Genomic DNA, 52,862 nt, shown 5'->3' with positions numbered 1-52,862 from the left:
CCGGCCGGCCGGACCACCAGGTTCACCACCGGGTCGAAGTTGACCAGCTTGCCCGTGTCGCCGACCGACACGACGACCGCCGGGACGGTCGATGCCCCCGCGGCGAGCAACTGCTGGACCTGGCCACCGGACTTGTACGCGCCGATGGACTGCTGGACCTGGGCGAAGTTCTCGCTGCCCATGAACGCGCGCGTGGTCCGACCGTAGAACCCCTTGCCGCCGGCCACCTGGTCGACGATCTTCGCGGTCTTCTCCTCGCGGCTTTGGCGACGCCTGCGGAAGATTCCCATGACGCACTCTCCTCTGCACCGTTGGCTGCGGACGACCGACCGCGCGCTGCCGACCGGGCAGTGCCGCCGAATACGTCCTGACGGCGTGGACGCTAGGCGCGCCGCCGCGCCTACCGATCCCAGGTTCACGTCACCTGGAAGGCGTCCTGAGTGTCCTGCGTCAGCGGCGAGGTCGTCAGCGGCGAGGTCGTCGACGGGGAGGCCGTCGCCAACTGCGACGACTCCTAGGACGCCAGGGTCGCCAGGGCCGGGGCGAAGGCGATGAGCAGGGGGACGAGTGGGGCCAGGGCGGCGGCCGTCGTCGTGCCTCGGCGGTGGGTCCGGGTGAGGCGGGGCGGGGGGGCCAGGAGGCGTTCCACGCGTTGGTGGAGCAGGGGCCTGGGGGTGGCGCAGGAGAGCACGCCCCGGTGCTGGTTGAGCTCGATGAGGGCCAGCGCGGTGGTGAGGTGGCCGCAGCGGCGCGATGCCGTGTCGTCGGCGGACAGCTCGACGAGCCGGTGGGTCTGGTCGCGGAAGTGGCTGAAGACCGGGATGCCGGGGAACCCGCCGGCCAGCGCCTGCGAGAGGTGCAGCAGCCAGTCGTGCCGGGCGCGCGCGTGGCCGAGTTCGTGGGCCTGGATGGCGTCCAGCTGGTGCGTGGTGAGGCGGTGCAGGGCACCCGTGGTGACGACCAGCTGTGGCGGGCTGCCGGGCATCCACCAGGCGTCCGGGTACTCGTCCTCCAGCACGAGGAGCGGGCCGCGGGACGCCGGGAGGCCGGCCGGCAGCTCGGGGGCGCGTTCGCGCAGGTGCTCCCGGCGCAGACGGCTGCGCCTGCGGGCCTCCACGACCTCACGGGCGAGCATGGCCGTGGTCCAGGCGGCGCCGCCGGCCAGCAACAGCGTCAGCGCGGTGGTCCAGGGCGGGGCGGCGGCCAGGTCGTACGCCGCGGTGACGGAGGCCGGCGCGGGCGCGAAGACGTGGGCGCGCACGGTGTGGAAGACGGCGGAGGCGCTCAGCAGGAGCGAGGCCAGACAGCACAGCAGGACCGTGGCGACCAGGCACTGCCACACCCACAGCGCGAGCACGGGTTCCCGCTCGGGCCAGGAGGCGCGGGTCAGGACGCGGGGAGCCGCGACGGCGACGGTCAGGGCGACGGCCGCCATCAGCATGAGGGAGACGGATACGGTCATGTCGTGGGCCCCTTTCCCTCGGTCCTCTGTCGGCCCTCTATCGGTCCTCCAAGCGGGTCATGGACACGCTACCCGCCGTCGGGCCCCCGGAGGCAATGAGCGGGACGGCATGGAGAACCTCGGCGTATGGAGAACCTCGGCTGTCCCGGCGGCCGGAACGTCGCACGGAACGTCGCACGGGGCGGCTGCGCGCACGGGGGCGGCTGCGGGAGATCACTTCGCGTCCGCGTAGCACCGCACCACCGCCGTCGTGAACGGGAACCGCACCGGCGTTTCGCCGAACGTCAGCCGTCCCGCCTGCTCCGCCGCCTCCCTGATCGCCTCGACCACCGCGTCGGCCTCCTCCGCCGGGCAGTGCACCATCACCTCGTCGTGCTGGAAGAAGACCAGCTCGGCCGCCATGTCCCGGCAGGCGCGCCGGAGCCCGGCGAGTACGAGAAGGGTCCAGTCGGCGGCGCTGCCCTGCACCACGAAGTTACGGGCGAAGCGGCCCCGGGCGCGGGAGTTGCTGGACGCGTACCCGGGCACCCAGTCCTGGCCGTCGCCGGGCTCGGCCGCCCCCTCGCCCCGACCTCCTCCCCGACCTTCACCCTGACCCCCTCCCCGGTCCCCGGCCTGCTCACTGTCCGGAATCCCCGCCTCCTCCCCCGAGGAGTCGGACCCCGCCGCGGGTGGGCAGGTGCGGCCCAGCCAGGTCCGTACGAGCCGGCCCTCCTCGCCCGCCCGCGCCGCGTCGTCCACGTACGCCACGGCCTTGGGGAAGCGGCGGCGCAGCAGCGCGAGGTTCTTGAGGCCGTCACCGGACGTCTGGCCGTAGATCGCGCCGAGGACGGCGAGTTTCGCCTGCGAGCGGTCGCCGGAGAAGGCGCGGTCGGAAACGGACTGGTAGAGGTCGCTCTCCCGCCCTGCCACCTCCATCAGGCCGGGGTCGCGGGAGATCGCGGCCAGGACGCGTGGCTCCATCTGGTCGGCGTCCGCCACGACGAGCCGCCAGCCGGGATCGGCGACCGCCGCCCGGCGAATGACCTTGGGGATCTGCAGCGCGCCGCCGCCGTTGGTCACCCAGCGGCCGGTGACGGTGCCGCCCGCCTGGTACTCCGGTCTGAACCGCCCGTCCCGCACCCAGTCCTGGAGCCACGACCAGCCATGGGCGACCCAGATCCGGTACAGCTTCTTGTACTCGACCAGCGGCTTGACCGCCGGGTGGTCGATGGTCTCGATCTCCCAGCGGCGCGTGGACTTCACCTTGATCCCGGCCTGCGCGAAGGCCTTGACGACATCCGCGGGCAGATCGGGCCGGACCCGGCGTCCGAACGCGGCCGACACCTCCTCCGTCAGCTCGGCCAGCCTTCGTGGCTCGCCGCCGCCCGCGTACCGCTCGCCGAGCAGTTCGTGCAGCACCTCGCGGTGCACGTCCGCGCTCCACGGCAGCCCCGCCTCGTTCATCTCCGTGGCCACGAGCATGCCCGCCGACTCGGAGGCAGTGAGCAGCCGCATCCGCTCGGGGCGCGCGGTCGCGTCGTGTCTTCGCTGCTGTTCCCCGTACACCTCGATGAGCTGGGCCAGCGACACATGGCTGCCGGGGCCGGGGCGCGGCTCGAAGAGGGAGGACTGCGAGCCGGGCTCGGCCGATCGCTGCGGAGGGTCGGGCGGTACGGGGCCGCCGCGCAGCCTCGCCAGGGCGGCGGCGGCCGAACGAGGCTCGCCGAGCCGCCCCTCGTGGCCGAGCAGGAGGGTCTCGGCGGCCTCCAGGTCGTAACACCGCTCCACGCGGACACCTTCGGCGCGCAGCCGTGGGTAGACCTCGGCCGTCGCCCGCCACACCCAGCGGGTGACGTCCGGCCGGGAGCGTACGGACTCGGCGAGGTCCGGCTCCCGCAGGAGCGGTCCGGCGGGCAGCCCGTCGGGGCCGAGGGGGGCGAGCTCGGCGCCACCGTCCTCGGCCGGCGCGAGAGCCCACCGGTCGGTCATGACGCGAGTCTCGCAGGAGGGTCTGACATCAGCCCCGGTCAGTCCTCCTGGACGGACTTCTTCACCTTCTCCAGCGCCTTCTCGATGTTCGCCTCGGCCGCCGCCTTGTCGACGCCGAGCCCGCTGAGGAGGCCCGCGCCGGCCTCGTGCTCCAGCAGCGCGAGCAGGATGTGCTCCGTGCCGATGTAGTTGTGGCCGAGCCGGAGGGCCTCGCGGAAGGTGAGTTCGAGGGATTTCTTGGCGTTGCTGTCGAAGGGGATGAGTGCGGGTACGTCCTCGGCGCGCGGCGGCAGGGCGGCGGTCGCGGCCTCGCGCACGGCGTCCAGGGTGACGCCCTGCGCGGTGACCGCCTTCGCCCCGAGGCCGTCCGGATCGGCGATCAGGCCGAGGATCAGGTGCTCGGTGCGGATCTGGTCGTTGCCCGCGGTCTTGGCCTCGTTCTGGGAGGTGATCACCACGTTCCTGGCCCGCGGTGTGTACCGGCTGAAGCCCTGGCTGGGGTCGAGGTCCGACTCGGCCTTCGGTACGAACCGCTTCTGGGCCGCCTGCCGGGTGACCCCCATGCTCCTGCCGATGTCTGTCCAGGACGCGCCCGAACGCCGCGCCTGGTCCACGAAGTGCCCGATCAGGTGGTCGGCCACGTCGCCGAGGTGGTCCGCGGCGATCACCGCGTCCTGGAGCTGGTCGAGGGCGTCCTCGTGGACCTTCTTGATGGCCTCGATGAGGTCGTCGAGGCGTACGGAGGTGGTGGTTCGTGGGTTCGTGGTCATGTGTCAACCGTAGGTTGACGGCAGGAGGGTGTCAACCTCGGGTTGACAGTCTCTTCGCGGATGACAGCCCGGCCGATGACCCGATGGACCCGTGACACGATCGAGGGATGAGTAGTACGTCCACCACGGTGGAGCGCGCCTTCGGGGCCGCCCTCTACGCCGACTCCGACGCGGCCCTCGACACCGGCGCCTCCCTGCTCGCCGCCGACCCCGCCTCCGACGCCGAACTCGCCCGCCGTGGCGAGGAGTTCGTCGCGGCGGCCTGGCGGCGCGGCTGGCAGCCCGCCGACGTCGTACGGATCGTGCGGCGCGAGCTGGGCGACGTGCACGAGCGCCTCGTGGCGGAGCTGGTCCTCGCCGAGGCCGGCCGCGACCAGGCGTCCCGGGACCGCGCACCCCGGGACCGTACGCCCCGAAGCCCGCGCTGGACGGCGCAGCTGGAAGAGATCGACAAGTTCGGCAAGTTCAACAAGCTCGACAAGCCGACCGAGCCGGACGCCGGGGCGGGAACACCCCGCACGGACCGTTTCTCGTACGCGACCGCCACCCTGGAGCTCTACCGCCTGCTGCTCCGCCTGCCCTCCCTGGAGCCACTGGACGAGCACGTACCCCACCCGCCCCGCGCGTCCGGGGGCACCGCCGCCCCACGGGACACCCGCATGCTCACCCGTATCCGCGCGCTCCTCGCCAAGGCGGAGGCGACCGGGTTCCCGGAGGAGGCGGAGGCGTTGAGCGCCAAGGCGCAGGAGCTGATGGCGCGGCACAGCATCGACGAGGCGCTGCTCGCGGCGCGCACGCACGCCAAGGACGCGCCCGGTGCCTGCCGCATCGGCGTCGACCCGCCGTACGAGACCGCGAAGGCGGTCCTCCTCGACGCGGTGGCCGGGGCCAACCGCTGCCGCGCGGTGTGGAACGAGGCCCTCGGCTTCTCCACCGTCGTCGGTTTCGAGGCCGACCTGGAGGCGGTCGAACTCCTCTACACCTCGCTCCTCGTGCAGGCCACCGCCGCGATGACGAAGGCGGAGGCGGCCCAGCGCGCGGGCGGCAGGAAGCGTACGAAGTCCTTCCGGCAGTCCTTCCTCGCCGCGTACGCGCACCGCATCGGCGACCGGCTGGCCGACGCGGCCGACGGGCAGGTGTTCGCGACAGAGGGCGAGTTGGGCACGGCGGAAGGGGAGTTGCTGCCGGTCCTCGCGGCTCGCGACGTCGCGGTCACGGACGAGACGGAGCGCATGTTCCCGGACACCGTCACGACCCGGATGCGCGGGGTGACCGACGCGGCCGGCTGGCAGGAGGGCGCCGCGGCGGCGGACCGCGCCCAGGTGAGGGCGCGACCGCCGCTGACCCGGCCGTGAGCCGGTCACCGCAGACCCGCCCGCCCGACCAATGGCGCGGCCGGCCGTGACTCAGTCGCCCGTCCGCTGGAGCGGGGTCACCGACGCGTCCGGCTTGCTCGCGCTCTTCAGGGCCACCTCGCCGTACTTCCAGGCGAAGGACAGCTCGCCGTCGGCCCCGGGCAGCTCGCACTTGACGGTCGTCGCGGCGGCGCCCTTCTCGGCGTCGCCGGCGGGCCCTCGTACGTACGTGATCGTGAAGCCGGCCGTCTCGTCCTGCTTCACGGTCAGCTTCTCCGGCTCCGCCGACTTCTCCGGAGCGACGGCCCAGCTGGTGGTGCCGGCGTTCAGCTCGACGGTGGGGAAGCCCTTCAGCGTGCAGTCGGCCCCGGAGCCGTTGGTGAGGGTGACGGAGACGGTCCCGGTGTCGCCCGCGGCCGGCGCCTCACTGGCGACGACCTCCTGACTGAGCTTGTCGGCCGGGCAGGCGGTCGAGGAACTGGTCTTCTTCTCGCCGCCGGTCTTCTTGTCACCGCCGCTGCCGTCGTCATCGCCGCCGCAGGCGGTCAGGGTGAGGGTGAGCGTCGCCGCGAGGGCGGTGACGGCGATCGGCAGGGTACGCATGGGTTTCCTCTGGCCTTTGGATCGAGGGGAAATCGATCTGCTGCTGCGTTGTGCTGGGCTGTGCTCGTAGATCATCATGCGGTTCCGTGCCCCAGGATTCCACCGCCGGTCGAACCTTCACTCGTCCCTGGCCGGGGCCGCGGATACTCCGCCCGCTCGGCGTCCTCCCGTACGCTGGCGCCGTGAGCTGGCGACGAGCGCTTAAGGACACCGCGCGCTCCGGGCTCGCCGTGGAGAAGACGCGGCTCGAACCCCTCGTCGCGGTGCGCGGGGCGGCCGGGCTCGCGATCGTGATCGCGGTCAGCCTGTGGGCCTTCGGCCCCGCCGCCGCAGCGAGTTCGGCCTTCGGCGCGTTCCAGGCGGCGATCGCCACGTTCCAGCGCAGCTGGCGCCCCCGCCCCGAACTGGCCCTCGCCTCCGGTACGAGCCTCGCCGTGTCCACGTTCCTCGGCTACCTCACGGTGTCCCAGGAGCCGCTGTTCCTCGCGCTGCTGGTGGTGTGGACGTTCGCGGCGGGCATGAGCTGGGCGGCGGGCCCGACCATCGGTCTGATCGCGTCCTCGAACGTGGCGATCATGCTGGTGACGGTCACCCTGCCGACCTCCGTCGGCCAGGCCGCGGGCCACGCCGCCATGATGATCGTGGGCGGTGTCGTCCAGGCCGCGCTCGTCGTGGTGTTTCCCGTACGACGCTGGGGTGCCCACCGTGACGCGCTCGCCGACGCCCTGGCCGCCGAGGCGGACTACGCGCGCCGCCTGCGCCAGGACCCCGTCGCGTCCTTCGACCCGCTGCCCCTGATGGAGGCCCGCAACGCGGCCGCCGTCACACCCCGCCAGGCCCGCCGCCGCCCCGCCGAACTCCACGGCGCCCGTGGCGTCGCCGAGCGCATCCGCCCGGTACTCGCCTCCCTCGCCGACCCGGCGATGGGCGTCCCGGCGGAGGGCCGTGCCCGTGCCCGCGTCCGTGAACTGCTCGCCGCGGCCGGCGCCGTCCTCGACGCGGCGGCCCACGCGATCCGCCGGGGCGAGCCCGTGACCGTCCCGGCCGCGGCCCTTGCCACCTTCCGCACCCCGGCCACCGGCAGCATCCTCACCGGCCGTCCCTACCGCGCGGCGACCCGCCTCAACACCCTCCTCCAGGACGTGCTGGAAACGGCGGGCGGCAGCACCCCCAAGGCCCGCGAGGAACCGGTCCGTTCGCGCAGCCGCCCCACCCTCCTCGCCCTGGCCCCCACCGCGCTCAGGGCGATGCGCAAGGAACTCCGCAAGGGTTCCCCCGTCGCCCGTCACGCCACACGCGTGTCCGCGGTCGCCGCCGCCGGCTACACCGTCGGCACCCTGCTCCCCTTCGGCCACGGCTACTGGGCCCCGCTGGCCTCGGTCATGGTCATGCGCCCGGACTTCTCACAGACGTACAGCCGAGCGGTCGCCCGCCTCGGCGGCACCGTCGTCGGCGTGGCGGTGGCCACGGCCGTGGTGCGGCTGGCCGACCCGGGTACGTACCTCTCCGGCGCCCTCGCCGTGACGAGCGCCGCGCTGATGTACCTGGTGATGCGTACGGGCCAGTTCGCGGCCCAGGGCTGCATCGCCGCGTACGTCGTCTTCCTGCTCGGCATGGGCGGCGAACAGTGGACCCAGACCGTGCCCGAACGCGTCCTGCTCACCCTGCTCGGCGGCCTGCTGGCGGTGCTCGCGTACGCCGTCTACCCGGCGTGGGAGACCCCGCGCCTGCGCACCCGCCTCGCGGACTGGCTGGCCGAACAGGGCCGTTACGCGGCCGTGGTCTTCGGCTCCTACGCCGACCCGGCGCTCAGGAACGCCCCGGACGTCCGGGAGGCCCTGCTCACCGCGCGCACCGCCCGCGCGTCCTGGCACACCGCCGTGGCCCGCGCCACCGCCGAACCGGTCCGCCACCGCGGCCTCTCCCGGACCGCCGCCGACGACGCCGAGGACGCGCTCGCCCAACTGGGCCGCGTCGCCATGCTCCTGGAGGCCCACCTCCCGGAACGCGGCGCGACCCCGGTCCCGGCGGCGACCGCCCTCGCCGAGGCCCTGCGCGAGTCGACCCAGCAGGGCGCCAAGGCGATCCGCGAACGCCGGGTCCCCACATGGGACGCGGTACGGGCGGCCCTGGAGGCCTGGACAGCGGAGAAGGCGGAGAAGGCAGAAGAAGCCCCGGAAGCCCCGGAAGCCCCGGAAGCCCCGGAAGCCCCGGAAACTCCGGAAGCCCCGGAAACTCCGGAAGCCCCGGAAACTCCGGAAACTCCGGAAACTCCGGAAATCTTGACCACCCCTGTCGCCCCGGCCCAAGTCGCTCCGGACAACGACACGTTCGTACGGGACGCGGCGCGCCTCGTCCTCCATGCCCTCATCGAGTTGTCCGAGGCGCTCGACACCGCCGTACCGCCCATGACGCTCGACGGGACGGCGGCTGCGAAGACGGCCCGTGGGACCGGCCCCGACGATGAGGGCGACAGCGGGGGCGAAGGTCAGGGCGACCGTGTCAGGAACCCAGACTCGCCGTAGGCAGCCCGGACGGCAGACCCTCGCCCTCGGACCTCGTGTACGTCTCCTCGCCGAAGCCCTCCCAGGTGACCTTCAGGGTGGTGGAGTCGACGGAGTCCACCATGCCCTCGGCGCGGTCCTTGTTCCCGTCGGTGCACTTCAGCTCGATCATCCGCATGCCCGAGCTGTCACCGGCGGTACCGCTGCACACGGACCCGCTCGTCGAGAAAAGCCCGGCCTCCTTGCCGGTGATCACCAGGGCCACGGCCTTGCCGTCCTTGGTGGTCAGCCAGTTGCCCGCCAACTTGTCGGCCCCGGCCGTGCTGTCGCCGGAGCCGCCACCGGTGTGCGCCGACCCGGTCGGTGCGGGGCTCGTCCCGGAGGACGAGGCCTTGTCACCGCCCCCGTCATCGCCCCCGTCATCGCCCCCGTCATCGTCCCCGCCGTCGTCACCGCTGCAGCCTGCCGTCAGGACGAGCGCGGCCGTAAGCGCCGCCGCCGCGGCCGTGATCCGCGCCCGCCCGCGCGAGAAGGTCGCCGAAGTCACTGGAGCCCCCAAGGGTCTGGCCGAACGAGTCGCCGGTACCCGCCGGGTACCGCCGGTGACGCCGATACCACCGGCACGACCGCAGCAAGCTATCAGCCGCCCCTTTCAAGACACAGGGGACAGCGGACGGCGACAGCGGGCGGGGACAGCAGACGGGGACAGCGTTACGGCGGGGACAGTGTTACCAGGAGGACTTCCGGACCCCCGGCAGGAACCCCTTGTGGGCCTGCTCCCGGAGGTTCACGCGGGAGAGCCCGAACGTCCGCAGATACCCGCGCGGGCGCCCGTCCACGCTGTCCCGGTTGCGGACGCGCGTGGCACTGGCGTCACGCGGCTGCCGCGCCAACTCCCGCCGCGCGTCGCTCCGTTCGACGTCAGTCGAGGAGGGCCTGCGGATGATCTCCTTGAGCTCGGCCCGACGTCCGGCGTACCGGGCGACGATCTCCTGGCGCTTCTCGTTCTTCGCGATCTTGCTCTTCTTGGCCATCAGACCCTCACCCCACGGGCACGGATGCGGGACACGGCGGCCTCGACGCCGATGACGTCGACCGTCTTGATGCCCTTGGTGCTCAGCTTCAGCCGTACGTGACGGCCCTCGCTCGGCAGCCAGTAGCGCTTGCTCTGGACGTTGGGGTCGAAGCGGCGCGACGTGCGCCGGTGCGAGTGGGAGATCGAGTTGCCGAAGCCCGGCCGGGTCCCGGTCAGCATGCAGTGCGCGGACATGGTGAGTGACGTACCTCTCTGTCTTCTCTGTCTCTGAGTTATTGGTAATGGGATTCGTTTTCATATACTAGCCACATGGCACGCAACGAACTACGCCCGGTCGTCAAGCTCCGGTCCATGGCCGGGACCGGCTACACCTACGTCACCCGCAAGAACCGCCGTAACGACCCCGACCGGATGATTCTGCGCAAGTACGACCCGGTCGCACGTCGGCACGTCGACTTCCGAGAGGAGCGCTGAGCGGCATGCGCGAGGGAATCCACCCGGCGTACGGGCCTGTCGTCTTCCGGGACCGGGCCGCGAACCACGCCTTCCTGACCGGCTCGACCATGACGAGCGAGAAGACGATCGAGTGGGAGGACGGCAACACGTACCCGGTCGTCGACGTCGAGATCTCGGACGTGAGCCACCCCTTCTATACGGGGACGGCCCGCGTACTGGACACGGCCGGCCGAGTGGAACGCTTCGAACGCCGCTTCGGCAGGCGTGACGAGAAGCGTGCCGACGAGCGGGGCAACAGCCGCGCCGACGAGCGGGGCGGTGGACGCTGATGCTGTCCGTCGCCGTCGTCGGCGGGTTGCACGCCGACGCGCGCAGGCAGGCGGTGGAGCGGCTGCTCGCCGACGTGCCGGGTGCGGTGGCGCTGCACCACGACCTCGCGACGGCCGTGGCGGGCACGGTGGTCCGCACCGTCCGCGACCGCACCGGCATCGTCTCGGCCGGTGAGGCGCCGCTGGTCAACGACTGCGCCTGCTGCGCCCTGCGCGAGGACCTGGTCCCGGAGCTGGAACGGCTCGCGGCGGACGGTGTGACCCGCCTCGCGATCGTCGAACTCTGGGACTCGGTCGAGCCCAAGGCGATGGCCGAGGTGGTCGCGAGCGCCGGACCCGACGCCGGACTCCGCCTCACCGGTGTCATCACCGCGGTCGACCCCGCGCTGGTGCTCCCGTACCTCGGCAACGGCGACGACCTCGCCGACGCGGGCCTCGCCGCTGCCGCGAGCGACCGGCGCACCATCGCCGACACCTTCGCCCGCCAGTTGGAGTACGCCCCGGTCCTGGCCCTCGCCTACTCGGAGGAGGCCGACGAAGAGGACAACGCCCTGCTGGCCCAACTCCACCCGACCGCCCGCCGGGTACCGATCCCGGCCCCCACGGAAGCGGCAGCGGAACCCGCAGCCACGGAAGCCGCAGATCAGTCCGCCCCCGAAACCGCCCCCGAAACCGTCCCCGAAACCGTCCCGGACATCGCCCCCGAAGCCGCCCCCGGAGCCGTCCCCTCCGCGCTCGCGCTCGCCGCGTTCGCCGGGTTCGACGTGGAGGCCGCCGCCGCGGCGCAGCACCCGGCCTGCGCGCGGTTGCCGGCCGAGGCGGACGAGTGCGGGGTCTCCACGCTCGTATGGCACCGGCGCCGGCCGTTCCACCCCGAGCGGCTATACGCGGCGCTTGAGGGTCTGACCTGCGCGGCGGCGCGCAGCCGGGGCCGGTTCTGGCTCGCGGACCGGCCCGACACCCTGCTCCACTGGGACGCGGCAGGCGGCGCCCTGTGCGTGGAGAGCGCAGGGCCGTGGATGGCGTCCCTGCCCGACGCGGCCTGGGATCTGGTACCGCCGGTACGCCGGGCCGCCGCCGCGCTCGACTGGCACCCCGAGCACGGCGACTGCTGCCAGCACCTCGTCTTCACCTCGCCGGGCCTGGACCGCGACGGGCTCGAACTCCTCCTGGAGTCCTGCCTGTTGACCGACACGGAGTACGCAGCGGGACGCACCGCCTGGAAGCGGCTCCCGCCCGCCTTCGACACCCTCCTGGAGGTCTGACCCTCCTCTGGCTCTCCGACCGCGGAAAGATTCGCAGTCGCAGGGTCACCCGGGTGTCCGCGCAGCAGCAGCGTCTGCCGGCCCGTGCGATCAAGAACGCCCGTGAGATGGCCCTGCTGCCCTACGCGTCGCGGTAGTCCCGGCGGCCACCCTGTGCACGACAGCTCCGACCCGTCCGGTGAAGGAACCGGGCGGGTCGGAGCCGTTCTGGAACAGGAAGGGCCCGGTGTGCGTCTCTCTCATGGACGGGGGGTGTCGGCGGAACGATTCAGGCTTCGCGATCGTCAAATGTGTAACCAACACACCACCCCGCGTGCACGTGCATATGCCCATGCGTCTGCATGTGAAGACAGCTATGATCCGGAGCAGTTGACCACTGCATCAATGGCATCAATGGCATCGAGCAACAGACGCCAATGCACGACCGGGGAGCGACCTGTGGACCACGACGTGTACAACGGCATGGCTGCCACGGAGCTGCACGAGGCGGCCTGGCAGAAGAGCAGGCACAGCAACTCGCAGGGGTCCTGCGTGGAGTTCGCCCGGCTGCCCGGCGGCGAGGTGGCCGTGCGCAACTCCCGCTTCCCCGACGGCCCGGCGCTCGTCTACACGCGCGCGGAGATCGAGGCCATGCTGCTGGGCATCAAGGACGGCGAGTTCGACCACCTGATAGCGGGCTGACGGCGACGTCTTTCAGGGGCGCGGGGAACTGCGCGCCCAGCCCCCACCGGGCCCGCGGGAGAGAATCTCGCCGCCACCCTGGCCGCACATGCACGCGAGTGCGCCGGGCGCCGGTAACGCGCGTAGAACCGCAGCACGAAAAAAAGCGTCGCGGTCCGTCGCCGGACCGTCACGCGGTGGCTCCCAGCCGGAACAGCGCCCAGACGACCTTGCCGTCGAGCGTGCCGGCCAGCGGATGCCACCCCCAGCCGTCGGCGAACGACTCGACCAGGAACAGGCCGCGTCCCGACTCCGCCGAGATGTCGTCGGAGTCGCCCGCGACCGGGCTGTCGTGACTGGGGTCGCGCACCGCGCACACGACTCTCTCGGTCCACCGCATCAGGTGCAGCCGCACGGGCGCGTCCTGGTCGCCCGAGCGAGGGGTGTCCGCGGGCAGCGCGTGCCGCAATGCGTTGGTGACGAGTTCCGAGACCACCAGACAGACATCGTCGAAGCGGTTGCCGACGTCCCACTGGTCCAGCGTGCGACGAGTGAACTGCCGCGCGTCGCGCACCGCTTCGTAACGGGGCGGGAGGGCGCAGGAGGCGGCGTTGGACACGCCCGCGGGGTCCAGTGGCGGAAGCCCCTGCCTTAACGGCTCAAGCACGGTCGATCCATTAGTCCCCATGCGAGGCACTCCCGGGGTTCGCGGTCGTTGCGATGCAGCGGTGGCGCGAGACCATCGTTCCGAATGCGTTCAGCAGATGCAAGGGCAGATGCACGTGCACGTGCCCGAAATGGACCTTCCCATGCCGCTTCTTGGTCATTTTTTCCGCCATCTCTTCGCCACTTTTCTGGGTCTGGCTTGTCTTCTCCTTGCCGTTTCCTGCGCATCTCCCTTGAAAGCTTGCCGTTTCTGTAACCGAACGAGTACTGCTTGAAGTGTTTTAGTGGCAGACTGCGGCCCTTGAAGACGGGTTGGGGAGGCTGACGAACGTGAGCACGCAGGAGTCGGGATCGGTGGTACGGCGCATGCTGCTCGGCTCGCACCTGAGGCGGCTGCGCGAATCGCGTGGGATCACCCGGGAGAAGGCCGGTTACTCGATCCGAGCCTCCGAATCGAAGATCAGCCGTATGGAGTTGGGCCGGGTGAGCTTCAAGACGAGGGACGTCGAGGATCTGCTGACGCTCTACGGGATCGCCGACGAGGTGGAGCGCACGTCACTGCTGTCGCTCGCCAAGGAGGCCAACGTCGCCGGCTGGTGGCACAGTTACTCGGACATCCTGCCCAGCTGGTTCCCGACCTATGTCGGCCTGGAGGGCGCCGCCTCGCTCATCCGGTCGTACGAGGTGCAGTTCGTGCACGGCCTGCTGCAGACCGAGGCGTACGCGCACGCCGTCGTCGCCCGCGGGATGAAGGGCGGGAGCGTCGCCGACATCGACCGGCGCGTGGCCCTGCGCATGGAGCGCCAGAAGTACCTCGTGTCGGAGAGCACGCCCGAGTTCCACGTGGTCCTCGACGAGGCCGCGCTGCGGCGGCCGTACGGCGACCGGGCCGTGATGCGCGGCCAGCTGCAGCACCTCATCGACATCTCCCAGCGCCCCAACGTACGGCTTCAGGTCATGCCGTTCAGCTTCGGCGGGCACGCGGGCGAGAGCGGCGCGTTCACGGTGCTCAGCTTCCCTGAGTCCGATCTGTCCGACGTGGTCTACCTGGAGCAGCTCACCAGTGCGCTGTATCTGGACAAGCGCGAGGACGTCACCCAGTACGAGAAGGCGATGAAGGAGCTCCAGCAGGACAGTCCCGACCCCGACGAGAGCCGCGACTTGCTCCGAGGACTGCTCCAACTCTCTTGAAACGCCAGTACGATGACTTGTGATCAGACCGTGAAGACGATCGGGCTGCTGCCTTCTGCGGCAAGGGATTGAGGGATCACATGTCGTCCTACTTCACCGACCTGGCTCAGCAGTACATCGACGGCCGATGGCGACCGGGTACCGGCTCCTGGGACATCATCGACTTCAATCCGTACGACGGTGAGAAGCTGGCCTCGATCACGATAGCCACGGTCGACGAGGTGGATCAGGCCTACCGGGCCGCCGCCCGCGCCCAGAAGGAATGGGCGGCGACGAACCCGTACGCGCGGCGTGCCGTGTTCGAGAAGGCGCTGCGGCTCGTCGAGGAGCGCGAGCAGGAGATCGCCGAGGTGATCATCGCGGAGCTCGGCGGCACCCGGCTGAAGGCCGGCTTCGAACTGCACCTCGCCAAGGAGTTCCTGCGCGAGTCGGTCAACCTCGCGCTGCGGCCCGAGGGCAAGATCATCCCCTCGCCGGGCGACGGCAAGGAGAACCGCCTCTACCTCGTCCCGGTCGGCGTCGTCGGTGTGATCAGCCCCTTCAACTTCCCGTTCCTGCTGTCGCTGAAGTCCGTGGCGCCCGCCCTGGCGCTGGGCAACGGCGTGGTCCTCAAGCCGCACCAGAACACCCCGATCGTGGGCGGTTCCCTGGTCGCGAAGATCTTCGAGGACGCGGGCCTGCCGCCCGGTCTGCTCAACGTCGTGATCACCGACATCGCGGAGATCGGCGACGCGTTCATCGAGCACCCGGTCCCGAAGGTCATCTCCTTCACCGGCTCCGACAAGGTCGGCCGCCATGTCGCGACCGTCTGCGCCTCGCAGTTCAAGCGCGCCGTCCTCGAACTGGGCGGCAACAGCGCGCTGGTGGTCCTGGACGACGCGGACGTCGACTACGCCGTGGACGCGGCCGTCTTCAGCCGGTTCGTGCACCAGGGGCAGGTCTGCATGGCCGCGAACCGCGTCCTCGTGGACCGTTCGGTCGAGGCGGAGTTCACCGAGAAGTTCGTCGCCAAGGTCAAGTCCCTCAAGGCCGGAGATCCGCGTGACCCGGAGACCGTCATCGGCCCGGTCATCAACTCCTCGCAGGCGGACGCCCTCACGAGTGTGGTGGACCAGGCGCTCGCCGAGGGCGCGACCGCCCTCGTGCACGGCACCACCACCGACAACCTCGTCGAGCCGACGGTCCTGACCGGCCTGCCCGCCGACTCCCCCCTCCTCCGGCAGGAGATCTTCGGCCCCGTCGCGCTCCTCGTCCCGTTCGACGGCGAGGAGGAGGCCGTCCGGCTCGTCAACGACACCCCGTACGGACTGAGCGGCGCCGTGCACACCGCCGACGTCGAGCGCGGTGTCTCCTTCGCCAAGCGGATCGACACGGGCATGTTCCACGTGAACGACGGCACCGTGCACGACGAGCCGCTGGTCGCCTTCGGCGGCGAGAAGTCCTCGGGCCTCGGCCGCCTGAACGGCGAGGCGACGGTCGAGGCGTTCACCACCCAGAAGTGGATCTCGGTACAGCACGGCCGCAGCTTCTTCCCGTTCTGAGCCCGCGCCCCGTTCTGAGCCCGCGCCCCGTTCCGGGCCCTGTTCGGGGGTCCGGGCGGGGCTGGTGCCCGGGGCGGGCAGGCGGGTCCTAGGCTTGACAACATGTCAGCGATCCGCCTTCTCGTCCTGGGTGCCGTACGTCAGCACGGCCGGGCCCACGGCTACCAAGTGCGCAACGACCTGGAGTACTGGGGCGCGCACGAGTGGTCCAACGCCAAGCCGGGCTCGATCTACCACGCGCTCAAGCAGATGGCGAAGCAGGGCATGCTGATCGCCCACGAGATCGCGCCCTCCACGGCCGGCGGCCCGCCGCGCACGGAGTACGAGATCACGGAGACGGGCACCCAGGAGTACTTCACACTCCTGCGAGAGTCCCTGACCTCGTACGACCAGAAGCCGGACATCCTCTCGGCGGCGCTCGGCTTCGTGGTGGACCTCGACCGCGAGGAGGCGCTCGAACTCCTGGAGGAGCGGGTGCGTGTCATCGAGGAGTGGCGCACGGCCGTCACCGAGCACTACGTGCCGGAGGACGGCCCCGAGCAGCTCGGCCACATCGGCGAGATCATGAACTTCTGGGTCCACTCCGCCGACAGCGGCGCCCAGTGGACCCGCGGCCTGATCCAGCGCATCAAGGGCGGCGCGTACACCTTCGCGGGCGAGGGCGAGCCGTTCGTGGGGGTGCTCGCGGAGGGCGAGGAGAACCCGTACGGCACGGGGGAGACGCATCCGGAAGACGCTCGATAATCAAGATAATCAAGTTTGACTAGACAGTCCGATGGATCTACCCTTCACTGACAAGCAGGTAGTCAAGTTTGATTACAGCGGGCGAGGGGAGCCTGATGACCGACGCGATCGTCGTCGACGGCGTTCGGAAGCGGTACGGAGCCAGGTACGCGCTGGACGGGCTCGACCTGCGGGTCGGGCGCGGCACGGTGCACGCGGTGCTCGGCCCCAACGGCGCGGGCAAGACGACCCTGGTCCGGGTCATGTCCACGCTGCTGCGGCCCGGTGGGGGCCGCGTGGAGGTGGCCGGGCACGACGTGGTCACCCAGGCCCGGGAGGTGCGCCGCCGCATAGGCCTGCTCGGCCAGCACGCGGCGCTCGACGAGGAACTCGGCGGACGGCAGAACCTGGAGATGTTCGGGCGCCTCCACCACCTGGGCGCCCGGCACGCGCGCGTGCGGGCCGACGAACTTCTTGCGCGTTTCGGCCTCGCGGACACGGGCCGCAAGGCGGTGAAGCGGTACAGCGGCGGCATGCGGCGGCGCCTGGACCTGGCCGCCTCGCTCATCACCGAACCGGAGGTGCTCTTCCTGGACGAGCCGACCACGGGCCTCGACCCGCGTGGCCGGGCCGAGGTGTGGGCGGCGGTGCGTTCCCTGGTCGGCGGCGGTACGACGGTGCTGCTCACCACCCAGTATCTGGAGGAGGCCGACCAGCTCGCCCACCGGATCTCGCTCGTCGACCGGGGGCGGGTCGTCGCGGACGGCACGGCGGACGAACTGAAGGCCCTGGCAGGCGGCGACCGCATCGACGTGGTCCTGCGGGACGGCGGCCAACTGGGCACCGCGGTGGCTTTGTTGCCGCTCTCCAGGGCGGAGATCTCGGTCGACGTCGACCGGCGTCTGCTGAGCGCCCCGGTCACCGACCGCATGAAGGCGCTCGCCGGCGTCGTACGGGCCCTGGAGGAGGCCGGGGTGGAGGCGGAGGACGTGGCCCTGCGGCGGCCGACGCTGGACGAGGTGTTCCTGCGCCTCACCGCGGACGACGAACCAGCGGAACCAGCGGAACCAGCGGAACCAGCGGAACCAGCGGAACCAGCGAAGGAGGCGGTATGACCACGTACGCGCTGAGTGATTCCTGGACCATGACCCGCCGCGAACTCGCCCACTGGGCACGGCAGCCGGCCCAGGTCCTGGTCGGTCTGGTCTTCCCCGTGATGCTGCTGCTGATGTTCAGCTACCTGATCGGCGGCGGCCGGGGCGTCGACGGGGACTACGTCGACTTCCTGGTGCCCGGCATGTTCGCGCTGACCATGGCCTTCGGCCTGGAGGGCACGATGCTGGCCGTCACCCAGGACCTCAACAAGGGGGTGATCGACCGCTTCCGCTCGATGCCGATGGCCGACGGAGCGGTCCTGGTGGGCCGTTCGGCCGCCGACATGCTCCAGTCGGCGCTCGGCCTGGTCGTGCTGATCGGGGTCGGGTACGCGCTCGGCTGGCGCGTGCACGGAGGCTTCGGCGCCTTCATGGGCGCCATGGGCCTGCTTCTGCTGCTGCGATTCGCGATGCTGTGGATCGGCATCCTGCTGGCGATGGTGGCGGGCAAGCCGGAGATGGTGCAGGCCGTGCAGATCCTGGTCTGGCCCGTCGGCTTCCTCTCCAACGCGATCGCGACCCCCGAGTCCATGCCGGCCTGGCTGGGCACGGTCGTCGAATGGAACCCGCTGTCACAGACGGCCACGGCCGTACGCGACCTGTTCGGCGTGGCGGGCGCCGAGCCGGGCCACACCTGGGCGGCCGTCGCCTGGCCGCTGGCACTGCTGGCGGTGTTCTTCCCCCTGGCGGTACGCAGATTCCGCAGGCTCAGCGTATGAGAGCGGTCAGCCTGCGGTGTGCTTGAGATGACCGACGAAGGCCGTCCACGCGGGGGCGGCGACGAGGAGGGCGGGGCCTTCGGGGCGTTTGCTGTCACGGACGGGGGTGAGGGGGGAGTGGCTGTCGGCTATCTCTACACACTCGCCTCCTTCGGAATTGCTGTAGCTGGACTTGCGCCACGATGCGGTGCTCAGGTTGATGGGCGGGATTCGCATGATGTGCCGGCCTCCAGGATGTTTCGGATCAGCGCCACGGACTCCCGGGGAGGAAGGGCGGAGTCCCGGAGCAGATCGTAAGACAGCTTCAGCCGTTCGACATCGGCCGGTTCTTCGAAGAGTTCGGCGGTCATGTTGGTTTCGTTGTACGCGACGGATGTGCCGTCAGGAAACCACAGCACTGTGAGTGATGTGCCCAACAGGTGGTGCAGGCCTGCCGAGTAGGGCAACACTTGGACCGTGACGTTGGGGAATTCGGCCGTCCGCAACAGGTGTCGTAGCTGCTGGTGCCAGGCCGAGGCGTCTTTCATCGGGCGACGGAGGACGGACTCGTCCAGGATGGCGCGGACGTTCAGGCGGCCCTCGCCGTGCAGCCGTTCCTGGCGCGCCATTCGCGCCGCGAGCTGCACCTCCAGCTCGTCCTCGTCCTCCGCGTACACGAACCCCAGCATCTCTCGTGCGTAGCTCTCCGTCTGCAACAAGCCCGGAATCGCCCCGATCGCGTACTGCTGCCATACGCTGGCGCGCTTCTCCAGTTCCATGAACCGCTTGTACTTGTCGCGGAAGACGTCGTCCCTGGCCAACTCCCAGAGGTCGGCCAGGTGTTTTCCTGTCCCATACGTCTGATCAAGGGCTGCCATCACTGCCGGTGAGCCCAGCTTTTCCCCCGTCTCCAGTCTGTACAGATGCGTGCGGTCGTAGGCGGTCTTGTCCGCGAGTTCGCTGAGCGAGAAGCTCGCCTTCTCGCGCAACCGCGCGAGCTCCGTGGCCAGCACCATCCGTGCTGACCCGTCGTGATGGTTGCCCCGGTTCGGGTTCGGCTTCCGTGGCGGCATCGTTGGCACCCCTCCGTGGTCCTGACGTGCGGGCCTACGCCCCTCCTCCATCGACCGTAGCTCCCGACACGTCACACTGTGGATGCAATCGGCAACTCCAGGTGACCAGTCCTAGTCTCCGGAGGATCCGAAAATTCCCAGATGAGTCGGCCTGCCATCGAAGTGGAGGACGACGTAACAGCCGGTCCACCGCATCTGGCACTCGCCGAAGAGGCTTCGTTCGTGTTCCTCATGGTTCGCAGCCTCACGGGCGGCGGCAGCGAGCTCTTCGTACTGCTCGACCGTCGGGCGGTCGGTGCCGAAGTGGTGCGCGACGCGGTCGAGTGCCAGAGGACGCAGGGTGCCGTAGTCGGCAACACCGGACTGTGTCGGCAGGTCATCCGTGGCCACAACCGTGTCGATGTCGAGGATCGTATGGGTGCCTTCCGTGCCCATGAACTCCGAGTCCGCGTACAGGTCCTTCAGGCTTGAGTAGTGGGCACCGTCGCCGTACTCCTCCTGGAACACCTTGGTCTGCAAAGTTCCCAATGCCGCCTTCACATCGCCGTCGTACCCGGTGACGTAGTCCCATCCACTGGCGCCCATCGAGCCACCCTCCCTGAAGATCGTGAATGGCCGAACAGTAACGGCGGGGACTGACAACGCCGGTGGAGCGTGTCATTTCTCGGCCGGGGCGGGGGCTCGTGGGAGGCGCAGCTCGAAGCATGCTCCGAGCGTTCGGGGGGTGAGGGTGAGGGTGCCTCGGTGGCGGTGGGCCAGGTCGCGGGCGATGGCGAGGCCCAGGCCGGTGCCTCCCTGGTCGCGGGAGCGGGCGTCGTCGAGGCGGACGAAGCGTTCGAAGATGCGCTCTGCGTCGGCGGTGGGTACGCCCGGTCCGTCGTCGTGCACGGTGAGGACGACCCAGGTGTCCTGGTTGCGGACGGTGATCTGGATGCGGTGTGTGGCGTGGCGGGTGGCGTTGTCGATGAGGTTGCGCAGCAGTCGTTCGTATTCGTCGGGGTTTCCGGGGGCTGGTGCGGGGGCGGTGCTGTCGCAGGTGAGGGTCAACGGTCGTTCGGTGACGGGGTATTGCTCGGTCAGGCGGGAGGCCAGGTCTGTCAGGTCGACGGTTTCGGGGCCGGTTGTGGGGGCTCGGGTGTCGAGGCGGGCGAGGAGCAGCAGGTCTTCGGCGAGGGCCTGGAGGCGGCGGGTCTGTCGTGCGGCGGTGGTGGCCGCGGCGGGCCAGTCGGTGCGTTCCGGGTAGGCGAGCGCGACTTCCAGGCTGGCCAGCAGTGTGGTGAGGGGGCTGCGGAGTTCGTGGGCGGCGTCCGCGACGAAGCGGCGCTGCTGGGCGGCGGCGTCGTCGAGGCGCTGGAGGGTGCTGTTGATGGTGGTGGCCAGGGCGGTGATCTCGTGTCCGGTGGCGGGGACGGTGACGCGTTCGCGGGGGTCGTTCGCGGTGACCGAGGCGGTGAGGACGCGGATGGCCTCGACCGGCCGCAGTGCGATGCGGACGGCGAAGTAGGCGACGGCGGCGATCAGTACGAGGCCTACGAGCCCGGCCTGCAGCAGCAGGCGGTCGGTGGCTTCGGTGATGGTCCCGGCGATGTCCTCGGCTGCGTGCGGGAGCACCACCACATAGACCCGCAGCTGAGCGTCGGCGGCGACACCCAGAGCGGCGACTGTGTCGCTGCTCAGTTCATCGGCCCTGACATCGTCGTACATGACCTGGTAGGTTCCGCCGTCCTTGCCGAACCGGTCCCCGGGTGCGGAGTCGGGGCGCTCCGGCAGGCGCACGGGACGGGTCGCATAGCCCCAGTCCGGCCCCTCGTCCGGTGGGGCGGGCAACTCGGCCTTCGGTGGGGCGGGCAGTACATGGCGGGTGCCGGGATCGAACTCCTCCATGCCTCCGCCGTAGGCGACGGCGGCGCGTCGGCCGGTCGCGACGATCTCATACGGCACGGTGCTTCGGCGAGCGGGAACCGCACCCTTCTCCAGCTGATCGACGAGAGCCAAGAACTGTCTCTCCGTCTGCCCTTGGGCGATCCCTGTGCTCTCGCGGTAGACGTCGTGGTGTACCCACCAGCCGATGCCGGCCAGGATGACGGCGGCGGTCGAGGCGGCGGCCAGGGCCGCGCGGGCTCGTACCGAACGAAGCCACGTACGAGGCCGGGTACGAGGCGACGTACGACGCCACCAGCGGCGTCGCGGCTCAGTCGCGTTCACGGTCGTCCACCAATCGGTAGCCGGTGCCCCGTACGGTCTGCAGGGACTGCCGGTGGAATGCGACGTCCACCTTCTTGCGCAGCGCGCTGACGCGCGCCTCCACGAGGTTGGGATCCAGGGCTTCGTCGGGCCATGCGTGGTAGAGCAGATCCGCTTTGGAGACCGCCTGGCCCGCCCGGCGGGCCAGCAGTTCAAGCACGGCGAACTCCCGGGGTGTGAGTTCCACCCGGGCCCCGGCCCGGCGGCAGACCCGGCCGGCGACGTCCAACGAGAGGTCGCCCACGGCCAGGACGGGCGGGGCGACCGTGGCGGCTCGTCTGACCAGGGCCCGCAGCCGTGCGACGAGCACCATGTACGAGAAGGGTTTGGCCAGGTAGTCGTCGGCCCCCGTGTCCAGGGCCTCCGCCTGGTCCCAGTCCCCGTCCTTCGCGGTGAGCACCAGAACGGGGGTCGCGTTGCCCTCCCGGCGCAACTGGGCGCACACCTTGTAGCCGTTGAGCCCGGGCAGCATCAAGTCCAGTACGACGAGGGCGTATTCGCCGGTCCGGGCCATCCACAGTCCCTGCCGGCCGTCATGGGCGAGGTCGACGCTGTAGCCCTCGGTGGTCAGACCGGTGTGCAGGGTGCGGGCAAGGTCCACCTCGTCTTCGACCACCAGGATGCGCATGCGGTGCAGCCTCGCACAGCGCAGAACCGCTTTCCTGACCGGCCGATCAGGTTGGATCAGCAACCGGTCAACGGGGTCCGGGCACGCTGGCGGCACGTCTTCGCCACCGCTGAAAGGCCCTGCCGCCGATGTCCGTTGCTGAACGTGGCCCCGCTGTGGCCAGGACGCTTCCCCCTGCCGTTTCCGTACCCGCCCGCCGGCCGTCACCGAGCCCGGCCGGAGCCGTTGTCGTCATCGCGCCCCTGTTGCTGACCATCGCTTCAGGGCTCTGGGGTATCCGCAGGAAGAACACCATGTGGGGGGACGAGTCCGTCACCTACGAGCTCGCGCACCGCGACCTTTCGCAGATATGGCGCACCGCCCAGCACGCCGATCTGGTCCATGCCCTCTACTACGCCGTGATGCACGAGATCTTCGGTCTCTTCGGCGGCGGGCTGCTGACGTTGCGGCTGCCGTCCGTGCTGGCGATGTCCGTGGCGGCGAGCGGAGTCGGGCTTCTGGGGCTGCGCCTGGCGGGACCCCGGGCCGGGCTGCTGGCCGGGCTGGTGTTTCCGCTCCTTCCCCAGGTACAGAAATACACGCAGGAAGGCCGCTCGTACGCCATGGTCTGCGCCCTGGTCGCCTGGGCCACGTATGCGCTCGTCGTCAGCGTCCCGCAGCGCGCCCGGTGGCGGTGGGCGGTCTACGGCTCCACCATGCTGCTGGCCTGTCTGCTGCACGAGTTCGCGGTCCTCGCCCTGGTCGCGCACGGCGTCACGCTGGCCGTCTCCCGTGTTCCACGACCGGTGCTGAAGGCGTGGAGTGTGACCGCGGCGGGCGTGGTGGCCGGGCTGTTGCCGCTGGCGATCCGCAGTGCGGGGCAGTCGGGGCAGGTGTCCTGGATCGACGGGCCGGTGCGGCTTCCCGGTGTCCTGGCTGTGGCGGCCGTGGGCGTGGTGTGTGCCTTCACGCCCCTGAAGGCGAGGGGACCCGTACGGCTCTCCGTGCTGGCCGTGCCGATCATTGTGCTACCGGGCCTTCTGCTGCTGATCGCCTCACTGGTCAAGCCTCTTTTCGTAGACCGGTATGTGCTCTACAGCAATATCGGGATCGCCTTGCTGCTGGGCGCCTGCATGGATCACTTGCACCGGCGGCAGCGGTCTTCCCGCATCGCGTGGATCGCGACGGTTGCCGTACTGGCCGCGCTCGTCCCGCCGGGCCTCTCGCTGGGCCTCTCCCTGAGGACGCCCGAGAGCCGGACCAATGACGCCACCGCCATCGGCGCCGCCGTACGCAAGGAAGGCCGTTCCGGCGACGGGCTGCTCTATCTCTCCGGCCAGCACCGGATCCTGACCGCGGCCGACCCCGAGGACACCCGTCTTCTGACGGATCTCGCCCTGGCACAGGATCCCGTTTCGTCGAACACGCTTGCGGGTGTCGAGCTTCCCGCCCAGGACATCGCGGCACGCATGCTGGAGTTCGACCGGATCGTCGCGGTCCGCGCGGCGCGCGCGCACACGCTGACCACCCCGCAGGAGAAAGCGAAGACGAACACCCTGCGACGCCACTTCCGCGAGTACGGAACAACCCATGTCAACGGAGCGCGAGTCACCGTCTACGTCCGGGACGACAACTGACGACAACTGACCACGACTGAGGAGTTCCCCGCCCGACAGTCGTCCTTCCCTCAGCGAGGGAACCGCCTCGGTGAGGGAACCGCCTCAGTGATGGAACCCGGTAGCCGCCCCCTTGTCCCGCGTCAGCGGCTGCGACTGCCGGCGTAGTTCCGGCAGCAGCCGTGCCAGGTCCTCGGTGAACAGCTGGGCGAGGTCGGACGAGAAGCCGTTGCGGCACACCACCCGGAGTACGGACAGGTCCTCGCGGTTGGCCGGGAAGGTGTACGCGGGCAGCAGCCAGCCCCGCTCCCTCATCCGCCGGGACACGTCGAAGACGTCGAACGCCGTGACGCCCGGAGCGGTGGTGAAGGCGAACACCGGCAACTGGTCGCCCCGCGTGAGGAGCCGGAAGTCCTCGAACGCCTCGATCCGTTCGGCGAGCCCCCGGGCGACGTCCCGCGTCGTCTGCTGGACGGCCCGGTAGCCCTCGCGGCCCAGCCGAAGGAACGTGTAGTACTGCGCCACGACCTGGGCTCCGGGGCGCGAGAAGTTCAGCGCGAAGGTCGGCATGTCGCCGCCCAGGTAGTTCACCCGGAAGACCAGCTCGTCCGGCAGCTCGGCCGCCGAGCGCCACAGCGCCCAGCCGACGCCCGGGTAGACCAGCCCGTACTTGTGTCCCGAGGTGTTGATGGAGGCGACGCGCGGCAGCCGGAAGTCCCAGACCAGGTCCTCGTCGACGAAGGGGGCGACCATCGCGCCGGACGCGCCGTCCACGTGGACGGGGATGTCCAGGCCCGTGCGCGCCTGCAACTCGTCCAGCGCGGCGCAGAGTTCGGCGATCGGCTCGTACGACCCGTCGAACGTGGAGCCGAGGACGCCGACGACACCGATGGTGTTCTCGTCGCAGAGCTCGGCGGCGGCCCCCGGGTCGAGGTGGAAGCGGTCGCCCTCCATGGGTACCTGGCGGGCCTCGACCTCCCAGAAGTTGCAGAACTTGTCCCAGCAGACCTGCACGTTGACACCCATGACGAGATTCGGGCGGGCCCCCCGACCCGGATACCGGTCCGCGTTCCGCTTGGTCCAGCGGCGCTTGAGGGCCATGCCCGCGAGCATGCACGCCTCGCTGGATCCCGTGGTCGAACAGCCGACGGCGGCGGCCGGGTCCGGCGCGTTCCACAAGTCGGCGAGCATCGCCACGCACCTGCGCTCCAGCTCCGCCGTGCGCGGATACTCGTCCTTGTCGATCATGTTCTTGTCCCGGCACTCGCCGAGCAGTACGTCGGCCTGGGGTTCCATCCAGGTGGTGACGAAGGTCGCGAGGTTGAGGCGGGAGTTCCCGTCCAGCATCAGCTCGTCGTGCACCAGCTGATACGCGGTGGAGGGCGCCAGCGGCCCGTCGGGCAGCCGGTGCTGGGGCGGGGCCTCGGTCATGCCGCCGACCGGATTCGCCTCCCCGTAGAAGGGATTGACGGTCGAGGGACGCTCATCGGCATCGTCGTCGGACTTCGCGGGGCCTTTGTGGAGCGGCACGGTGCCTCCGGTCCTCGGGGTCGGGTCAGGGGCGGGGTCCCCATGGCCCACACCATGGCCCACAGCTTTGTCCCAGTCGAGGCACAGTGCATCCTGTAGGAGCCGGTGGAACCTGGCCACGTCGTGGCACGTTGATAACTTTGGTCGGCCACACCTCAGCCCACCGCTGAATCCGCCACCCCCAGTCACCACCCCAATCACCACCCTCAGTCACCACCCCCAGCCATCAGCCTCAGACACCAGCCTCAGGAGCCCGGAATCGTGACGACGCTTGCCCTCGGCCCAAGCTGGTTGGATCCGGACTACCTGCTCGACTCGTTCGGTATCTGGGGCCTGCTCCTGATCGTCTTCGCCGAGTCGGGCCTGCTCATCGGCTTCTTCCTGCCGGGTGACTCGCTGCTGTTCACGGCGGGCATGCTGATCACCGCCAACACCCTGGACTTCCCGCTGTGGGGTGCCGTCGCCCTGATCTGCCTCGCCGCGATCCTCGGTGACCAGGCGGGCTACATGTTCGGCAAGAAGGTCGGCCCGTCGCTCTTCACCCGACCGGACTCCCGCCTCTTCAAGCAGGAGAACGTCGTCAAGGCGCACGAGTTCTTCGAGAAGTACGGCCCGAAGTCCCTGGTGCTGGCCCGTTTCGTGCCCATCGTGCGTACGTTCACGCCGATCATCGCCGGCGTCAGCGGCATGAAGTACCGCTCGTTCCTGATCTTCAACGTGATCGGCGGCGTCCTCTGGGGCGCCGGTGTCACGCTGCTCGGCTCCTGGCTCGGCAGCATCGAGTTCGTCCACACGAACATCGAGCCGATCCTGCTCCTGATCGTGTTCCTCTCGGTGGTCCCGATCATCATCGAGTTCCTGCGGGCCCGCGGTAAGTCCAAGAAGAACCCGCAGCCGGCGCAGCCCGAGCCGCACGGCGCCCACGTTCCTCCGGCGGGCCCCGCCATGGACGACAGGACGACCCAGCTCCGCCAGATCCCGGGGGCCCACCAGAACAGCCACGGCCACGGCCAGGACCAGGGCTACGGCGACCAGTACGACCAGTACGACCAGTACGGCAACCAGGGACAGCAGTACGGCTACGGCGACCAGGGCCAGGACTACTACCAGCAGCAGCCGTACGGCTCGGACCAGAACTACGGCCACCAGCAGAACGAGCCCTACGCACCCCAGTACCCCCAGCAGTACCAAGACGACCAGCAGCAGTACCCGTACGACCAGAACTACCCCCGCAACTGATCCGGCGCCCCTCAGAGGTGCCCTTTCAGGGGCGCGGGGAACTGCGCGACCAGCCCACGACGGCCGTCGGTCACACAACGACGGTCAGCCCCCAAAAAAACCTCAGAACCCGCGGGTGCGCTTCGCGGCCCGCCGAGCCGCCGCCGTAGCCCCCGGCAGCCGCAGGAACAGCCGTGAGATCTCCGACCCCAGGTTCATCCCGATCGCGATGGCCATCGCGAGCGCGGCCGCCTTGCTGAGCGACACCAGCCCCGCGTCGACGTCGTTCTCGGCGATCGCGAGCAGCCCGAAGTACGTGGCGGAACCGGGCAGCAGCGGCCCGATCGCGGCGGTCGTGTACGGCAGCGCCGAGGCGAACCGGTAGCGCGACATGAGCTGCCCGAACAGCCCCACGAGCCCGGCGGCCACGGCCGTCGAGGCGACCGGCGAGATCTCGCCCGCGTAGTGCATCGCGCCGTACACGCTCCACGCGACCCCGCCGTTGAGGGTCACGATCAGCACGGTGGAACGTTCCTGCTGGAGCAGGACCGCGAAGCTGACCGTCAGGAGCATCGACGCGGCGATCTGCCACCCCGGCCGCTCGGCGGACTCCAGGGCCGCGTCCGGGTTCAGCTCGGCGCCCAGCGTCACGCCGAAGTACAGGATCACGAGGACGCCGATGACGATGCCGACGTAGAAGTACATGACTTCCAGGAGCCGGGCCGCGGCGGTGATGTAGTAGCCGGTCAGCCCGTCCTGCACGCCGGCCACCAGCGCCCGTCCGGGCAGCAGCGCGAACAGCCCACCGGTGATCACCGCGGACGCGCGCACGTCGACGTGCGCGACCGTGAGCGCGGCACCCATCGCGGCGGCCGGCATCGCGGCCACCGTGAACTGGTAGAACTCCGGCAGTCCGCGCCCGGCGCACAGCCACGCCAGCCGGTCGCCCAGCATCGCGCCGACGACCGCCGCGACGAAGACGATCACGTCACCGCCGACGAGCACGGAGGCCGCGCCCGCGAGCAGCCCGGTGGCGACGGTCAGCACCCAGCCGCTGTACGGGTGCCGGTTGCGGCGGATCTCCGCGAGGCGCCGGTAGGCCTCCTCCAGGGAGATCTCGGTCTCGTCGTCGCTGATGTCGTCGACGAGTTGGTAGACGGCCGCCAGACGCGTGTAGTCGGTGCCCCGGCGCCGTACGGTCCGCGACGCGGTCACCGGATCGTCGACCAGCGACGGCTGGTACGAGATGGACAGCAGGGTGAAGGTGACGTTCGGCTCGCAGCGGTCGAGGCCGTAGGAACGGCAGACGGCGAACATCGCCGCGTCCACGTCCTCGGCGCCCTCCCCGCCCGCGAGCAGCAACTCGCCGATACGCAGGGTGAGGTCGAGGACGCGCGGCACGGCGGGACCCTCGTCCTCCGCCTTCTGCACGATGTCGGGCACCGGCCGATCGGCGACCGGCATGCGCAGCATCGTGCGCATCCGGTCCTGCCAGGGGGCGTCCCTGACGAGGTCGACCCGCGGTATGCCCGCCGGCGGGGTGAACGCGAGCGGCGCCTGCCTGGAGCGGTACGTCCTCGGAGAGCTGAACGCCGACCCCTCGGACTCGGCGACGGCCGGCGTCTGAGGGACGTCGAGGCCCTTGGGCAGGGCGAACTCGGACGTCGTCGACGGCTCCTCCTCGACGGGCGGGGCCTGCGCCACCACACCGTCCGGCGGAACGAAGGCGCTGCGTGCCTCGTCCGACTGCGGCTTACGGTCCTCGGCCTCCGGCTCAGTCACCCACAACTCCCGACACCACAGCTCCCGAAGCTCCCGAATCGCACCTCCAGTACGCCCAGCATGCCCAGTATGCGCACTTACATACGAACGGGCCGCGCGACCCGGTCGAGGTCACGCGGCCCGCAGCGCACAAGGAGGCCCAAGGAGATCCCAGGGACCCAGGGAGATCCCAGGGACCCGAGGAGATCAGTGACCGCCCGTCTCCTTGAAACGCTTGTACGACCGCTCGACCTCGGCCTCGGCGTCCGTACGGCCCACCCAGTTGGCGCCCTCGACGGACTTGCCCGGCTCCAGGTCCTTGTAGACCTCGAAGAAGTGCTGGATCTCCAGACGGTCGAACTCCGACACGTGGTGGATGTCCCGCAGGTGCTCCACACGCGGGTCGTGCGCGGGAACGCACAGCAGCTTGTCGTCGCCGCCGGCCTCGTCCGTCATACGGAACATCCCGATGGTGCGGCACTGGATGAGGCAGCCGGGGAAGGTCGGCTCGTCCAGGATGACCAGCGCGTCCAGCGGGTCGCCGTCCTCGCCGAGGGTGTTCTCGACGAAGCCGTAGTCGGCCGGGTAGCTGGTCGAGGTGAAGAGGCGACGGTCCAGACGGATCCGACCGGTCTCGTGGTCCACCTCGTACTTGTTCCGTGAACCCTTCGGAATCTCGATCGTGACGTCGAACTCCACCGGTGGCTCCTCCATGATCAACACATAGTTCTGGTGGTTAAGTGTCCCTCACGCAGGTGTGTGATCGCGAAAGGGGCTGGTGGTCGTGCCGGAGCTGAGGGCCTGGCGGGCCGCGAGACCGCATGTGGCGCGGGTCGCGCGATCCGTGAAACCGCGACTCGCACGGGCCGCGGAGGCCGTGCGGCCACCGCTCGCCAAGGCGGCACAAACCCTGAAGCCACCGCTCGCTCGGGCGACAGAAGTCGTGAAACCGCTGGTCAGGCGACCGTCGACCGTGCAGTTCACGACGGGCGCCGCCACCCTCGGACTCGTCGTGGCGGTCACCGTGGTCACCGCTGCCGGGCCCTGGGACTCCACCGGTCAGCGTACGGCGGAGCGCGACTGGGCCGCATCGCGGGAGCGCGCAGGTGGCGCAGATCACGGACTTGTGTCCGGTACGTCCGGAAAGGCGCCGGCACCCGCCCCCAGCGCCGTGTCCGTGCTCGCCGGCCTTGGCCGCTCCACGGGCTCGCCCCCCACGGAGAAGGCTCTGGCGGACGTCCTGGGACCGCTGCTCGACGACCCCTCGCTCGGTGCCGGCCGCGCGGGCGCCGTCGTCGACATGGCCACCGGCGAACGCCTGTACGGCAAGGGCGCGGACGACGCGCTGACCCCGGCCTCCACCACGAAGATCGCCACGGCCGTCGCGGCGCTCGGTGCCGTCGGCGGGGACCACCGCATCCCGACCAGGACCGTCCTCGAACCCGGCACCGAGGAGGTCATCCTCGTCGGCGGCGGCGATCCCACCCTGACCGCCCGCAAGGACGCGAACGGCAACGCGAGCCTGCGCTCCCTCGCCGACGACACGGCCCGCGCTCTGAAGTCCCGCAAGACCGCGGAGGTGACCCTCTCGTACGACACCTCGCTGTACGCGGGTTCCGCCGTGCACCCCATCGGCCCCAACACCAACCTCGCCCCGGTCACCGCCCTGATGGCCGACGAGGCCCGCCTCGACGACTCCTCCAGCGGCCCCGCCGACCGCGGCGCGGACCCGGCGGCCGACGCGGCGAAGAAGTTCGCGGAGCTGCTGAAGGACCGCGGCATCGAGACCACCGCGCCCGGCCCCTCCAAGGCGACCGACCGCGCCGAGCCCCTCGCCAAGGTGCAGTCCCCGCCGCTGTCCGCCTTGGTCGAACGCATGCTGACCAGCAGCGACAACGACATCGCCGAGGCCCTCGCCCGCCAGACCGCCCTCGCCTCCGGCGAACCGGCGAGCTTCGCGGGCGGCGCCGCGGCGACCGGCAAGGAGCTGAAGAAGCTCGGGCTGCCCCTCAAGGGCGCCCGGTTCGCGGACGGCAGCGGCCTGGACCGCGCGGACAAACTCACCGCGAACCTCCTCACGGCCCTGCTGGCCGAGGCCGCCGCCCCGGACCGCCCCGAACTCCGCCCGGTCCTCACCGGGCTCCCCGTCGCCGGCTTCACCGGCACCCTCAGCAAGCGCTACGCGGGCCGGCCGGGCACCGGCCTCGTACGCGCCAAGACAGGCACCCTGACCGGCGTCCACACGCTGGCGGGCACGGTCGTGGACAAGGACGGCCGCCTGCTGGCCTTCGCCTTCCTGACCTCGTCCACCCCACCCGCGAACCCCACGACCACCCAGCAGACCCTGGACCAACTGGCGTCAACCCTGGCGACCTGCGGCTGCGACTGAAGATTTCCGGTCCTGGCTCGGGCGCGCCCCTTGAGGGGCAGCGCCCCGTAAGGGGCGCGGGGAACTGCGCGCCCGGCCACAGCGCACCCGCGGACGATCGACAAAGGGGGCACCCCCACCGTCCACCCCTGCCCCAAGCGGCAGCGCTCACGTACGGTTGACTGCATGACGAGCATCGGTGGTGCCGAGATGGTCGACTGGAATCTCGCGGTGGCGACCGCGACCCGGCTCGTACGGCCGGGCCCAGAGGTGAGCCGCGACGAGGCCAGGGCCGTCGTCGCCGAGCTGCGCCGGCATGCGAAGGCGTCGGAGGAACACGTCCGCGGCTTCACGCGGATGGGCGGGGACGATCTCCACGACACCCCCATCCTCGTCGTCGACCGGCCGGGCTGGGTCCGGGCGAACGTCGCCGGGTTCCGGGAGATCCTCAAACCGCTGCTCGACAAGATGCAGGAACGTCGCGGCAGCACTCCCGGCGGAGCCGTCCTCGGCGCCGTCGGCGGCAAGGTCACCGGCGTCGAGCTGGGCATGCTGCTGTCCTTCCTGTCCTCCAGGGTCCTCGGCCAGTACGAGACGTTCGCCCCCGCCACCCGGGACCTCCCGGCCGGCGGCCCCCCGGGTTCGCCGAACGGCGGCGGCAGGCTGCTCCTGGTGGCGCCGAACATCGTGCACGTGGAGCGCGAACTCGACGTCCAGCCCCACGACTTCAGGCTCTGGGTCTGCCTCCACGAGGAGACCCACCGCACGCAGTTCACGGCCGTGCCCTGGCTGCGCGACCACCTTGAGGGCGAAATCCAGTCTTTCCTGGGAGAGACCGAGGTCGACCCCATGACCGTCCTGGAGCGCGTCCGCGAGGCCGCCCAGTCCCTCGCCGGCAGCCGCCCCGAGGGCGAGGAGGGCGACGAGGCACGCTCCATCGTCGAGATCGTGCAGACCCCCGCCCAGCGCGAGATCCTCGGCCGGCTCACCGCCGTGATGTCCCTCCTGGAGGGCCACGCCGACTTCGTGATGGACGGTGTCGGCCCGGCCGTGGTCCCGTCCGTCGCCGAGATCCGGGAGAAGTTCCAGCAGCGGCGCGCCCGCGGCGCCTCCCGCCTCGACCTCGCCCTGCGCAAGCTGCTGGGCCTCGACGCGAAGCTGCGCCAGTACCGGGACGGCGAGCGGTTCGTCCGCGCCGTCGTGGACGAAGTGGGCATGGACGGCTTCAACCGCGTATGGACCTCGCCGAACACGCTCCCCACCAAGTCGGAGATCGCCAAACCGGCGGACTGGGTCGCGCGGGTGCACCGCAAGACGGAGTCGTGAACTGAATCCGGCCGACGGCAGGTGAGCGCCCCTCCAATCACCCGTCCGAGGGACCGTGGGGCATGGGTAGGCGTGCAATGCTCAGGGAACGGCCCGGTTCTGTCACCATCAACACACTCTGAGTGACCGAACCTCGGGCTCACCCCCCGACAATTTCATGAAGGGAACCGGACATGGGTCCCCATCCTGCGGTCGCGGCGATACGCCTGGCGGTCCGCCGCGTACTTCACGACATCCTCACCGATCACGCCCCCGACCACCTCCTCGATCGTGCGTCCGACCGGGAGCGCACCGCCGGTCGCGCGTCCGGCCGTGACCGCGCTCCCGACAGCGTCCCCGGCGGGCCCTCGCGCGCGCCGCTCGTGCTGGTCGCGTGCTCGGGCGGCGCCGACTCCATGGCGCTCGCCTCCGCCCTCGCCTTCGAGGCGCCCAAGCTGGGCATCCGCGCCGGCGGCGTCACGGTCGACCACGGACTGCAGCCCGGGTCCGGCCTGCGCGCCGACGAGGTCGTCCTGCGGCTCACCGAACTGGGACTGGCCCCCGCCGAGTCCGTCGTGGTCAGCGTCGGCCGCGACGGCGGCCCCGAAGCCGCCGCCCGCGACGCCCGGTACACCGCTCTGGACGCCGCCGCCGAGCGGCACGGCGCCGCCGCGGTCCTGCTCGGCCACACCCGCGACGACCAGGCCGAAACCGTCCTGCTCGGCCTCGCCCGCGGCTCCGGGACCCGCTCCCTGTCCGGCATGGCAGCCGTCTCCGGAGGGCAGGGCGCGGATCGCCGCTACCGCCGTCCGTTCCTGCACCTGGACCGGCAGACCGCCCGCAAGGCCTGCATGGTCCAGTCGCTGCCCGTCTGGGACGACCCGCACAACGCCGACCCCGCGTACACCCGTTCCCGGCTGCGCCACGAGGGGCTGCCCGCGCTGGAGAAGGCGCTCGGCAAGGGCGTCGTCGAGGCACTCGCCCGTACGGCCCAGCTGTCCCGTGACGACGCCGACGCGCTCGACGCGTGGGCCGGCCGGGCCGAGGCCTCCGTGCGCGACGCTGCGGGCCTCCTGGAGTGCGCCAAGCTGTACGCCCTGCCGCCCGCCGTGCGCCGCCGCATCCTGCGCCGCGCCGCCATCGAGGCGGGGGCGCCCGCCGGTTCGCTGTTCGCCCGGCACATCGAGGAGATCGACCGGCTGATCACCGGCTGGCGCGGCCAGGGAGCCATCAACCTGCCGGGCAAGGTCGTCGCCCAGCGGCAGGGTGGCAGACTGGTGATTCGGCAAGGCTGAAGAAGAGTCGCCCTTCCGGGCGGCGACTCCCCCGGAGGGCAACCCCTTCGGGGAGCGGCCCCTCCAGCGGAGGGCCGTCGCGAAGCAGCCGGTGGGACGACCGAAAGTGATGCGGGTGGACGCGAAAGACCTGGGCACCGACCTCCAGTCGGTGCTCATCACCAAGGAAGAGATCGACGCGAAGCTGATCGAGCTGGCCGCGAAGATCGACGCGGAGTACGCGGACAAGGACCTGCTGATCGTCGGTGTCCTCAAGGGCGCCGTGATGGTCATGGCGGACCTGGCCCGGGCCCTGTCCACCCCCGTCACCATGGACTGGATGGCCGTCTCCTCGTACGGCGCGGGCACCCAGTCCTCCGGAGTGGTGCGGATCCTCAAGGACCTCGACACCGACATCAAGGGCAGGCACGTCCTGATCGTCGAGGACATCATCGACTCCGGTCTGACGCTGTCCTGGCTGATCTCCAACCTCGGCTCCCGCGAGCCCGCGTCCCTCAAGGTGTGCACGCTGCTGCGCAAGCCCGAGGCCGCGAAGGTCGCGATCGACGTGGAGTGGGTCGGCTTCGACATCCCGAACGAATTCGTCATCGGGTACGGCCTCGACTACGCGGAGAAGTACCGGAACCTGCCGTTCGTCGGTACGCTCGCGCCCCATGTCTACGGCGGCTGAGGCACCCTGGACGGGTGACACCCCGCCCGGCGGGGTCCGACCCCGGTAGGACGGCCGGGAACCCCAGCGGGGTTCGCGCCGTTGGAGCATACGTGGACGGGGTCTGTCAGCCGGACCGTGCGGCTTCGGGTGACAATGCTGAGGTACCGTCCGAAGAACAGTCTTAATCAAACTCACTATGGCAGGAGGGACGGGGCGACACCGCTCCGTATGGATGGACGTGAAGCGATACTTCCGTGGGCCGGTCATGTGGATCGTGCTGGCCGTCCTTGCCGTGGTCGTGTTGATGCAGGTCGTCGGCTCGTCCGGCGGCTACAAGACGGTGGACACCGGCCAGGTCGTCCAGGCGATCAGTGACAACAAGGTCAAACAGGCCAAGATCACCACTGGCGACGAGCAGATCATCAAAGCCGAGCTCAAAGACGGCGAAAAGATCGAGGGCAGCTCGAAGATCCAGGCGAGCTACATCGGCGACCAGGGTGTGAACCTGGCCACCACCCTCCAGGACAAGTACCAGAACAAGCAGATTCCGGACGGCTATACGGTCTCGCCGACCAAGCAGAACGCCTTCGTCGGCATCCTGCTGTCCCTGCTTCCCTTCGTCCTCATCGTCGTCGTCTTCCTGTTCCTGATGAATCAGATGCAGGGCGGCGGCTCCCGGGTCATGCAGTTCGGGAAGTCCAAGGCGAAGCTCATCACCAAGGACACCCCGAAGACGACGTTCGCCGACGTGGCGGGCGCGGACGAGGCGGTCGAGGAACTCCACGAGATCAAGGAGTTCCTCCAGGAGCCGGCGAAGTTCCAGGCCGTCGGCGCCAAGATCCCCAAGGGCGTCCTCCTGTACGGGCCTCCCGGTACGGGCAAGACGCTGCTCGCACGCGCCGTCGCGGGCGAGGCGGGCGTTCCCTTCTACTCGATCTCCGGTTCCGACTTCGTCGAGATGTTCGTCGGTGTCGGTGCCTCCCGAGTCCGTGACCTGTTCGAGCAGGCCAAGGCGAACGCCCCGGCGATCGTCTTCGTGGACGAGATCGACGCGGTCGGCCGCCATCGCGGCGCCGGCCTCGGCGGCGGTCACGACGAGCGCGAGCAGACGCTGAACCAGCTGCTCGTCGAGATGGACGGCTTCGACGTGAAGGGCGGCGTGATTCTCATCGCCGCCACGAACCGCCCGGACATCCTCGACCCGGCCCTCCTGCGCCCCGGCCGCTTCGACCGCCAGATCGCGGTCGATCGCCCGGACATGCAGGGCCGTCTGGAGATCCTCAAGGTCCACCAGAAGGGCAAGCCGGTCGCGCCGGACGTCGACCTGTCGGCCGTCGCGCGTCGTACGCCCGGCTTCACGGGCGCGGACCTGTCGAACGTGCTGAACGAAGCTGCGCTGCTCACCGCGCGCAACAACGGGAAGCTGGTCGACAACGAGATGCTCGACGAGGCGATCGACCGTGTGGTCGCGGGCCCGCAGAAGCGGACCCGGATCATGTCGGACAAGGAGAAGAAGATCACCGCGTACCACGAGGGCGGACACGCCCTGGTCGCGGCGGCCTCACCGAACTCCGATCCGGTCCACAAGATCACGATCCTCTCCAGAGGCCGTGCTCTCGGCTACACGATGGTCCTGCCGGACGAGGACAGGTACTCCACGACCCGCAACGAGATGCTCGACCAGCTGGCATACATGCTGGGCGGGCGCGCGGCCGAGGAGCTCGTCTTCCACGACCCGACCACGGGTGCCGCGAACGACATCGAGAAGGCCACCACCACGGCCCGCGCGATGGTCACGCAGTACGGCATGACCGAGCGCCTCGGCGCCATCAAGTTCGGCGGCGACAACACCGAGCCCTTCCTGGGCCGGGAGATGTCGCACCCGCGCGACTACTCGGAAGAGGTCGCCGCGCTCGTCGACGAAGAGGTCAAGAAGCTCATCGAGAACGCGCACAACGAGGCCTGGGAAATCCTGGTCGAGAACCGCGACGTCCTCGACGCGCTGGTGCTCCAGCTGCTGGAGAAGGAGACGCTGAGCAAGGAGCAGATCGCCGAGGTCTTCGCTCCCCTCATCAAGCGTCCGGCCCGCCCCGCGTGGACCGGCTCCTCCCGCCGCACGCCGTCCACCCGCCCGCCGGTGCTCTCCCCCAGGGAGCTGTCACTGACGAACGGTGCGAACGGTTCGAGCCCCGCGATCACCGCGAGCGCCAACACCTCCAAGGAGGCGCTCCCGGCGACCGAGACGGCTCCCGAGGACCGCACCACCGAGAGCTGACAACCCGGCTCCCGGCGGCCTCACCAGGCCCGGAATGAATGCCGTGCCCCCCAGGTTCTAGCCTGGGGGGCACGGCATCTTCGTATGCCCGGTTGCGAGACGCGCGGTCCACGCGTGTGTGAGGCACAGAAACGAGGCACCAGATGACCGACCCCGTGATGCTGGACGGCGAGGGCACGATCGGCGAGTTCGACGAGAAGCGCGCCGAGAACGCCGTACGGGAACTGCTGATCGCGGTCGGCGAGGACCCGGACCGCGAGGGACTGCGGGAGACGCCGGGGCGGGTGGCCCGGGCGTACCAGGAGATCTTCGCGGGGCTGCGGCAGACGGCCGAGGACGTCCTGACGACGACGTTCGACCTGGGCCACGACGAGATGGTCCTGGTGAAGGACATCGAAGTGTTCTCCACCTGTGAACACCACCTCGTGCCCTTCCGGGGCGTCGCGCACGTCGGCTACATCCCGAGCACGTCCGGCAAGATCACGGGGCTGTCCAAGCTCGCCCGGCTCGTGGACGTCTACGCCCGCAGGCCGCAGGTGCAGGAACGACTCACCACGCAGATCGCCGAGTCGCTGATGGAGATCCTGGAGCCGCGCGGCGTGATCGTCGTGGTGGAGTGCGAGCACATGTGCATGTCGATGCGCGGCATTCGCAAGCCGGGGGCCAAGACCATAACGTCGGCGGTTCGCGGGCAGTTGCGGGATGCGGCTACGCGTGCGGAGGCTATGAGCCTCATCATGGCGCGGTGACGCTCCGCTGAGAGCGGGGAAATATGCGTTGCCTGTGGGTATGTGCGGGTCTGCCGTGGCTGGGCGCGCAGTTCCCCGCGCCCCTGACGGGGCGCGGCCCCCCTCGTAGGGCCTATGCCGCTGCTGTTGTTTCGCCGTTGGTGTCGTCGTCTTCCGGGAGTTTGCAGACGCGTTCCAGGAAGAAGGCCGCCGCTATGACGGCGAGGCCCGCCAGGACCGAGAAGCCGGCGTAGATGGCCTGGTCGCGGCGGGCGGGGATGTCCAGGGATTCCAGGAGGAAGGCGCCCGTGCCGCCGTACATCCCGGCGACGAGGGCGGCGACCAGGGCGCTGGCCTGGCCGAAAACCACCGCGCGGGCGGCCATCATGGGGTCGACCCCCTTGGCGCCGGGGCGGCGCTCGCGCTGGGCCTTCAGACGGGTCCGCAGGGAGAGCGCCGTGGCCAGCAGGACCGCGGCGATCAGAGCCAGGACGATGGGCGCCGCCAGGGGCACCCGGGGAAGCGTCCCCACCGAGTTCCACAGGCGGGCACCTGCCCACGACAGCACCCCGGCGACGAGGAACACCGCGGCCAGCGTCCTGATGCGCAGCTCTTTCACTCAGTTCCTCTCGCGATTGCGTGTCCTGTCCGTGTGCGTCTTGACCTTAACGACTACTCGGGCAGCTGGAGTTCCAGGTCGGCCCGGGGCGCGACACCGTCGCGGGAGACCGCGTCGAGCAGCTGCGCCACGAGGCCGTGACCGGGCAGCTGGGCCTCGGGCTCCACGTCGTTCCAGGGGGCCAGGACGAAGGCCCGCTCGTGGGCGCGCGGGTGGGGGAGGGTGAGGGTCGGATCGTCCGAGACCTCGTCCGCGTACGCCACGATGTCGACGTCGATCGTGCGCGGGCCCCAGCGCTCGTCCCGTACGCGGTGGAAGGCCTCCTCGACCGCGTGGGCCCGCTCCAGGAGCGAGGAGGGCGGCAGGGTCGTCCTCAGCACGATCACCGCGTTGAAGTACGACGGCTGGCTGTCGGGACGCACGCCCCACGGCTCCGTCTCGTACACCGGGGAGACCGCCTTGACGCGGACGCCGGGGGTGTCCTCCAGGGCGTCGATGGCGCCCTGGATGGTCTCCAGGCGGTTGCCGAGATTCGAGCCGAGGGCGATCACGGCCCGCTGCGGGTTCTGCAGGGTCGAGTCGGCGGCGTCCACCTGACGCACCACGGAGGCGGGGACCGGCTGGACGGTCGGGTCGCTCTGGCCCTCGGTGAACGCGGTCATACTCGGCTCCGGGTGATGGTGACGGTCACGTCGTCGAAGGGGACCGTGATCGGGGCGTCCGGCTTGTGGACGCACACCTCGACCTCCTGGACCCCGTCGTGTTTCAGACAGGTCCGGGCGATGAGCTCGGCGAGGGTCTCGATGAGGTTCACCGGCTCGCCCTGGACGACGGCCACGACCTCCTCCGCCACGATGCCGTAGTGCACGGTCTTCGTGAGGTCGTCGTCGGCCGCGGCGGGCCGGATGTCCAGGCCCAGCGTGATGTCCACGATGAAGGTCTGGCCCTCTTCGCGTTCCTTGGGGAAGACACCGTGGTGACCACGGGCCCTGAGGCCGCGCAGCGCGACACGATCCACGCGAATCACTCCTGCAATCGTCGGTGAGGGCCGGTCCCACGGTGCGGGCGGTACACCGGCCTCGAACGAATCTACCTGCGGGCACTGACACGGCCGGGCCACGGGGCCCCGTGTCCACGCGGCGGCCGGGCGGGTGCACCGGCTGTGCTCCGGCAGGACACTCGGTGTACACCGGGCACGCCCGCCGTCGTGTCTCCATGATGTCCGGACCGGCCGGCCGCCAACCGTTCCCCGTCGTGCGTCCGTGACCGGCGCCACGTTCTCCAACGTACTACGGCGGTGACCGGCCGCCCGGGCCGCCTCGGTGCCGGTCAGGGGGACGGTTCGGCCGGTTCGTCGTCGTCCGTCTCGGCGAGTACGGGCGAGGCGTGGTGGGACCAGAGCTTCCAGCCGTCCGAGGTGCGGCGGAACACGTTCGTGGCGACGACGAGCTGACCCACGAGCGGTCCGAGTTCGTCGCTGTCCTCGGGCGGGGGGCCGCCGCTGAGGATGTTCTCCGTGCAGGTCACCAGGGCGGTGTCGCCGGTGACCGAGACGTGCACGTCGGTCAGGAAGAACTGGATGTACTCGGTGTTCGCCATGATCAGCGCGTACGACCGCAGGACCTCGCCGCGGCCGTTGAGCACCGGCCAGCCGGGGTGGACGCAGGAGATCTCGCCGGCCTGCGCCGGGTCGTGGTACTCCTCGTCCTGCCCCAGGTCGGACGGGGTCAGCCAGAGCGAGGACAGCTCCTCGAAGTCGCCCTGCTCCAGTGCCTCGTAGAAGGCGGTGTTGGCGAGCTCGACCTGCTCGACGTCCGTGTGCGGGGCGCTCACCGGGCTCCCTCTGCGGTGCGATCGCCCTTCGGGGCGCGGGCGCCTTCCACGGCCCGGGCGACCCGGACGGCGTCGGCGGTGGCCCGTACCTCGTGGACGCGGACGGCCCACGCGCCCTGGTGGGCGGCGAGCGCGGAGACCGCGGCGGTGGCGGCGTCCCGCTCCCGGGCGGGCGGCGGGGCGCTCGCCGGGCCCGCCAGTACACGGCCCAGGAAACGCTTGCGGGACGCGGCCACCAGCAAGGGGTGGCCGATCTCCCGGAGACGGTCGAGGTGGGCGAGGAGGATGAGGTCGTGCTCGGCCTCCTTGGAGAAGCCGAGGCCCGGGTCGACGACGACGCGGTCCGGGGCGATACCGCCCGCCAGAACGGCCTCCACGCGTGCGTGCAGCTCGTCGACGACTTCGGAGACGACGTCCTCGTACGAGCCCCGCACGGTGGTGCCCTGGAGGAAGCCGCGCCAGTGCATGACCACGAAGGGGGCGCCCGCGGCGGCGACGGCCGGGATCATCGCCGGGTCGGCGAGGCCGCCGCTGACGTCGTTGACGAGGACGGCGCCCGCGGCGAGCGAGCGCTCGGCGACGGAGGCGCGCATCGTGTCGACGGAGATCGTGACGCCCTCGGAGGCGAGGCCGCGGACGACGGGTATGACGCGTTTGAGCTCCTCCGCCTCGTCGACGCGGGCGGCGCCGGGGCGGGTGGACTCGCCTCCCACGTCGACCAGGTCCGCGCCCTCCGCGACCAGGTCGAGGCCGTGTTTGACGGCGGCGGTCGTGTCGAACCAGTGGCCGCCGTCCGAGAAGGAATCGGGGGTCACGTTCACCACGCCCATGACCGCGCAGCGGTCCCAGACCGGGAGCCCTGACACTTGGCCTCGCCCGCTCTTCTCGCTCATACCGTCCAGCCTAGGCCCACGGGGGTGAGCGGCTGGTCCGCGTCTGTGAGGTGGCCGTGCCCTGTGTGATCTGGGTTACCTGTGTGGTCGGTGTGGCGGGTGCGACCTGTGAGGTCCCTGAGGTCCCTGAGGTCCCTGAGGTCCCTGAGGTCCCTGAGGTCCCTGAGGTGGCTGCGGTCCGCACGGGGGGTACTCGTGCGGTTGCGGCGGTTGCGGGGGCGAACGTCGCCTCTCGCGGCACCAGGCCGGTCTCGCGGGTCCAGACCTTGCCGCCCGTCGTGGAACAGCCCGTGACGGCGGGTGTCCAGAAGTGGGCCCCGGCCTCGTCCATGAAGCGCTCGATCGCGCCCGGCCAGGCCTCGACCTCGCCGATCGGGTCGCCGTCGGCGAGCATCACACCGGAGACGACGCGGTAGGCCACGGCCGCCTTGCCACTCGGTGAGAAGACGACAGCCGTGTCGCGGCGGAGCGCGGAGTGGCGGAGCGCGGAGTGGCAGAGGGGCGAGTGGCGCAGGGTGGAGTGGTGGAGCGAGTCGTGTCCGCCGTGTTTGGCCAGGAGGGCGCGCAGCCGCGTCTCGTCGTCCTCGGTGAGGCGCGCCGCCGGGTGTTCCGGGCGGAAGGCCAGGTAGACCGTGGTTCCGGCGGTCAGCAGGCCGAGCGCGCCGAGGGAGAAGGCCACCGTCGAGGACGTACCGCCCGTGTAGTCCAGGGGCCCCGCCAGGCCGAACAGGCCGTACAGGACATGGGCGATACGGTCCGCGAGGCTCGGGTCGCCGACCAGGCGCTGGGGGTGGACGCTGACGACGACCAGGCCGAGCACGAGCGAACCCGCGCCCATGAGAACGAAGTTGGCGAGCGCCGGCCACCGGCTGCGCGGGTCGGGCCACGCCGTGAACTCGCCGCGGTGACGCAGCAGCACGGCCAGTGGCGCGGCCGACAGCGCCACCGACGCGAGGACGCCGATGAGCGAGGGCCGGTACGTGGCCTCGGCGAGGGCACCCGCCGGGAGCAGTAACACCGCGGCCCGCCACGCCCCGCGCTTGCGCCGGCGCAGCCCGTGGGTCATGAGCAGCAGCAGAACGCCCGCACTCAGGGACAGGGCGGCGGCGAGGGGGCCGAACGCGCCCGGCAGCGCCTCCGCGAGCGTGGGGGTGCGGCTGTGGCCATGGCCATAGCGCGGGACGACGCCCGCGGCGATGTCCAGGACGCCTACGAGCGTGCAGGCATTGGCGGCCAGGGCGGGGACGGTGTCGGGGCGCGGACCGCGGAGTACGCCCCGCAGCCGGCTTGCTCGATCCGTAGTCGCGTACGACATTTCCCCATCTATCCTGACAGACATCGCATCCCGTAGTTCCGCGAGAGACCTTGAATCCGGTGCCAATCCGGCATCCGGCGACATTGCGCCCTCTAGGACGGTGTCTTGAGGAGTCAGGTTCACTCCCTTCCGGAAAACCGCTTCAAGGGGCACGTAAAGACCGGGCCAACGGCCGGAAAGCGCAGGCGGGAACAGCCGATGGGTCTCACGAGCAACAAGGTGCTGGCACTGGCGGTCCTCTTCGCGGTGCTGCTGTTCGCCGGCACGGTGGTGTGCTGGCCGCGTCTCGCACGCCGCGACCCGCGCGCGGTGGCAGGACGGGTCGCTCTGCTGACGGCGACGCAGGTCGCGGTCTTCGTGTCGGTCGGCCTCGGCGCCAACCAGGCGTTCGGCTTCTACGCGAGCTGGGCCGACCTCTTCGGCCGGGAGTCCGGGCAGGGCGTCGTGGTCGACCACGACGGCCACGACGCCGGCGGCACCGCCGGGTCGCTCGAAGTGGTCGACACGGGGCAGGTCAACGTGCCCGGCGGGGCCCGGCCGCGAACCGGTGGCCAGCTCCAGAAGGTCGACCTGGTCGGACGCCGGACACGCATCGCGAGCCGCGCGTACGTCTATCTGCCGCCGGAGTACTTCCAGCCGCGGCACCGCACCCGTACCTTCCCGGTCGCTGTCGTGCTCACCGGCTATCCGGGCACCGCGGAGGCGCTCATCAAGGGCCTGCACTATCCGCAGACCGCCCACGCGCTGGCCAAGGACGGCAGGATGCAGCCGATGATCCTGGTCATGATGCGGCCGACCGTCGCGCCGCCGCGCGACACCGAGTGCGTGGACGTCCCCGGTGGCCCGCGGACCGAGTCGTTCTTCGCCGAGGACCTCCCCGACGCCGTGTCACATCACTACAGGGTGGGCAGAAAGCCCGTGAGCTGGGGCATCGTCGGCGACTCGACGGGCGGATACTGCGCGCTGAAGCTCGCGATGCACCACCCGAGGACGTACGCCGCCGGGGCGGGCCTCTCCCCGTACTACAGGGCGCCGACCGACCGCACGACGGGCGATCTCTTCCACGGGGACGAGGAGTTGCGCAACAGCGCCGATCTGATGTGGTACCTCAGGCACCGGCCCGCGCCGGACACCTCACTGCTCGTCAGCAGCAGCAGGCAGGGGGAGAGCAACTACCGGGAGACGCTGAGGTTCATCGACCTGGTGGAGGCGAGGAAGCCGACCCGGATCTCGTCGATCATCCTCGACAGCGGCGGGCACAACTTCAACACCTGGCGGCGCGAGATCCCGGCAACCCTCCAGTGGCTCAGCGGACGACTGAGCGACCGCTGACGGTCGTAGTCGAGTGCGTGGCCGAATGCGTGACCGAGTGCGTGGCCGAGTTCGGGGAATTCCGGGTTGAAGATCTTTCGGTTAAGAGGATTCGGTCCCCGGAGAACGGGCCGGAGAACAAGCCCGGAGAAGAGGCCCGGAGAACAGGTCCGGAGAACAGCGCTTGAGAACGAGAAGGCGTGTGCCGGAACCGGCGGTGCGGCGAGGCGTACCCGAGGGCGTACCCGAAGGGGCGACTGGGGAACAGACGAACTGGTGCTCCGGAAGCGGTTGGTGAGGGGATTGTCCGGTCAAGGGGCGGCGAGAAGGTTTCGGTGTGGCTGCGTTTTTACCCTGCGGGGCACCATCATTCGCCTACGCGCGGTAAGTTTCTGGCCATGCCACGAGGACGTCACCGCCATTCCCCACCTCTGCACCGGCTGTTGCCCCCCTCGGCGATCGCAGGCGTATCCGCCGTCTGCGCCGTCGGGCCATGGCTGTTCTCCGAACCATTGGTGCTTCGCGGGCTGGCCGCGGGCGCCGCGGTGACGGCTGCCGTGGGCGCGGTCGTCCTGCGCCGTTGGGACGCCTCGGCGGGCAGGCGTGTCGCGGACCTCGCGCGCGGGCGTGCCAGCGACGAGTGGCGTTACGAGGAACGGGTCGCCGAACTGGAGAGCGACCTGGACGAGTCGCGCGAACTCCGTACCAAGCTGGAACAACGACTCCGTGCCAAGCGGGCCGAGCTGGCCGGGCTGCGCAACGAACACGCCGCGCTGCTGCGGCGGTACGCGACGGCGGAGACCGAGCGGGCCACCGTACTGGAGAGCCGCCGGCTCCTTGAGATAGAAGCGGCCGAGCCGGTCCCGGAGTTGACCGACTCGGATGCGACGTCCGAGGAGACGGCCCCCGAGGAATCCGCCGACGCGGCGCCCGAGGCGACGGCGGCCACGGTCCAGGCGGCCCTCGCGGCGTCCTCCGCGGCCTCGGTTCTCTACGTGAAGGCCAACGCGGCGCTGGACCGGCTCCCGGGAGCCGGAACCGGAACCGAAACCGGAGCCGCCGACGACCAGACCGAGGACGCGGCTCCGGCTGACGACTCGGCCGCGGATGAGCCCACCGTCAAGGCCGGCTCTCCGACGGCCGAATCCGTAACGGCCGAAGCCGAAGCCGAAGGGGAGGCTGAGCCCGAGGCCGAAGCTGCTGCCTCCGAGTCGGCCGCCTCCGAGTCGGCCGACTCGACTCCGGACGGTCCGGCTCCGGACGACCCCGCGCCGACCACGCCCCCCAAGGGCGGCCCGGTCAAGCGGACTTCCGCGAAGACCGGCGCCCGGAAGGGCTCGCCCTCACCGGGCGGCCCCGGCAAGGGAGCGCCCAGGCCGGGCGGTTCCCCGAAGGCCGCGTCCGCGGCGGGCGGCACCATGACGAGCGCTCCGGCCAAGGGCGAGACCTGGCAGGAGGGCGAGACGCCGGGGAAGCCCGAGGCGGTCGGCGGCCACGAGCGCACGGCCGCCGCGGCAGCACCGGTGCCCACGCAGTCCACCGAGCCCGTACGGCCTCGTAAGCGGGCCACGCCCATCGGCGTGACGTCCCTGCAGTCCACCTCGACCCGCACGAAGCCCCGGTCCGCCCCCGCCGCCCGCACGGCGCCCGAGCCGGACACCGCGCACGCGTCGGCGCCGACCGCCGCGCCGGAGTCCCCGGGCACCGACCTCGTACGGCCCCCGCGCCACGCCGGACACTTCACGGTGCCCACGGCAGTGGCGGTCGCCCCGGCCACGCCCGCGCGGCGCCCCGTCGAGGGCGGCTTCGACTTCTTCGGTACGCAGAAGGGCGCGAAGACGCTGGAGGCCGTCCAGAACGAGGACCTCGCCGACGTGGTGGGCCAGGAGGCGCTCGCCCTGCACAAGTCCGAGGCCGAGACCGGGTTCAGGCCCGCGGGTGAGGAGTCCCGCGGTGTCGGCCAGGTCATCGACCTGACCGCGCACGACGAGACGGAACAGATCGACGTGGCGGGACTGCGGAGCGCGGTTTCCTAAGGGCTGTCCCTCAGGCCCTGTCCGGCTGCCGAGAACAGACGTGCCGAGAACCGACGTGCCGAGAACAGAACACGAGGGCAGCGGCTCGTTGCCGCTGCCCTCAGGCCATCCAGCGGTCCGGCCGGGCCTCGCGTCGGCCGGTGAGTGAACGGTCCGCCTGCGCGTACAGCAGCTCCGCCGCCTCCGAGGCGTCCCGCAGCCGGGCTGTCACGGTCTTGTTGGCCCCCGTGTCCACGCGGACGTCGGCGAGCCCCCTGAGGCGCTTCCAGGGCCCTTGCACCAGGCGCACGCTCTGCACCTTGGCGTGCGGTACGAGCGCGATGCTGCGGCGCAGCAGCCCGTGCCGGGCCACGAACACCGTGTCGGTCACGGCGAGCCCGTAACCCCGCCACCAGAACGGCACGCACCAGCCCGCCCGGCGCGGTGGCCGGGCGAGCGTGCCCGGCACGGTCACCCCCGGCAGCACCCGCGCGACGACCGACTCGGCGACCTCGCGCGGAGCGACCGGTACGAGTACGGAGTTGGCCGAGCCCGCCACGTCCAGCTCCACCCGGACCCAGCCGCGCCGCCGCCACAGGAGCGGCTCGACGATGCGTACGGTCTGGACGCGCCCTGGGGGCACCGTCTCGTGCGTGCGGTCGAGCAGGCCGTGGTCGATGCGGAGCCCGTCCGGCGATTCGCCCACCGTCCAGTCGTACTCGCCGACGAACCGCCCCACACTGCTCGCGCCCGCCGCGCCCAGCAGGGGCAGTGCCGTCGCGAGCACCGTCCACACGCTGTGGGTGGCGAACCACAGCAGCGGCGGTACGACGACGGCGGCGGCCAGCGTTCCCCAGGTGGCCCCGGTCAGGAGGAGCGAGACGGCCAGGAACCCGGCCGGGACGTGCAGCAGCTGACGGACCGGTGCCTCGCCCACCTCGTGCGCCGTCTCGGGTGCGAAACCGGCGGCCCGTGCGAGCAGTTCGGCCCGCAGCACCCGGGCGTCCTCCTGGCCCAGATAGGCCAGCTCGTCCTTCTTGTCGGTCCCGACGACGTCGAGTTTGAGCTTGGCGACACCGGCCACGCGGGCCAGCAGCGGCTGGGTGACGTCGACGGCCTGGATCCGTTCGAGCCGGATGTGCGCGGTGCGCCGGAACAGCAGGCCGGTACGGATGCGCAGTTCGGTGTCGGTCACCGCGAAGTGCGTGAACCACCAGCTCAGGAAGCCGTAGAGGGCGGCTCCCAGGACGGCGGCGGCGAGGGCGGTCAGCAGCATGGTCGTCGTGAGCCGGGTCAGCTGCCGCTGCGCCTGGTCGGGATCGTGCACGGCCCACCCGGCGATCACCGCGACCGGCGCCCACGCGCGCCGCAACGGCGTCACCGGATGCAGCCGCCGCTCACGCAGCACGGGCGTGGCCTTCCCCGCCGGCGCGGTCCCGTCCCGTACGTCCCCCCGCGCGTCCTCCCGTACGTTCTCGGGGGCGCCCGGTGGCGTCGTCACAGCCCCGCCGATCGGGCCTCGCCCAGCTCGGTGAGCCGGTCGCGCAAACGTTCCGCCTCCGCCGGGTCGAGCCCCGGAATGCAGGCGTCCGTCGCCGCGGCGGCCGTGTGCAGCTGCACGCTCGCCAGCCCGAAGTACCGCTCCGCGGGGCCGGAGGTGACCTCGACCAACTGCATGCGCCCGTACGGCACGACGGTCTCCTCGCGCCACAGGACACCCCGGCTGATCAGCAGGTCGTCCGCCCGCTCGGCATAGCGCCAGGAACGCCAGTTGCGCCCCAGCATCGACCAGCCGCCCAGCAGCAGCGCCAACGGCACCAGGGCGAACGCCGCCCAGCCGGGCCCGACGAGCAGGCCGAGCAGCAGCCCCGTACCGATGGCCAGCAGTCCCAGCCACACCACCAGCAACAGCCGTCGCATCCGCAGCAGCCCCGGCGGGAGCCCGATCCACACCGGCTCGTCCGCCGTGGGCTCCGACGGCCCTGTTGCCCGCTCCGCCGTCTGCCCCGCTGTCTGCCCCGCGTCGTGCGAGGTCCCCGTCTCCATGCCGCAAGCGTACGTACGAGACACTGTGCCCATGACTCCCACGACGGAGACCATGGTCGGTATCGGCGGCGCGGCGGAGAGCACCGACATGGTGCTCAACATCGGGCCCCAGCATCCGTCCACACACGGCGTACTGCGGCTGCGGCTCGTCCTGGACGGTGAGCGGATCCAGCACGCCGAGCCGGTGATCGGCTATATGCACCGGGGCGCGGAGAAGCTCTTCGAGGCGCGCGACTACCGCCAGATCATCATGCTCGCCAACCGCCACGACTGGCTCTCCGCGTTCTCGAACGAGCTGGGTGTGGTCCTCGGTGTGGAGCGGATGCTCGGCATGGAGGTGCCCCCGCGCGCGGTGTGGACGCGCACGCTCCTCGCGGAGCTGAACCGCGTCCTGAACCACCTGATGTTCCTCGGGTCGTACCCCTTGGAGCTGGGCGGGATCACCCCGATCTTCTACGCGTTCTCGGAGCGCGAGGAGATCCAGCACGTCATGGAGGAGGTCTCCGGCGGGCGCATGCACTACATGTTCAACCGGGTGGGAGGCCTCAAGGAGGACCTTCCGGCCGGCTGGGCCACGCGCGCGCGTGCGGCCGTTTCCGGGGTGCGCTCCCGGATGGGCCGGTTCGACGACCTGGTGCTGGGCAACGAGATCTTCCGGGGCCGTACCCGGGGCGTCGGGGTGCTCTCCCCGGAGGCGGTGCACGGCTACGGGGTGAGCGGGCCGATCGCGCGCGCCTCCGGCGTCGACTTCGACCTGCGCCGGGACGAGCCCTACCTCGCGTACGGAGAGCTCCAGGACACGCTGAAGGTCGTCACGCGCCAGGAGGGCGACTGCCTGGCCCGTTTCGAGTGCCTCCTGGAGCAGACGTACAACGCGCTCGACCTCGCGGACGCCTGCCTGGACCGGCTCGCGGAACTGCCCCCCGGCCCCATCAATCAGCGGCTCCCCAAGGTCCTGAAGGCCCCCGAGGGCCACACGTACGCCTGGACCGAGAATCCCCTCGGCATCAACGGCTACTACCTCGTCAGCAAGGGCGAGAAGACCCCGTACCGGCTGAAGCTGCGCTCGGCCTCGTACAACAACATCCAGGCGCTCACCGAACTGCTGCCGGGGACGCTGGTCTCGGACATGGTGGCGATTCTGGGGTCGCTGTTCTTCGTGGTGGGAGACATCGACAAGTAGGAGCCTGCTACGTGTAGGGGCTCTACGTAGAGGGCTGTTCTCCGTCCGGCAGGGGGTCAGGCAGCGGGTCCAGCAGCGGATCCGGCAGCGGGTCCGGGATGCCGATCGGCTGCATCAGCCAGCCGAAGTCACCGAGCCCGCCGCGGGCGGTCAGCTCGGCGGCCTCGCCGGCGCCCGCGAGCTTTCGTACGTAGGCCGCGGGGTCCGTGGAGGCCAGGGCCAGGGGCGGCCGGTCCCCGCTCACGCCCAGCGCCCGCAGTGCCTCCCGCTGGCTCAGCAGCCGGCCGCCGGGCAGGACGCACGCGTCCAGCGCCACATGGGCGGTGATGTCGCAGGAGCCGTCCGGCACGGGTGCCGTCTCGCGGCCCTCCCTGAAGCCCGTGAGCGTTCCGAAGGGCGGCCGTGCGCCCGCGCTGTGGCCGTAGTCGACGGCGACGGCGAGACCACGGCGGAGACCTGCCACGGCGGCCGCCCATGCGGCGTCCCTGGGACGACCGATCTCGGCACGGAGGCCTTCGGTACCGAGACCTTCGTCAGGGAGCCGGCCGGCGGGGGTGAGCGGCCACCAGGTCTCCAGCCACCGCGCGTCCGGCCCCTCCACCGGTTCCCCGAGGGACTCCGTCCCGTCCGGGCCCACGAGGACGAGGCGGGGCACCCCGTACGCGTCCACCTCGGCCACGTCCACCGGCACGTTGTCGAGCCACTCGTTGGCGAACAGGAGCCCCGTGACGCCCGGCGGGGGCTCCGGGAGCCACTCGATCCGGTGGTCGAGTCCGGCGGGGCGGGCGGCGCGCTCGACCGCGTACCCACGCGCGCGGGAGGCCACTTCGGCGGGGAGCGCTCGCAGGACGGCGGTCACCAGTTCGCCGCGCCCCGCGCCCAGATCGACGAAGGCGAGTTCGGCGGGTCGGGCGAGCGCCTCGTCGACGAGCCGGAGCAGGCGGGCCACTGCCCCCGCGAACAGCGGTGACGCGTGCACCGAGGTGCGGAAATGGCCCGCGGGTCCCTCGGGCCGACGGTAGAAACCGCGGGGCCCGTACAGCGCTTCCTCGGTCGCCGGGCGCCACCCGCGCACGCCGTCCGCCGCCTCACGCTCCACTGCGCCCACCACCGCTCGGCATCGATGTCACCGCGCCAGGCTAGGCCAGGGCCGGGCCGGACCTGGGACAGGTCCTGAGCGCCGGGTTCAGGGCGGCCTCCACCTTGGGGAGTACAAGCAGCGGTTACGGATCGACCCTCCGGTTGACCCCTGGGCACAGCACGCTTCCCTACGCTGGGTTACGTGCAGCGTCTCTATGATTTTTTCCGCAGGTACCCGACATGGGTCGACGGCTTCTGGGCCGTGGTCCTGTTCGGGATCTCGGTCGTGGGCGGAACGGCCGATCCGGCGGAATCGGGGACCGACGTTCCGGTCGTCACGATCCCGATCACCGTGCTGCTGTGCCTGGTCATCGCGCTGCGCAGACGCCTGCCCGAGGTGATGCTGATCCTCGGCTGCACCATGGGCGCGGCGCAGTTGCTGCTGGACATGCCGATGGTGGCCGCCGACTTCGCGCTGCTGGTGATCGTTTACACGGTCGCCTCGAACGGCACCCGCTGGGCGTCCCGGCTCGCCCTGACGGCCGGCCTGTGCGCGGCCCCGCTGGCGCAGCTGCGCTGGCCGGACGAGCATTCGAGCGCCGGCGGCCAGGTCGCGATAGTGGTCTTCCAGACGGTCCCCTTCGCCCTCGCCTGGGTCCTCGGCGACTCCCTGCGGACCCGCCGCGCCTACTTCGCGCAGCTGGAGGAGCGGGCCGCCCGGCTGGAGAAGGAGCGTGAGGCGCAGGCCAAGGTCGCGGTCGCCGCCGAGCGCGCGCGGATCGCCCGTGAGCTGCACGACGTGGTCGCGCACAACGTCTCGGTGATGGTGGTCCAGGCCGACGGCGCCGCGTACGTACTCGACGCCGCGCCCGACCAGGCCAAGAAGGCCCTGGAGACCATCTCCGGCACCGGCAGGCAGGCTCTCGCGGAGATGCGCCGCCTCCTCGGCGTCCTGCGCACCGGCGAGCACCAGGAGTCCGGCGAGTACGTGCCGCAGCCCGATGTGGAGCAGCTCGACGACCTGATCGAGCAGTGCCGGACCTCCGGCCTCCCCGTCGACTTCAAGATCGAGGGCACCCCGCGCCCCCTGCCCAGCGGGGTCGAGCTGACCGCGTACCGCATCGTGCAGGAGGCCCTCACCAACACCCGCAAGCACGGGGGGCCGAACACGGGCGCGAGTGTGCGCCTGGTCTACTTCGACGACGGCCTCGGCCTGCTCGTCGAGGACGACGGCAAGGGCGCCCCGCACGAGCTGTACGAGGAGGGCGGGGTCGACGGCCAGGGCCACGGCCTCATCGGTATGCGCGAGCGCATCGGCATGGTCGGCGGCACCCTGGACGCCGGGCCGCGTCCTGGCGGAGGCTTCCGCATCAGCGCCCTGCTTCCGCTCAAGCCCGCCCACTGACACGTGCACATATGTGAACCGACCCGGAGGACCTCCCCATGCCGATCCGCGTGATGCTCGTCGACGACCAGGCGCTGTTGCGTACCGGGTTCCGGATGGTGCTCGCCGCCCAGCCGGACATGGAGGTCGTGGCGGAGGCGGGCGACGGTGTGGAGGCCTTGCAGGTACTGCGCGGGGCGGAGGTCGACGTGGTCCTGATGGACGTCCGCATGCCGAAACTGGACGGCGTCGAGACGACCCGCCGCATCTGCTCGGACCCGAACCCGCCGAAGGTGCTGATCCTGACGACCTTCGACCTGGACGAGTACGCCTTCTCGGGGCTCAAGGCGGGTGCCTCCGGCTTCATGCTCAAGGACGTGCCGCCCGGCGAACTCCTCACCGCGATCCGGTCCGTGCACAGCGGCGACGCGGTGGTCGCGCCCTCGACGACCAGGCGCCTGCTGGACCGCTTCGCGCCGTTGCTGCCCAGCGCCGGCAAGGAGCCCCAGCGCAAGGAGCTGGAGCGGCTCACAGGCCGTGAGCGCGAGGTCATGATCCTCGTCGCGCAGGGGCTGTCGAACGGTGAGATCGCGGCCCGGCTCGTCCTCTCCGAGGCGACCGTCAAGACCCACGTGGGCCGCATCCTCACCAAGCTGGGCCTGCGCGACCGCGTCCAGGTCGTGGTCCTCGCGTACGAGACCGGTGTCGTACGGGCCGGGGGACAGCAGGGCTGAGCGGGCGCGGCGCGGTGAGGCCTCGGAGGGCCGGCGCGGGCTGTCGGCTGCCGGTCGGACGTGGCTGATCGCGCAGTTCCCCGCGCCCCTAAAAGATTGCGCAGTTCCCCGCGCCCCTGCTTTTCAGGGGCGCGGGGAACTGCGCGACCAGCCCCCACCGGCCCGCAGCCGACAACGGGCGGGGCTTGGGCGCCGTCCAGAGCCGACAGCGGAGCGTCAGCGCAGGATGCCCTCCAGGAAGTCGCTGCCCAGCCGGGCCACCATCGCGACGTCCAGCTGGTGCAGGACGTACCGGCCGCGGCGGCGGGTGGTGAGCAGGCCCGCCTTCTTCAGGACGCTCAGGTGCCGGGATATCTCGGGCGGCGTCATGCCGTGCTTCTGCGCCAGCTCGCTCGTGGTGAACGCGCTGCGGGCCAGACTCCGGCACAGCCGCATCCTCGTCGGATGGGCCAGGGCCGTCATCCGCAGGGTCAGCTGCTCGACGGAGTTCGGGACCGTCAGCTCGGGCGAGCCTGCCGGGTAGTGGACCACCGGCTGCCAGCCGTACCGGTGCAGCACCATGAGGTGCGGCCAGCCGAGGCTCGTCGGCACGAGCAGGAGACCGCCGGCCCGGATCGTGGTGTGGCCGTGCCCCAGCTTGTCGATGACGACCCGGCCGGACGCCTCGTCGAGCGCCACCGCGGGGGACACCGACGCCAGCGCCTCGGCCAGACCGCGGCGTCTGAGCAGGTCCGTCTTGCGGCGGGCGTCCGCGGCGAGCTGGTGGCGCAGCCGGGACCAGGTCTCGGCGAAGAAGGCCTCGTCGCAGTCCTCCAGGAACTGCCGCAGCCAGGCCCGGATCCGCGGCGGGTCGGCCAGCAGCCGCTCGGTGAACTCCGCGGGCCCGGGTCCGCGCGCGGCGGCCAGCATCAGGGCCCGGCGGCGGGACGCGGCGTCGGCGAGGGCGCCGGCGCCCTGCGTGTCGTACGGGAGGGCGCAGGTGAACTCCAGGGCCGCGTCCACGAACTGTTCGTCGGTCAGCTTGTCGAGCAGGTCCAGCTCCTCGCCGAGCGTGGCACCCGGGAGCGCGGCGCCGCCCGCCGCCGCGTACGGCAGGAACAAGTCGGAGAACGTCGACCGCCACAGGAAGTCGGCCTCGCACATCCGGTCGGCGAGATGCGGATCGAGCCGGGCGGTCACTCCGGTCACCCAGCCCTGGAGACCGGGGTGGTGGCCCGGCTCGGCCAGCGCGTGCAGTGCCATGCACAACTCGGCCAGGGGCGAGGGCACCACAGCCACCCGCTCCTGGCGCAGCCCGGAGATGTCGATGGTCACGCTCATGCCCTCATGGTGCACCCCGCCACTGACAACGCGGCCGTCGATTGACGAGCGCCGTCAATCGACGGCCGCGTTG

The 52,862-nt window shown here is 70.8% G+C and carries 51 protein-coding genes and 1 pseudogene; 25 read left to right on the top strand and 27 right to left on the bottom strand.

Going from position 1 to position 52,862, the window contains the following annotated elements; genetic code table 11:
- The 4 genes from AOK01_RS16825 to AOK01_RS16810 all read right to left on the bottom strand — a co-directional run.
- Nucleotides 1-290 (bottom strand): hypothetical protein (locus AOK01_RS16825; protein ID WP_055512395.1); only part of this gene is annotated, 290 nt, incomplete at its 3' end.
- A gap of 224 nt (nucleotides 291-514) precedes the next feature.
- Entirely contained in the window at nucleotides 515-1,462 is a 948-nt protein-coding gene (locus AOK01_RS16820) for a M56 family metallopeptidase (protein ID WP_055512394.1), read from the bottom strand.
- 213 nt (nucleotides 1,463-1,675) lie between these two features.
- Nucleotides 1,676-3,433, bottom strand: a complete 1,758-nt coding sequence (locus tag AOK01_RS16815) for a bifunctional 3'-5' exonuclease/DNA polymerase (RefSeq protein ID WP_055512391.1) — start codon at nucleotides 3,431-3,433, stop codon at nucleotides 1,676-1,678.
- Between the two features lie 38 nt (nucleotides 3,434-3,471).
- Nucleotides 3,472-4,203 (bottom strand): Clp protease N-terminal domain-containing protein, encoded by a 732-nt coding sequence (locus tag AOK01_RS16810; protein WP_055512390.1) that lies wholly within the window; start codon nucleotides 4,201-4,203, stop codon nucleotides 3,472-3,474.
- A gap of 107 nt (nucleotides 4,204-4,310) precedes the next feature.
- On the opposite strand from AOK01_RS16810, the gene AOK01_RS16805 reads away from it, so the two are divergent.
- Nucleotides 4,311-5,558, top strand: a complete 1,248-nt coding sequence (locus tag AOK01_RS16805; protein ID WP_055512388.1) for a DUF2786 domain-containing protein — start codon at nucleotides 4,311-4,313, stop codon at nucleotides 5,556-5,558.
- Nucleotides 5,559-5,609: 51 nt separating this feature from the next.
- Here AOK01_RS16805 and AOK01_RS16800 read toward each other — a convergent pair whose 3' ends face one another.
- The gene (locus AOK01_RS16800; protein ID WP_055512386.1) at nucleotides 5,610-6,161 is read right to left on the bottom strand and encodes a DUF4232 domain-containing protein; all 552 of its coding nucleotides are present in this window, start codon (nucleotides 6,159-6,161) and stop codon (nucleotides 5,610-5,612) included.
- A gap of 182 nt (nucleotides 6,162-6,343) precedes the next feature.
- Between AOK01_RS16800 and AOK01_RS16795 the strand changes: the two genes are divergently transcribed.
- Nucleotides 6,344-8,686 carry an FUSC family protein gene (locus AOK01_RS16795; RefSeq protein ID WP_055512384.1) on the top strand — a complete coding sequence of 781 codons (2,343 nt, stop codon included), beginning with the start codon at nucleotides 6,344-6,346 and terminating at the stop codon, nucleotides 8,684-8,686.
- On the opposite strand, the gene AOK01_RS16790 is transcribed toward AOK01_RS16795, so the two are convergent.
- The 3 genes from AOK01_RS16790 to rpmB form a co-directional block, all read right to left on the bottom strand.
- A complete protein-coding gene (locus tag AOK01_RS16790; RefSeq protein ID WP_055512382.1) occupies nucleotides 8,664-9,212 on the bottom strand; it encodes a hypothetical protein in 549 nt (182 codons plus the stop codon). The genes AOK01_RS16795 and AOK01_RS16790 overlap by 23 nt on opposite strands.
- A gap of 181 nt (nucleotides 9,213-9,393) precedes the next feature.
- Entirely contained in the window at nucleotides 9,394-9,699 is a 306-nt protein-coding gene (gene rpsN, locus AOK01_RS16785; protein ID WP_055512381.1) for a 30S ribosomal protein S14, read from the bottom strand.
- Nucleotides 9,699-9,935: a 50S ribosomal protein L28 gene (rpmB, locus tag AOK01_RS16780; RefSeq protein ID WP_055512379.1), complete on the bottom strand. Its 237-nt coding sequence runs from the start codon at nucleotides 9,933-9,935 to the stop codon at nucleotides 9,699-9,701. Before rpmB ends, rpsN begins: the two co-directional genes overlap by 1 nt.
- Before the next feature lie 75 nt (nucleotides 9,936-10,010).
- Between rpmB and rpmG the strand changes: the two genes are divergently transcribed.
- The 5 genes from rpmG to AOK01_RS16755 all read left to right on the top strand — a co-directional run bounded on the left by rpmG (nucleotide 10,011) and on the right by AOK01_RS16755 (nucleotide 12,432).
- Entirely contained in the window at nucleotides 10,011-10,175 is a 165-nt protein-coding gene (rpmG, locus tag AOK01_RS16775) for a 50S ribosomal protein L33 (RefSeq protein ID WP_055512377.1), read from the top strand.
- A gap of 5 nt (nucleotides 10,176-10,180) precedes the next feature.
- A complete protein-coding gene (locus AOK01_RS16770; protein ID WP_055512375.1) occupies nucleotides 10,181-10,486 on the top strand; it encodes a type B 50S ribosomal protein L31 in 306 nt (101 codons plus the stop codon).
- Nucleotides 10,486-11,751, top strand: a complete 1,266-nt coding sequence (locus AOK01_RS16765; RefSeq protein WP_055512374.1) for a GTP-binding protein — start codon at nucleotides 10,486-10,488, stop codon at nucleotides 11,749-11,751. The genes AOK01_RS16770 and AOK01_RS16765 overlap by 1 nt, the downstream gene beginning before the upstream one ends.
- Nucleotides 11,706-11,888, top strand: a complete 183-nt coding sequence (rpsR, locus tag AOK01_RS16760; protein ID WP_245702283.1) for a 30S ribosomal protein S18 — start codon at nucleotides 11,706-11,708, stop codon at nucleotides 11,886-11,888. Before AOK01_RS16765 ends, rpsR begins: the two co-directional genes overlap by 46 nt.
- A gap of 301 nt (nucleotides 11,889-12,189) precedes the next feature.
- Nucleotides 12,190-12,432, top strand: coding sequence for a DUF397 domain-containing protein (locus AOK01_RS16755; protein WP_079103477.1), 243 nt, complete (start codon nucleotides 12,190-12,192; stop codon nucleotides 12,430-12,432).
- Nucleotides 12,433-12,601: 169 nt separating this feature from the next.
- Here the strand turns inward: AOK01_RS16755 and AOK01_RS16750 are convergent, their stop codons facing one another.
- A complete protein-coding gene (locus tag AOK01_RS16750) occupies nucleotides 12,602-13,099 on the bottom strand; it encodes an ATP-binding protein (protein ID WP_055512369.1) in 498 nt (165 codons plus the stop codon).
- Nucleotides 13,100-13,443: 344 nt separating this feature from the next.
- Between AOK01_RS16750 and AOK01_RS16745 the strand changes: the two genes are divergently transcribed.
- The 5 genes from AOK01_RS16745 to AOK01_RS16725 all read left to right on the top strand — a co-directional run bounded on the left by AOK01_RS16745 (nucleotide 13,444) and on the right by AOK01_RS16725 (nucleotide 18,405).
- Entirely contained in the window at nucleotides 13,444-14,268 is an 825-nt protein-coding gene (locus AOK01_RS16745; protein WP_055512400.1) for a helix-turn-helix domain-containing protein, read from the top strand.
- Nucleotides 14,269-14,348: 80 nt separating this feature from the next.
- On the top strand, nucleotides 14,349-15,809 hold the full coding sequence (locus AOK01_RS16740; protein WP_055512367.1) for an aldehyde dehydrogenase family protein: 1,461 nt from the start codon (nucleotides 14,349-14,351) through the stop codon (nucleotides 15,807-15,809).
- A gap of 102 nt (nucleotides 15,810-15,911) precedes the next feature.
- Nucleotides 15,912-16,553 carry a PadR family transcriptional regulator gene (locus AOK01_RS16735; protein ID WP_055512365.1) on the top strand — a complete coding sequence of 214 codons (642 nt, stop codon included), beginning with the start codon at nucleotides 15,912-15,914 and terminating at the stop codon, nucleotides 16,551-16,553.
- A gap of 95 nt (nucleotides 16,554-16,648) precedes the next feature.
- Nucleotides 16,649-17,647 (top strand): ATP-binding cassette domain-containing protein, encoded by a 999-nt coding sequence (locus tag AOK01_RS16730; protein ID WP_055512363.1) that lies wholly within the window; start codon nucleotides 16,649-16,651, stop codon nucleotides 17,645-17,647.
- Nucleotides 17,644-18,405, top strand: a complete 762-nt coding sequence (locus tag AOK01_RS16725) for an ABC transporter permease (protein ID WP_055512361.1) — start codon at nucleotides 17,644-17,646, stop codon at nucleotides 18,403-18,405. The genes AOK01_RS16730 and AOK01_RS16725 overlap by 4 nt, the downstream gene beginning before the upstream one ends.
- 6 nt (nucleotides 18,406-18,411) lie before the next feature.
- Here the strand turns inward: AOK01_RS16725 and AOK01_RS41220 are convergent, their stop codons facing one another.
- From AOK01_RS41220 to AOK01_RS16705, 5 genes are all read right to left on the bottom strand, one after another.
- Nucleotides 18,412-18,621, bottom strand: coding sequence for a DUF397 domain-containing protein (locus AOK01_RS41220; RefSeq protein WP_169800138.1), 210 nt, complete (start codon nucleotides 18,619-18,621; stop codon nucleotides 18,412-18,414).
- On the bottom strand, nucleotides 18,597-19,400 hold the full coding sequence (locus AOK01_RS16720; RefSeq protein ID WP_063792812.1) for a helix-turn-helix domain-containing protein: 804 nt from the start codon (nucleotides 19,398-19,400) through the stop codon (nucleotides 18,597-18,599). Before AOK01_RS16720 ends, AOK01_RS41220 begins: the two co-directional genes overlap by 25 nt.
- A 168-nt stretch (nucleotides 19,401-19,568) precedes the next feature.
- A complete protein-coding gene (locus AOK01_RS16715; protein WP_055512358.1) occupies nucleotides 19,569-20,042 on the bottom strand; it encodes a hypothetical protein in 474 nt (157 codons plus the stop codon).
- Nucleotides 20,043-20,114: 72 nt separating this feature from the next.
- Nucleotides 20,115-21,662: a sensor histidine kinase gene (locus AOK01_RS16710; RefSeq protein WP_055512356.1), complete on the bottom strand. Its 1,548-nt coding sequence runs from the start codon at nucleotides 21,660-21,662 to the stop codon at nucleotides 20,115-20,117.
- Nucleotides 21,649-22,329 carry a response regulator transcription factor gene (locus tag AOK01_RS16705; RefSeq protein ID WP_055512354.1) on the bottom strand — a complete coding sequence of 227 codons (681 nt, stop codon included), beginning with the start codon at nucleotides 22,327-22,329 and terminating at the stop codon, nucleotides 21,649-21,651. Before AOK01_RS16705 ends, AOK01_RS16710 begins: the two co-directional genes overlap by 14 nt.
- A 128-nt stretch (nucleotides 22,330-22,457) precedes the next feature.
- Between AOK01_RS16705 and AOK01_RS16700 the strand changes: the two genes are divergently transcribed.
- On the top strand, nucleotides 22,458-23,945 hold the full coding sequence (locus AOK01_RS16700) for a glycosyltransferase family 39 protein (RefSeq protein ID WP_055512352.1): 1,488 nt from the start codon (nucleotides 22,458-22,460) through the stop codon (nucleotides 23,943-23,945).
- Nucleotides 23,946-24,029: 84 nt separating this feature from the next.
- On the opposite strand, the gene gad is transcribed toward AOK01_RS16700, so the two are convergent.
- The gene (gene gad / locus AOK01_RS16695) at nucleotides 24,030-25,454 is read right to left on the bottom strand and encodes a glutamate decarboxylase (RefSeq protein WP_055512350.1); all 1,425 of its coding nucleotides are present in this window, start codon (nucleotides 25,452-25,454) and stop codon (nucleotides 24,030-24,032) included.
- A 261-nt stretch (nucleotides 25,455-25,715) separates the two neighbouring features.
- Here gad and AOK01_RS16690 point away from each other — a divergent pair, with 261 nt between their 5' ends.
- Entirely contained in the window at nucleotides 25,716-26,693 is a 978-nt protein-coding gene (locus AOK01_RS16690; RefSeq protein ID WP_055512348.1) for a DedA family protein, read from the top strand.
- Between the two features lie 102 nt (nucleotides 26,694-26,795).
- On the opposite strand, the gene AOK01_RS16685 is transcribed toward AOK01_RS16690, so the two are convergent.
- Together AOK01_RS16685 and AOK01_RS16680 are read right to left on the bottom strand one after the other, a co-directional pair.
- Nucleotides 26,796-28,454: a threonine/serine exporter family protein gene (locus AOK01_RS16685; RefSeq protein WP_055512345.1), complete on the bottom strand. Its 1,659-nt coding sequence runs from the start codon at nucleotides 28,452-28,454 to the stop codon at nucleotides 26,796-26,798.
- A 186-nt stretch (nucleotides 28,455-28,640) separates the two neighbouring features.
- A complete protein-coding gene (locus AOK01_RS16680; protein ID WP_055512344.1) occupies nucleotides 28,641-29,132 on the bottom strand; it encodes an inorganic diphosphatase in 492 nt (163 codons plus the stop codon).
- 79 nt (nucleotides 29,133-29,211) lie between these two features.
- Between AOK01_RS16680 and dacB the strand changes: the two genes are divergently transcribed.
- From dacB to folE, 6 genes are all read left to right on the top strand, one after another.
- Nucleotides 29,212-30,822, top strand: coding sequence for a D-alanyl-D-alanine carboxypeptidase/D-alanyl-D-alanine endopeptidase (dacB, locus tag AOK01_RS16675; protein ID WP_079103475.1), 1,611 nt, complete (start codon nucleotides 29,212-29,214; stop codon nucleotides 30,820-30,822).
- Nucleotides 30,823-30,987: 165 nt separating this feature from the next.
- Nucleotides 30,988-32,127, top strand: a complete 1,140-nt coding sequence (locus tag AOK01_RS16670) for a zinc-dependent metalloprotease (protein WP_055512340.1) — start codon at nucleotides 30,988-30,990, stop codon at nucleotides 32,125-32,127.
- Nucleotides 32,128-32,300: 173 nt separating this feature from the next.
- Complete coding sequence (gene tilS / locus AOK01_RS16665) at nucleotides 32,301-33,401, top strand: tRNA lysidine(34) synthetase TilS (RefSeq protein WP_055512339.1); 1,101 nt, start codon at nucleotides 32,301-32,303, stop codon at nucleotides 33,399-33,401.
- A 109-nt stretch (nucleotides 33,402-33,510) separates the two neighbouring features.
- Complete coding sequence (gene hpt / locus AOK01_RS16660; protein ID WP_055512337.1) at nucleotides 33,511-34,071, top strand: hypoxanthine phosphoribosyltransferase; 561 nt, start codon at nucleotides 33,511-33,513, stop codon at nucleotides 34,069-34,071.
- Nucleotides 34,072-34,285: 214 nt separating this feature from the next.
- Nucleotides 34,286-36,328, top strand: coding sequence for an ATP-dependent zinc metalloprotease FtsH (ftsH, locus tag AOK01_RS16655; RefSeq protein WP_055512334.1), 2,043 nt, complete (start codon nucleotides 34,286-34,288; stop codon nucleotides 36,326-36,328).
- A gap of 143 nt (nucleotides 36,329-36,471) precedes the next feature.
- Nucleotides 36,472-37,077 (top strand): GTP cyclohydrolase I FolE, encoded by a 606-nt coding sequence (gene folE, locus AOK01_RS16650; protein ID WP_055512332.1) that lies wholly within the window; start codon nucleotides 36,472-36,474, stop codon nucleotides 37,075-37,077.
- A 112-nt stretch (nucleotides 37,078-37,189) separates the two neighbouring features.
- Here folE and AOK01_RS16645 read toward each other — a convergent pair whose 3' ends face one another.
- The 6 genes and pseudogenes from AOK01_RS16645 to AOK01_RS16620 all read right to left on the bottom strand — a co-directional run.
- On the bottom strand, nucleotides 37,190-37,675 hold the full coding sequence (locus AOK01_RS16645) for a DUF3180 domain-containing protein (protein WP_055512328.1): 486 nt from the start codon (nucleotides 37,673-37,675) through the stop codon (nucleotides 37,190-37,192).
- A gap of 53 nt (nucleotides 37,676-37,728) precedes the next feature.
- Nucleotides 37,729-38,337, bottom strand: coding sequence for a 2-amino-4-hydroxy-6-hydroxymethyldihydropteridine diphosphokinase (gene folK / locus AOK01_RS16640; RefSeq protein WP_055512326.1), 609 nt, complete (start codon nucleotides 38,335-38,337; stop codon nucleotides 37,729-37,731).
- The gene (gene folB / locus AOK01_RS16635) at nucleotides 38,334-38,693 is read right to left on the bottom strand and encodes a dihydroneopterin aldolase (RefSeq protein ID WP_055512324.1); all 360 of its coding nucleotides are present in this window, start codon (nucleotides 38,691-38,693) and stop codon (nucleotides 38,334-38,336) included. The genes folK and folB overlap by 4 nt, the downstream gene beginning before the upstream one ends.
- Nucleotides 38,694-39,004: 311 nt before the next feature.
- Nucleotides 39,005-39,508 (bottom strand): nuclear transport factor 2 family protein, encoded by a 504-nt coding sequence (locus AOK01_RS16630; RefSeq protein WP_055512322.1) that lies wholly within the window; start codon nucleotides 39,506-39,508, stop codon nucleotides 39,005-39,007.
- The gene (folP, locus tag AOK01_RS16625) at nucleotides 39,505-40,401 is read right to left on the bottom strand and encodes a dihydropteroate synthase (protein WP_079103474.1); all 897 of its coding nucleotides are present in this window, start codon (nucleotides 40,399-40,401) and stop codon (nucleotides 39,505-39,507) included. Before folP ends, AOK01_RS16630 begins: the two co-directional genes overlap by 4 nt.
- Nucleotides 40,402-40,642: 241 nt before the next feature.
- A pseudogene (locus AOK01_RS16620) lies at nucleotides 40,643-41,716 on the bottom strand (phosphatidylglycerol lysyltransferase domain-containing protein); the annotation flags it as partial.
- 198 nt (nucleotides 41,717-41,914) lie between these two features.
- Between AOK01_RS16620 and AOK01_RS16615 the strand changes: the two are divergent.
- Nucleotides 41,915-43,048 carry an alpha/beta hydrolase gene (locus tag AOK01_RS16615; protein ID WP_055512318.1) on the top strand — a complete coding sequence of 378 codons (1,134 nt, stop codon included), beginning with the start codon at nucleotides 41,915-41,917 and terminating at the stop codon, nucleotides 43,046-43,048.
- A 377-nt stretch (nucleotides 43,049-43,425) separates the two neighbouring features.
- Nucleotides 43,426-45,063, top strand: a complete 1,638-nt coding sequence (locus AOK01_RS16610; RefSeq protein ID WP_063792810.1) for a hypothetical protein — start codon at nucleotides 43,426-43,428, stop codon at nucleotides 45,061-45,063.
- A gap of 100 nt (nucleotides 45,064-45,163) precedes the next feature.
- Here the strand turns inward: AOK01_RS16610 and AOK01_RS16605 are convergent, their stop codons facing one another.
- Nucleotides 45,164-46,450, bottom strand: a complete 1,287-nt coding sequence (locus AOK01_RS16605) for a PH domain-containing protein (protein WP_055512396.1) — start codon at nucleotides 46,448-46,450, stop codon at nucleotides 45,164-45,166.
- Nucleotides 46,451-46,539: 89 nt separating this feature from the next.
- Complete coding sequence (locus tag AOK01_RS16600) at nucleotides 46,540-47,088, bottom strand: PH domain-containing protein (protein ID WP_079103472.1); 549 nt, start codon at nucleotides 47,086-47,088, stop codon at nucleotides 46,540-46,542.
- Between the two features lie 31 nt (nucleotides 47,089-47,119).
- On the opposite strand from AOK01_RS16600, the gene AOK01_RS16595 reads away from it, so the two are divergent.
- Nucleotides 47,120-48,271 carry an NADH-quinone oxidoreductase subunit D gene (locus AOK01_RS16595; RefSeq protein WP_055512314.1) on the top strand — a complete coding sequence of 384 codons (1,152 nt, stop codon included), beginning with the start codon at nucleotides 47,120-47,122 and terminating at the stop codon, nucleotides 48,269-48,271.
- A gap of 22 nt (nucleotides 48,272-48,293) precedes the next feature.
- Here the strand turns inward: AOK01_RS16595 and AOK01_RS16590 are convergent, their stop codons facing one another.
- Complete coding sequence (locus AOK01_RS16590) at nucleotides 48,294-49,370, bottom strand: SAM-dependent methyltransferase (protein WP_055512312.1); 1,077 nt, start codon at nucleotides 49,368-49,370, stop codon at nucleotides 48,294-48,296.
- 183 nt (nucleotides 49,371-49,553) lie between these two features.
- Here AOK01_RS16590 and AOK01_RS16585 point away from each other — a divergent pair, with 183 nt between their 5' ends.
- Nucleotides 49,554-50,756 carry a sensor histidine kinase gene (locus AOK01_RS16585; RefSeq protein WP_055512310.1) on the top strand — a complete coding sequence of 401 codons (1,203 nt, stop codon included), beginning with the start codon at nucleotides 49,554-49,556 and terminating at the stop codon, nucleotides 50,754-50,756.
- 38 nt (nucleotides 50,757-50,794) lie between these two features.
- On the top strand, nucleotides 50,795-51,469 hold the full coding sequence (locus AOK01_RS16580) for a response regulator (protein WP_055512308.1): 675 nt from the start codon (nucleotides 50,795-50,797) through the stop codon (nucleotides 51,467-51,469).
- 216 nt (nucleotides 51,470-51,685) lie between these two features.
- Here the strand turns inward: AOK01_RS16580 and AOK01_RS16575 are convergent, their stop codons facing one another.
- Nucleotides 51,686-52,789: a DUF5937 family protein gene (locus AOK01_RS16575; protein ID WP_055512307.1), complete on the bottom strand. Its 1,104-nt coding sequence runs from the start codon at nucleotides 52,787-52,789 to the stop codon at nucleotides 51,686-51,688.
- Between the last annotated feature and the right edge of the window lie 73 nt (nucleotides 52,790-52,862).

Origin of the sequence: Streptomyces aurantiacus, from assembly GCF_001418335.1 — a bacterium.
Classification (GTDB): domain Bacteria; phylum Actinomycetota; class Actinomycetes; order Streptomycetales; family Streptomycetaceae; genus Streptomyces; species Streptomyces aurantiacus.
This window is presented reverse-complemented; position numbering and strand designations above follow the sequence as displayed.

Coding starts and splice junctions, on each gene's coding strand:
- AOK01_RS16700 (WP_055512352.1), top strand. CDS start 22,458: ATGTCCGTTGCTGAACGTGGCCCCGCTGTGGCCAGGACGCTTCCCCCT.
- AOK01_RS16705 (WP_055512354.1), bottom strand. CDS start 22,329: ATGCGCATCCTGGTGGTCGAAGACGAGGTGGACCTTGCCCGCACCCTG.
- rpsN (WP_055512381.1), bottom strand. CDS start 9,699: ATGGCCAAGAAGAGCAAGATCGCGAAGAACGAGAAGCGCCAGGAGATC.
- AOK01_RS16770 (WP_055512375.1), top strand. CDS start 10,181: ATGCGCGAGGGAATCCACCCGGCGTACGGGCCTGTCGTCTTCCGGGAC.
- AOK01_RS16805 (WP_055512388.1), top strand. CDS start 4,311: ATGAGTAGTACGTCCACCACGGTGGAGCGCGCCTTCGGGGCCGCCCTC.
- AOK01_RS16610 (WP_063792810.1), top strand. CDS start 43,426: ATGCCACGAGGACGTCACCGCCATTCCCCACCTCTGCACCGGCTGTTG.
- folP (WP_079103474.1), bottom strand. CDS start 40,401: ATGAGCGAGAAGAGCGGGCGAGGCCAAGTGTCAGGGCTCCCGGTCTGG.
- hpt (WP_055512337.1), top strand. CDS start 33,511: ATGCGGGTGGACGCGAAAGACCTGGGCACCGACCTCCAGTCGGTGCTC.
- AOK01_RS16800 (WP_055512386.1), bottom strand. CDS start 6,161: ATGCGTACCCTGCCGATCGCCGTCACCGCCCTCGCGGCGACGCTCACC.
- AOK01_RS16745 (WP_055512400.1), top strand. CDS start 13,444: ATGCTGCTCGGCTCGCACCTGAGGCGGCTGCGCGAATCGCGTGGGATC.
- tilS (WP_055512339.1), top strand. CDS start 32,301: ATGGGTCCCCATCCTGCGGTCGCGGCGATACGCCTGGCGGTCCGCCGC.
- AOK01_RS16740 (WP_055512367.1), top strand. CDS start 14,349: ATGTCGTCCTACTTCACCGACCTGGCTCAGCAGTACATCGACGGCCGA.
- rpmB (WP_055512379.1), bottom strand. CDS start 9,935: ATGTCCGCGCACTGCATGCTGACCGGGACCCGGCCGGGCTTCGGCAAC.
- AOK01_RS16725 (WP_055512361.1), top strand. CDS start 17,644: ATGACCACGTACGCGCTGAGTGATTCCTGGACCATGACCCGCCGCGAA.
- AOK01_RS16820 (WP_055512394.1), bottom strand. CDS start 1,462: ATGACCGTATCCGTCTCCCTCATGCTGATGGCGGCCGTCGCCCTGACC.
- AOK01_RS16670 (WP_055512340.1), top strand. CDS start 30,988: ATGACGAGCATCGGTGGTGCCGAGATGGTCGACTGGAATCTCGCGGTG.
- AOK01_RS16765 (WP_055512374.1), top strand. CDS start 10,486: ATGCTGTCCGTCGCCGTCGTCGGCGGGTTGCACGCCGACGCGCGCAGG.
- AOK01_RS16720 (WP_063792812.1), bottom strand. CDS start 19,400: ATGGTGCTGGCCACGGAGCTCGCGCGGTTGCGCGAGAAGGCGAGCTTC.
- AOK01_RS16600 (WP_079103472.1), bottom strand. CDS start 47,088: ATGGAGACGGGGACCTCGCACGACGCGGGGCAGACAGCGGGGCAGACG.
- AOK01_RS16580 (WP_055512308.1), top strand. CDS start 50,795: ATGCCGATCCGCGTGATGCTCGTCGACGACCAGGCGCTGTTGCGTACC.
- folE (WP_055512332.1), top strand. CDS start 36,472: ATGACCGACCCCGTGATGCTGGACGGCGAGGGCACGATCGGCGAGTTC.
- AOK01_RS41220 (WP_169800138.1), bottom strand. CDS start 18,621: ATGCGAATCCCGCCCATCAACCTGAGCACCGCATCGTGGCGCAAGTCC.
- AOK01_RS16575 (WP_055512307.1), bottom strand. CDS start 52,789: ATGAGCGTGACCATCGACATCTCCGGGCTGCGCCAGGAGCGGGTGGCT.
- AOK01_RS16595 (WP_055512314.1), top strand. CDS start 47,120: ATGACTCCCACGACGGAGACCATGGTCGGTATCGGCGGCGCGGCGGAG.
- AOK01_RS16815 (WP_055512391.1), bottom strand. CDS start 3,433: ATGACCGACCGGTGGGCTCTCGCGCCGGCCGAGGACGGTGGCGCCGAG.
- folK (WP_055512326.1), bottom strand. CDS start 38,337: ATGACCGCGTTCACCGAGGGCCAGAGCGACCCGACCGTCCAGCCGGTC.
- AOK01_RS16750 (WP_055512369.1), bottom strand. CDS start 13,099: ATGGGGACTAATGGATCGACCGTGCTTGAGCCGTTAAGGCAGGGGCTT.
- ftsH (WP_055512334.1), top strand. CDS start 34,286: ATGGACGTGAAGCGATACTTCCGTGGGCCGGTCATGTGGATCGTGCTG.
- AOK01_RS16715 (WP_055512358.1), bottom strand. CDS start 20,042: ATGGGCGCCAGTGGATGGGACTACGTCACCGGGTACGACGGCGATGTG.
- rpmG (WP_055512377.1), top strand. CDS start 10,011: ATGGCACGCAACGAACTACGCCCGGTCGTCAAGCTCCGGTCCATGGCC.
- AOK01_RS16615 (WP_055512318.1), top strand. CDS start 41,915: ATGGGTCTCACGAGCAACAAGGTGCTGGCACTGGCGGTCCTCTTCGCG.
- AOK01_RS16730 (WP_055512363.1), top strand. CDS start 16,649: ATGACCGACGCGATCGTCGTCGACGGCGTTCGGAAGCGGTACGGAGCC.
- AOK01_RS16735 (WP_055512365.1), top strand. CDS start 15,912: ATGTCAGCGATCCGCCTTCTCGTCCTGGGTGCCGTACGTCAGCACGGC.
- AOK01_RS16810 (WP_055512390.1), bottom strand. CDS start 4,203: ATGACCACGAACCCACGAACCACCACCTCCGTACGCCTCGACGACCTC.